Origin of the sequence: Rhizobium acaciae (assembly GCF_025941625.1) — a bacterium.
Lineage (GTDB): Bacteria > Pseudomonadota > Alphaproteobacteria > Rhizobiales > Rhizobiaceae > Rhizobium > Rhizobium acaciae.
The window spans coordinates 1-55489 of record NZ_JAPCZO010000023.1 but is presented as its reverse complement, the minus strand read 5'-3'; the positions used below and the strand labels follow the sequence as shown (position 1 = coordinate 55489).

Sequence of the window (55489 nt, the reverse complement as noted above, 5' to 3'; positions counted from 1 at the left end):
GGCGCCGTCGGAGACCTTGTAATATTGGAGTTTCTCGGTGACATGCTCGCCATCGTCGAGGCCCGCCTTGACGGCCGGGTCGAGATTGTAGGTGAAGCTGCCATCGCCTGCGAAATGGAAGGTGCCGAACTCACCCGCCACGGCGGTCGTCTGCCCTTGCCCCTGACCGGCAGGAATGCTGGCGCCCTCGACCGAGCGCAGGAAGAGCGTGCCAGCCTCTCCCGGGTGATCATTGGCAAGCACGTTTTGGGCCATCTCGCTTCCTTCGCGGAAGGAGAAGGCGTCGTCGACCGCGACCGGCGGGCTCGTGACCCCGTGAATGTCGAGCTTGAAGTGGCCGACATCGGTATTGCCGGAGCCGTCGGAGATCTTGTAGCCGATCGTCTCCGTCAGCGTCATCCCGTCAACGAAGCCCGCCTTGGCGGCCTGGTTCAGCGTATAGGTATAGGAGCCGTCGGCCTTGACGTGGAACGTGCCGTATTCGCCCTCGATATCGGTGACCTGCCCGGCCGTCTTGGCAAGCGCCCGCTCGCCGTCGAAGAAGTTGAGAAACATATTGCCGGAGCCCCCGGCCAGATCATTATCCAGCAGATTGCCTGAGATCACGTCATTCTCGGAAGCGCTGCTGACATCATCGACCGCCACAGGTTTTGCAAGCTCTGTCATGGATATCTCCTTCAAGATCCATTCGCCTTGGTCTATCGGGAGGAAAGCAGCTGAGACCGGGACGGTCAACAAATTTTCTAGCAGGAGTAGTATTTTAGTTTTTCACAGCTTTGTCATGTTTGGAGGCTTCGCCCCAGGCGGATGCCTCCGACGCAGACAGCACCATCAAGACCGACGCGGCGACCAAGACCGCGGCACGATATGAATTCATTGAAATCCCCCATCCGCGCAGCATCAATCTTGCGCGAGTCGATGCACAGCACGACGGCAGATTTGTCCGGATTGAGGCGATGACGAGCGCTATATCATCGATCGACCAACCGCCCTTGCCTCAGCCCACCAACCCCTTGATCTTCGCCGCATCCTCCGCCGTCGCCGGGTTGTAGACCACCATGCTGAGATCCGGCCGCCCATCCACCTGGAAGGCGGAATATTCGAAAGCGAGTGGGCCGAGGATGGGGTGTTTGATGTGCTTGGCGCCCTCGCCATGGGTGCGCACGTCGTTGTCGCGCCACATCGCCAGGAATTCGGGGCTCTTGCGGCAGAGTTCGTCGACAAGGGGCTCGACCTCGGCCGCAGCACCCGCGCGGGCCGCATCCACGCGGAAGGCGGCGACGACGAAGCGGGCGACACTTTCCCAGTCGTATTGGGCGGCGCGTACGCGCGGATCGAGGAAGATGAAGCGCAGCACGTTGCGCTCTTCCGGCGGCAGCGCGCCGTAATCGGTTAGAAGCACAGTCGCCGCCCTGTTCCAGGCAATCACGTCCCAGATGGCGTTGCGGATCAGCGCCGGGCTCGGGTCGAGCGCATCGAGCACGCCCTGCAACCTCGGCGTCACACCCTCTTGCCTGTGGTAGCGCACCTCGGGCGGCCGGCCGAGACCAATGAGGAAGAGATGTTCGCGCTCGACATCAGTCAGCATCAGCGCGCGAGAGATCCGGTCGAGCACGTCGGCAGACGGCGCCCCGCCGCGCCCCTGCTCCAGCCAGGTGTACCAGGTCGGGCTGATGTTGGCGCGGCCCGCCACCTCCTCGCGCCGCAGACCAGGCGTTCGCCGCCGCTCCCCCGCAAAGCCGAGGGCGGCGGGATCGAGCCTCACGCGGCGGTCCTTCAGATAGGTGCCGAGCCGATTGTCCGAGGTGACGAATTCACCCATCCTGTTAGCCTTTATACCATGATAATGTCACTACTTTACCATGATATAGGCGAGGCAGATATGTGTCTCCAGCAAAACTGGAGATATCACATGCGCGTATTCGTCACTGGAGCCACCGGTTGGGTCGGCTCGGCCGTCGTCGATGAACTGATCGCTGCCGGGCACAAGGTGTTGGGCCTCACCCGCTCTGACAAAGGAGCGGATCAACTGGCGGCTGCTGGTGCCGCAGTCCATCACGGCACGCTCGATGATCTCGAAAGCCTGAAGAGCGGTGCGGCTGATGCAGACGCCGTGATCCATACGGCCTTCAACCACGATTTCTCGAAATTCGCCGAGAACTGCGCCGGCGACCGACGCGCCATCGAGGCGCTCGGCGAGGCCCTCCAAGGTTCCGATCGTCCGCTGCTGGTCACGGCCGGCCTCGGCTTTGCCCCCGGCCGCGTCGGCACTGAGAAGGATCCGCCCATGCCGACGTCGGAGACTTACCCTCGCGCCTCCGAAATCACCGCGGTATCGCTTGTCGCGCGTGGCGTGCGCGCCTCCACCGTCCGGCTCCCACCCTCGGTGCATGGCCATGGCGATCACGGCTTCGTGCCGATCCTGATCGATTTGGCCAGACGCAAAGGCGTCTCGGCCTATATCGGCGAAGGGCAGAACCGCTGGCCGGCTGTGCACCGGCTCGATGCCGCCCGGGTTTATCGCCTGGCGATCGAGCGTGGCGCCGTCGGCGGCCCGTTCCTGGCGGTGGCGGAAGAAGGTGTGGCATTCCGGGAGATCGCCGAGCTCATCGCCCGACGGCTCAACGTGCCGGCCGTCTCGCTGTCGCGGGAAGAGGCGGCAGAGCATTTCGGCTGGTTCGGAATGTTTGCCGGCTTCGACATCCCGACCTCGAGCGAGCATACCCGCGCGCTTCTTGGTTGGCAGCCGCAGGAACCCGGCCTGCTCGCCGATATCGACCACCCGGCCTATTTCGGTGGGTAGCGGAACCGTGCCGCTATATAAAAATGGAGCATTTCCGTGACTGGAGAAACCGGAAATGCCTCCCGGCTTGGCTCGTGAGGAGAAGCAGCGACAGCCCGAGCTAGTGCGACCGGCTCTCGTTCCTGTCGGCGGGATCGTAATTGATGTCCCAATCCTTCTCGGGCTTTTTCTTGCCGGGCGGGTTCTTGTTCACCGTGGCATCTTCCGAGCCGGTGATGACAGTCGGCTTGGCGCTGGCAACGCCACTGCTTTTTCGGTCCGCCCGCGACTTGGCGAACTGGCCAGCCGCGTCTTTCTCGGGAGTGGCCATATCAATCGCCCTTCTGCTTCAGCGCGTCACTGATATTCTTCGTCTCGGGGTCGCGATTGTTTTCGCCATGTGCGTCGCGGTCGCGATCCGGATCATCCTTGGCCTTCATGTAGCCGCGAGGTTTATTTCCCTTCGGCCCTTCCCAGTGGGGAGACTGGTCGGTGGTGCCGGGGGCGCCGTCTTTCGGTGTCGTCATGCCCATTGTGGTTCCTCCTTGGTTGGAACAGGGAAAACCGAAAAGATCAGCAACTGTTCCCGCGGCAACACTTTCGCATAAAGCGGCTTACCGTATCGAGGCGAGCGTGGCGCAGCAGAAGGCAAGCAAGGTGACCGCGGCGTTGATCGCGTGGGAATATTCCCATTGAGCGCGAAGGCTTTCCCAATTCTCCGGCTGCACGGTCCAGTTCTCCGTCGCCGCGTTCGCCGGCTGGGTAAAGACCATGAAGATGACGAGGTTGAGCGCGGCTGCCGCGACCGACAGCAACATGGCGGTTCCATCGCCCCTGAGGGCGATGGCATTGCCGATATTCGCCAGCAGGGCGAGCGGCAGCAGCAGACCGACGACCCACCATCCGGCATAGGCCTGTTGCGCAACGAAATAGTCCGACTTCGCCATCCCGATCTTGTTTAGGAGCGCGAAGGCGTGCGCCGCAGGTGCTGCGAGCGCCAGGCCCGTTATTATGACGGCGAGGAATCTCATGGCGGATAAACCGGCCGTGAGACGAAGGGTTCCTGCAGAAAATATGGAACAGTGTCGTCCGCCATCGGTTCACCATTAGTCCACCTCGAAAAGGAGCCGGAAATGAGCAAGACCAACGTCCGTGAACTTCAGAAACGCGCCGAACGGCAGGTCAAGAACACTAGCGCCGGCGGACATCTCGGCGGCACATATTTCGGGCAGCAACCGGACGGAAAAACCGCCTCGTCGACCAACAACGACAGCGCCAAGGCGCGGCCGAATGACGGAAGTAAATAGGTGCCGCGGGCGCGCTTCACCCCACTCCACCTAAGCACTCCGCGCCCGGGAACCTGGGCGCGCGCCTCTTCGCGGGCGATCCACCTCGCTATTGATTGGCGACGCCTGCGCGCTAGCTTCTGCTCGCGGCCGATCGGCCGCTGGGGATACGATTTTTGGATGAGGGCGGAGGGGCGAATTGGCATCCTATTCGATTGACGATGCGATCCGGGAACTTGCCCCGGCTCTCGGCAAGGCGCCGACGGGCGCGGTCAGCGGCGAATGGACAGCCACCACCATGCAGGCGGGGCATTCCTCCCGGACGGGCGGCTACCTCGATGCCGAGGGAAAGCATGTCCCGGAGGATTCCAGGCATCCGCTCGACATCATCGCGGATGTCGTCGAAAAGCTCGAAGCCTCCGAGGCGCCGCGTTTCAACAAGGTGGTGATCCGCTGGAAGAAGCCGAAATTTCCGTTCATGCCGGCGAAGATCACACTCGAAACCAGTTATGACCAGACGATCGTGCCGCGCGGCCCCGACGACCCGATCTACGAGACCGCTGCCGCTGCGCGGCGCGTCTTCTGGCAGAGCCGCGGCACGCTGCAGGAGAACTTCGCCGTCGAGCGCGGAACGGCCAACATTCACGCACAGACGAAATGGTTCGGCCCGCATCGCCGCATCCTCATCATCCATGCGCCGGGAAGGCTGTCACTTGCTACCGACGGGCTGTCGACCCCCTGGGCCGGCATATCCGAGCCGGAGAACGGCGTCGAATGCGAGCTTTTCATGGAATTCGACGCCGCGACACTGGATGCGGCCGGGATCGAAAACTGGGCGAACCTGTTGATCAACATCGGAGACCTCGTGGCAGACGGTTATCGTGTCGCCCGCGATGTCGAGAAGCACGGCGCCATCCTGTTCTGCCGGCTGACCGAGGATTACCACCCGATGACCCGCATCATGCTGAGCCGCGACCCCGGGCGCATCGACCGCCTGCCTTTCGGCTCCGTGCCGCTGATCCGGGCAACCCCGATCGCCGAAACCGAAGTCGAAGGCCAGGACCTTTCCGACGACTGGGGCGCTGCGGCCGCCCGCAACGCCCTGGCCAAACGCGGCATGGGGATTGATTGATGTCGCCGATGCCGGGCGATTATCGTCCGTCCTGCGCTATTCCTGGATGTCGGGTTCGACGACCTTGGCGAGGTTTCGCAGCGACTCCTGCCAGCCGAGATAGCAAGCCTCGGGCGGAATGACGTCAGGCACGCCTGCCTGCACGATATCCACCTCGGTGCCGACCGAAACCTTTTTCAGCGTCACGGTGACTTCCATTTCGCCGGGCAGGTTGGGGTCCTCGAACTTGTCGGTGTAGCGCAGACGTTCGCCCGGGACGAGCTCGAGATATTCGCCGCCGAAGGCGTGGCTATTGCCCGTCGTGAAATTGCGGAAGGACATTCTGAACGTGCCGCCGACAACCGGCTCCGAATGATGCACGGTGCAGAGGAAACCGTTCGGCGGAAGCCACTTGGCAAGCGCGTCCGCCTCCAGGAATGCGCGATAGACTTTCTCCGGGCTGGTCGCCAGAACGCGGTGCAGGCGTATGGTACTCGGCATGGTCGTGATCCTTTTTGGATTTACGGGATGGACGCACCTAGGACGGGCGTGGCTTGACCGATCCGACACCGGATCGAATTTTTCTTCAAGAAAAATTGCCTGGCGTAGTTCAACCGGGCATACCGTCGAACTGCGGAAGATCGAGCGGCCTTGCCCAGGCTAGCCGCCGCCTGGTGAACATTTCGACCCCCGGCTTGATCAGTTCGGGCCGGTCCAGGCTGCCGAGCGTTACGAAGACGAGGCCCGGGAAGCTCTCCAGGTTGCTGCTGAACAATCTTGCGCCGCAATCGGAGCAAAAGTTGCGGTCGAGCCCCTTGCCTGAATCGGCGATGTAATGAAACGCCTTCGGGCTGCCGCTGATCACCGTGAAATCTTCCTGCGGCACGGCGAAGAACGTGGCGGCCTCGCCGCCCGTCGCCCTCTTGCAGTCCAGGCAATGGCAGTTGGCGACAAAGTTCGGGTCGATGTCGAAGGCAAATCTCACTGCGCCGCAGGCGCATTGTCCCGTATATTTCCTGGTCATGTCACGTGCCTCCCATCCCGTGTTCGATTGGCTCTGCCTCGCCGTCGCGCGCAGACGTCGTCGAGACGCGCCTGCGGCCGGGTTGGCACAAGCCGAATGAGGAAATCTCGACCTCTCCGGGCAGCAATCGTTCCCAAGGGCTGAAGCGCTTACGCCGCGGCCTGCTTTCTCAAGGCATCAAGCAGCGTCCGGGCGCCCTGTTTTGACGAGGCCGGGTTTTGGCCGGTAATCAGCAGGCCATCCTGGACGACATGCACGCCCCAATCCGCCGTCTTCGAAAACTTTGCGCCCTGCTCTTTCAGCACGTCCTCGAGCAGGTAGGGAACGACTTCGACCAGGTGCATGGCCTCTTCTTCGGAATCGGTGAACCCCGTGACTGCCCGGCCCTTGGCGATAGGCTTGCCATCCGGCGCCTTCACATTCGTCAGGATTCCCGGTGCGTGGCAAACGAGCGCCACAGGTTTTCCCGCCGAAAGCATATCCTCGATGAGCGACAGCGCATTGCGGTCGTTCGTCAGGTCCCAAAGTGGGCCGTGCCCACCGGGGAAGAACACGCTGTCATAGTCCGCCTGCTTGATGTCGGACAGCCTCAGGGTGTTGGCGAGCGCAGCCGTTGCCGCCTGGTCCCGCTCGAACCGTCGCGTGTCTTCCGTCTGGAATACCGGCTCGTTGCTCTTCGGATCGAGCGGAGGCTGGCCGCCCTTCGGCGAAGCGAGCGTGATCTCGACCCCGGCGCCACGAAAAACAAAGTAAGGGGCGGCGAGCTCCTCGAGCCAGAAGCCCGTCTTCCTGCCGGTGTTTCCCAGTTGATCATGCGATGTGAGAACCATGAGAATTTTCATTGCTCAGTTCCTTCAAGCCGGCCGGCGGACAACGCCGTCGGCACCCGGATTTACGGTGAAATACTGCCTGCAGATCTCATGCTGAAACGGGAGAGGAGATAGAGCGGCTGCGCTGCGAAACAAGCTCTCCCCGCGCGGTGTTTGCTAAATTGCTTTAGCCGAAGCCTACCAGACAAACGGAGGTCGCCCGCGACATCCGTTCGCTGGGCTGAGCTGGCAGATGTCTCAGGGGCATTTGAAAAGCCTGACCGGCTTTCCCGGTCCGCGCCGGATGATGCCCTTGGCTTCCAGATCCAGTTGAACGGCCTTCAACCACCATCCGGCCTTGGCGGCGCCCGGGAATTCGATCTCGGAGAGATGCGGCAGGATGGCGATGTTTGCCTCTGCCACGGTCAGTCCGGGTGCCTGCGCGGGGAGTACGGCCAGCAGAGCGTGGCGCATTGCCATGTATTTGGCCTTGTTGACCCGCTCCGTATGGTGCGGCGAGGTTATGCTTACAATGAGGATTTTTTCGTCATCAGGCATCGATAGCTCCTTTGACAGTGATGTCGGGTACTTTGAAGCCCATCGCAATCCACGCGGTGAGAAGTTTGCCATAGAAGCCAGCCGTCGCCAGTGCGCCGGAAGGCACGTCATCGGGCACACTCGCGCGATCGGGCGCATTCTGGGTCATCGTGCGCAATTGGAGGGGTGGAAGCTCGTCCTGCTTCCAGAGATTGCCGTAGAGGCTAAGCCAGTGACCACCCTTGAACTCCAGAAAAATGGGCGTGTTGCAGCAGGACGCCAGGACACGTCGCGTTGACGCGTTGGGTCCGAGGCGGAATTCCTGCAGGTTTTCGGTTCCGGCCAAAAGGCTGATCCGATCCTTGCGATAAAGCACGTAGCGCGTACCGCCATGGATCGTCCGGATCGCCTCCGGCAAGGGAAGCGACTCCAGCCTTCCGGCCGCGTCACTGCAGCTCTTGCAGTGACATTCCGCGCTGATGATCGGGGCGCCTTGCACCTCAAGGTGAAAGGTTCCGCAGGCACACGTCAGATGGGATGTCTTGTCGTTCATGACATCGCTCGCTGTTGAGGGATCGCTGGATAGTCGCCAAATCAAACTAGACCGTTTAGTTCCGCTATAAGAACTAGACGGTTCAGTTTGATCGTGTCAAGTAGGGTTGAAGCGGAGATCGAGAATGTTGATACCGGGTATGGAAGCGGACCTGGCCCAGGGGCGGGCCGGCACTCGTTCGGAGCGCAAACAGGCGGCGATCGTCGGTGCCGCGGCCGAAGTCTTTCTGAGCACCGGTTATGCCGGAGCCAGCATGGACGAGATCGCCAGCCGGTCCGGCGTGTCCAAGCAGACGGTCTACAAGCACTTCTCCAGCAAGGAGGCGCTGTTCGTCGCGGTGCTCACCCAGATGATGGGAGAGGCAGATACCGCCGTTCACACCGGCCTCCCCCAGGTGGAGAACCGCGCTCAGCTGGAAGCCTATCTCCTTGACTACGCCGTCCGCCAGCTCACCATCGTCCTGACGCCCGGGCTGATGCAATTGCGCCGGCTCGTGATTGCGGAGGCGCAACGCTTCCCGGAACTCGCCAAGCTGCTTTACGCGCGCGGCCCTACACGGGCGCTCGAGGTCATGGGCAGCGCTTTCGAACAATTGGCCGGCAAGAAGCTGCTGCAGTTCTCCGATGCAACGGTAGCCGCATCACAGTTCAACTGGCTGGTGATGGCCGACCCCATCAACCGGGTCATGATGCTGGGCGATGCGGCCATTCCGACGAAGCAGCAGATTCACCGCCACGCTGAGGCGGCCGTCACCACGTTCCTGGCGGCATTTCTGCATCCGGATAAGCGATGAACCCCACCGAAAGTCCGGGTATCACAGCGGCAATGACTTGAATTTTCCGCACGTGCCAACGGGCCGGTGGTCACAAAGCCGCCGCTCAATCGTCAGCAAATCGCCCCGTTACCGCCGCACCGTGCCCTCTTAAAGGTTCCATCGTCGCGACCTCGCCCGGCCTTTGAGGGCTGAGCGATTGACCGAGGCGGTCTTGCTGCCAATCAAATCATGCACTTGAAGAGGAATGAATATGATCACTCGTTACACATCTGTCGCAGCATTGAGCGCGACAGTCTTCAGTCTGCTTGCTTTCAGCCCGGCATCCGCTGTCGACATGGCCCAGGCGCAACAGCAGCCGGCACAAGCGCAGCCGCCGGCACAGGCGCAGCCGCCGATGCAGGGACAGCCCGGCGGCAACGGTGCGACGGCAGCCGTCAGCGATCAGAAAATCGAAGCCTTCGCCGTTGCCTATCTGCAGGTCGACAAGGTGAGACAGGAATATTCGGCCAAGATCGGCGCGACGAAGGACGAGACTGCCAAGCAACAACTGCAGGAGGAGGCCAAGAAGCAGATGGTCGACACCGTCCAAGCTTCTCCCGACATCTCCGTCGAGGAATATTCGTCGATCCTGACGGCCGCGCAGAGCGACCCGGCTCTGGCCAAGAAGGTACTGGAAAAGATCGGCACGCCGCCGCCGGGCCAGCAGCAGCCACAGCAGGGCCAGCAGCAGCCGCAGCAATAGGCTGCGCGCGCGTAGTAAGTCGCTACGAATAGGCAGCGGATGTCTTGTCGTTCGCGCCGGCAGCAGTGCCCGCCATTTGCCGGGCTCTGCTTTCCATCTCGGCAGTCGACGACGGGATCGGCTAGAACAGGATGACGAAAACCGCTCACACTTTTGGGCATCATGCTCTGGTTCAGTACTGCGACCCGCTCTTATTGTTCAGGTCGTGCCGTTCGGTGCCAGTCAGCGGCGGGTTGAAGATGCTGACGAGGACGAGATCCTGATCCTTGCCGCCGCGCAGATAATGCCGGTCGTGCTTGTCGAGCACGTAGATGTCGCCGGCGCGGATCGGAAAGACGTTGCCGTCCATGTCCTCCACTTCGCCCTCGCCCTTGATACAATAGCAGGCCTCCAGGTGATTGCGGTACTGAAGCAGGGCCTCGCTATTGGCGCGAACGACAGTATGGCACACCGTAAAGCCCATGCCGTCGTCTTTGGTCAGCAGCCGGTGGCTCGTGCCGTTGCCCCAGTCGACGAAACGCTCGGTGAGCTCCACCTCTTTCAGATTTCTGACGAACATCGCCAATTCCCTTGATAAATTATTGAAGGTGCAGTGATGATTCCTTTTCATCGCCCGCAACAATTAGCTATTGAAATCACTGGCATTTTCAAATGATGATTTCTGCGCCATCTGTGAGGAAATTTTACAAATGCAATTGCCGCCGCTAAACGCTTTGCGCGCTTTCGAAGCCACGGCTCGCCTGATGAGCCTTTCGAAAGCGGGCGACGAGCTGCACGTCACTCATGCGGCGGTCAGCCATCAGATCAAGCATCTGGAAACCTGGCTCGGCCGCAAGCTGCTGCAGAAATCGGGCCGTGGCATTACGCTGACCGCCGCTGGCGGCGAATATTACCGGGCAGTCTCCGGATCGCTGGCGGCGATCGCGCATGCGACCGGCAATATGCGGCGCGATCACGACATGCGCGCCATCACCGTCGGCTGCATTCCCTCAATCGCATCGCGCTGGCTCGTTCCGGCCCTGCCCTCCTTCCAGGACAGCGCCCCCGATCTCGACGTCAGGATCGTCTATGCCCGCGCCGAAGAACGCTTCGACGACGAGAGCCTCGACGTGCTGATCACCATGGGCGAGGATCTGAGCGGCGGCAGGGAAAGCCGCCTGCTCTTCTCCCGCCGCAACCAGCCTGTCGCCAGCCGCCATTACCTTGCCAGACGCAACTGGACGATCGACGACGTCTCACTCGCCGGCGCCGATCTGTTGCACGACGAATCCGTCGATGGCTGGAAGGAATGGTTCCGCAAGGCCGGCGAGAAAGCGCCGGAGCCGCTTCGAGGCCCGATATTCCAGGATTTCAACATGCTGGCGACGGCGGTAATTGCCGGCCACGGCGTGGCGCTCTGCCCCGTGGAGGTGTTCCGCCGCGAGATCGAACGCGGCGATCTGCTGGTGCTTTCCGGCATCGCGACGGCAGAAAACCAGGGCTATTACGTCATATCGAACAGCTGGGCGAAAAAGCCGGTGCGCCGCTTTATCGACTGGTTCATGACTGAGTGCGGATCGGGCGCGTGAGATCTCGTGCCCGCAGCCCATCGAAGGGTCGCCGCCGAGATGATGGATGCAGACAGGTCGCAATGATAAAGACGTGTCATGAGCCCATTGCACCGCCAGCCTGCTTTTTCAGGACGGAAGCTTCTCCACAGAGATCGACGGGCGTGTCGCGGGCGTGCGATCAACCGTAAAGCATGAGCCTAGTCGAAGGGTTTAAAGAGTGAGCAAGCCGAATTATCGGGACATCGCCCGCCAAGCCGGAGTGGGAACTGCAACGGTCGAGCGGGTGCTGAACGGACGTGGGGGTGTTCGCCCCGAACTGGTCGAGAAGGTCATTTCCGCCGCACGCCGCCTGAATTATCCGCGCAAGCTTCCCGAGACCCATCGCGGTCTCCTCAGGATCGAGGCGCTGATGGTTCGTCCTGATACGACCTTCTACCGTCGCCTTTCGCATGCCTTCGAAAGGATCGCTGCGACACTCGACCCTTTGGTCGTCGTCCATCGCAGCTTCGCCGAAGAGTTGAATCCGGAAGGGATTGCCCGACGCATCCTGTCCGCCGGCCTTTCACGTGCTGGACTGATCCTTGCCGTGCCGAGCCATCCGGTCATCGCCGCCGCGGTGGAAAAGGTAAATGCGCAGGGTTTGCCTGTTGTGCACGTCGTGACCCGCGCTTCCGAGCGCGTCGGAGAATTCATCGGTATCGACAATCATGCCGCCGGCCGGACGGCCGCGCTCTACATCAGCCGAATGGCCCTTCGGACCGGGCCTGTCGCTGCAATCTGCCATCCCATCTATCAGGTGCATCGCGATCGGATCCGCGGCTTCTCGGATTATTTTCGTGAACATCCTGCCGGTTCCAGCTTCGAATGGCTGGGATTCGGCGGCGATGAGGAGCACTTCAGCGCCGATCGGTTGTGGTCGGCACTGGAGATGTATCCCGGCCTTGCCGGTCTCTACAATGCCGGAGGCGCCAATTCCGCTTTGATAGAGGTGCTTCGCCGACACCCGCGGGGCCGCGACGTGTTCTTCGTCGGGCACGAATTGACCGAATACACGCGTGCGGCCCTGCGCGACGGTATCATGGACATCGTGCTGGATCAGGCGCCGGAGGCGCAGGCGCGGCGTGCGCTCGACGTCATCCTACGCCGCATCGGCTTGACCGAAATCGAGCCGGACCGGGCTCCGATCCACTTCATCACCATCACCAAAGAGGGGCTTTGATCTAATCAGATCAAAGAAGCCTTCGGCGTTCGGAAAGCCCCCTGCTACTTTCGCGTCAGGAGAAGATCCGGCGCGGGAAGAACCACACCGGACCAAGGCGCACAGGCGCTCTCCTCGCCAGAGATATGTGTGCGGGCACGGGGACCTCCGGCGCCCGGAGGAGATGCCATGGATGATCTGAAATTCGGCAAGCGCAACAAGCGCGGCGACTGGGCGCCGAACCAGCCAATCGAGACCGCACCGGTTTTCGTCTTCCCTCCGCGGCTGACGGCGATCCTGAAATGGTTGCCGCACTACTTCCTGCCCTGGAACCTGATCTTCGCGGTGTCCGCGCTCGCCTATTGGGCCTGGGTCATTCCCTCGACCGACACGATGAAGACGCTGAGCCTTGGTTGGATCGCATGGCTCTATGCCGTCAACGCCATCTCGGTCTTCCTGTTCTACGGCGCCTTCGAATTGCAGCTCTACGTTTTGAAGCGGCAAGAAAACCGCTTCAAATACAACGGAAAGTTCCCGGCCGAAAATAAGAGCAACGCCTTCTGGTTCGAAAGCCAGAACCTCGACAACATCCTGCGCACTTTCCTTTCAGGCGTCGTGATCTGGACCGCCATCGAGGTCGGGATGCTCTGGGCCTATGCCAACGGCTATGCGCCGTGGCTCAGCTTCGCGGAAAATCCGTGGACGCTCGCCTGTGTCGCGCTCGTGGTGCCGATCATCCACGAGTTCCATTTCTTCTGCATACACCGGCTCATCCACACACCCTTGCTCTACAAATGGGTGCACTCGGTCCACCATAATTCGGTGAATCCTTCGCCCTGGTCCTCGCTGTCGATGCATCCGATCGAGCATCTGCTCTATTTCGGAACGGCGTTCTACCATCTGCTGCTGCCCTCCAACCCGATCATCATGCTCTACCAGCTTCACTATGCGGGTTTTGGGGCAATTCCAGGCCATGTCGGCTTCGACAAGGTCGAGATCGGCGAAGACAAATTGGTCGATAGCCACGCCTACGCTCACTACCTGCACCACAAATACTTCGAGGTGAACTACGGCGACACCCTGATCCCGCTCGATAAGTGGTTCGGCACATGGCACGACGGCTCTCCCGAAGGCGAAGCACAGATGCAGGAACGCTACCGCAGGCGGAAGGAAAAACTCGCGGCCCACAAGGCTCGCCTGGAAGTCGGAGGAGCCGCCGAATGACCTGGGTTTCCGCTGGCAAACTTGACGATATCGAACCGGAAGGGGCCATCCGCTTCGACCACGGCGGGCGCACCTATGCGGTCTACCGTGGGCCGGACGACAGCGTCTACTGCACGGCTGGGCTCTGCACACACGAGGCGATCCATCTCGCGGACGGATTGGTCATGGATTTCGAGGTGGAATGTCCAAAACATTCCGGCGCCTTCGACTACCGCACCGGCGAAGCCCTGAGGCTTCCGGCCTGCGAAAACCTGAAAACCTATCCGGCAGAGGTGATCGACGGAGAGGTGCGCGTGGCCCTCGGCTAGATCCGGATGATTTGGGCCGGATCGGCCTAAAATCTGAATCCGCATTTAAATCAAAGAGGTAGAGCATGATGTTATCCGAAAACCCCTCACACTTTTCGGCATCCTGCTCTAGCGCCACGCATATCGGACAGGCCCGATGGGCCTCCGGATGCAACCGGGTGGCCCGGCGCCCCAAGGGAGGATGATATGAAATCAATCTGTATGGCGGCCGTTCTGGCTGCATTGATGGCCGGCACTGCGGCGGCCGAGACGATCGGCGTTTCGATGCAGAGTTTCGACAACAACTTCCAGACGCTGCTGCGCGAGGGGCTCCAGGCAAGAGCATCCAAGCTGAACGGCGTCAGTCTTCAGATCGAGGATGCGCAGACCGACGTTTCCAAACAGCGCAGTCAGGTGGACAACTTCATCGCTTCGGGGGTGGATGCCATCATCATGACGCTGGCGGATACGTCTGCCGCCACCGGCATCAGCGAGGCGGCCCGAAAGGCGGGAATTCCGCTCGTCTACCTCAATCTCGAGCCGGAAAATATCGATCGGCTGCCAGAAAAGCAGGCCTATGTCGGCTCGAAGGAAACCGACTCCGGAAGGCTCGGCGCCGCGGCCGCCTGCGAGCTGTTGAAGAAAGAAGGCAAGGCGAACGATGCACAGGCCTACATATTGATGGGCGACTTGGCCCATCAGGCGTCGCGCGACCGCACCTCGTCGGTCAAGGAAACGCTGGCGGCCGGCGATTGCAAGGGCGTGACGATAGCCGACGAGCAGTCCGCCGCCTGGACGCGCACCAACGCAATGGATCTGACCACGAACTGGATCACGGCAGGTCGCCCGATCGACGTCGTCTTCGCCAACAATGACGAAATGGCGATCGGCGCGATCCAGGCGCTCAAGGCATCCGGCGTGTCGATGGACCATGTGATCGTCGTCGGCATCGACGCGACACAGGATGCCCTGGCCGCGATGGCGGCCGGTGATCTTGATGTAACGGTATTCCAGAACGCCAAACAACAGGCGGCGAGCGCCGTGGATGCAGCCTTCGCGCTGGCACACGGCAACACCGTCGACAAGGAGGTCTGGGTGCCTTTCGAACTGGTGACGCCCAAGAACATGAAGGAATACGCCAAGAAGAACTGACCTTCCCCGGCCGGCGCATCGATCATGTGCGCCGGCCCCCATTTTCACACGGAGCAAACATGGACGGTATCGTCATCATCGGTGCGGGCGAATCCGGCACCCGGGCGGCTTTTGCGCTGCGCGAAGCGGGCTATTCCGGATCCGTCACGCTGGTCGGAGCCGAGCCTCATCTGCCCTATGAACGGCCTCCTCTGTCGAAGACCGTGAACGGTGCGGTGCAGATGAAGCTGATCTGCGGGGCAGCGGCGCTGGAGGCGACCGGTATCGCCTATATCGAGGGGGTGTCGGCATCGAGGCTGGATACCGACGCCGGAACGGTGACCTTGAGCGACGGGCGACAGTTGCGCTACGAAAAGCTGCTACTGGCGACCGGCGCACGGCCGAGACGGCTGACATGCCCCGGTGCAGAGCATGCGCTCGACTTCCGCACGCATGCCGACGCCGAAGCAATTTCTTTGATGTTGCGCCGGGCCGGAGCGTCGCAATCGTCGGCGCGGGTTTGATCGGGATGGAACTTGCATCCGTGCTTCGCGGAAAGGACGTTGCGGTCAGCGTGATCGAAGCCGCGCCGAAACCTTTAGGCCGCGCCGTCCCTGGCCGCTTTGCCGAAAAGCTGCATGCCAGACATGTTGCCGAAGGTGTGCGCTTTCATCTCAAACTCGGCGTTGCGGCAGTCGGCAACGATCGTATCACCCTGACCGATGGCAGCGTGATACACGCCGATCTTGTTGTCAGCGCCATTGGAGTTTTGCCCGATATCGCTTTGGCGGAAGCGTCAGGACTGGCGATAGGCAACGGAATTCTGACCGACACCCGTCTTCGCACCAGTGCACCGAACGTGTTCGCGGCAGGCGATTGCGCGGCAGTGGCCCAACCCGGCGGAGGACACATCCGCTATGAAAGCTGGCGGAACGCCAGGACGCAGGCCGAGACCGCAGCGCGGAACATGGCCGGTGCCGCTGAAGCTTTTATCGCCCTCCCCTGGTTCTGGTCCGATCAGTACGATCTGGGCCTCCAGGTGGCGGGACTGCCGCAGCCGTCACAACAGAGCGTCCTGCGGTCGGTAGCGGAGGGCGAGCTTGAATTCTATCTGGACAACGGGCGCCTCGTGGCCGCGGCGGGCCTCGGCATCGGCAATGGCCTGGCCAGGCACATCAAACTAGCCGAGATGCTGATTGCCGCAGGTATCAGCCCCGATCCCGCGGAATTGGCCGACCCCGGGATTAACCTGAAAACGCTTCTGAAGAGCGCGAGGGCGGCCTGATGCAGAGGCTGCTGATCTTCCAGTCGCTCTGGGCCATGGAGCGCCGGCACACGGATCGGTTCGAGCGCGGTCTCGACGAGAACATCGCGATGATCTCCGAAGCGGGGTTCGATGGCATCAGTGCACACTATACGAACCGCCGGGATGTCTTTCGCTTGAACGACGCCATCCGGGGCACCGGCTTGAAGATCGAGGCAACCTGCTTCCCCCGCTGCGTCGAGGATTTACGCCTGCCGCTGGAACTTGCCGCCGAGTATCCGGTCAGCCACATCAACCTGCAACCCGATATCCGCCCGCGCCGTATCGAGGCCTGCCTGCCGCTTCTCGATGGCTGGATGCGGCTTGCCGAAGATGCAGGCACTCGCGTATTCATCGAAACGCATCGCGACAGGATGACCTCGGACCTTCTCTTCACATTGGATCTGCTGGATCAGCGTCCCGAACTACCGCTGCTGGCCGACCTGTCGCATTTCCTGGTCGGCCGCGAATTCGCATTTCCGATCGATGAGGAGAACCACACGCTCATCCGGCGCATTCTGCAGAATGCCCATGCATTCCATGGCCGGGTCGCCTCGTGCGAGCAGGTGCAGATCGAGATCTGCTTCCCGCACCACCGGCCCTGGGTCGATCTCTTCCTCCAGTGGTGGGAATACGGTTTTCGCAATTGGCGATCACGCGCTGCCGATGACGCCGCGCTGGTCTTTACCTGCGAGCTAGGCCCCAAACCCTACGCAATCACCGGCAGAGACGGCAACGATTCGACGGACCGGTGGGCGGAGGCCCTGACGCTTCGGCAGATGGTGCGCGAGCTGTGGGCCGCCACGGCCTGAGCAATCTAGGACCGATCCGTTCCTCTCGTCTGAATCCCCCTGGCTGCCGTTTCCGAGGGGTGACAATTACGACGGTTTGCCACGCAAATAGGCTTTGGATCTTCCGGTAATAAAGCCGGATGTAACGGATAGGCCAGTGCTGCCCGCCCACACCCCGTCAGCGAGTTTGGCAGAGGTTTGGGGTTGTTAATCAGAAATGCCTAATGTAAATCTCAGCGTGCACAAGTTGTGTGGGAGTCGAACTGCTACGATATGTGGTTAGGACATTTGGCTAGGGAGAGCCTCGGACATGCGGAAAATTCGTGCGGCCCCCTCGGCCCTCGGACAAAAGGAGGCAAAAGCTTCGAGCTCGATCGATCGGCTTTTGTTCTTTGACCGCGACTTCAATCCCGTCGAGAATTTATTGGGCAATGAGCTGCCTCCCTCTGTCAAACCAGCAGCGTCGTTTTGGGAGCATTTTCCAGAATTGGACAAATCGGCGATTACGCTCGCCCTCCGTTCATTGGGCGACAGTGCCCAGCCTCTGCGAATATCGGGGGATCTTGGCGCGCCAGGGTCGCACGGACTGACGATCTATCGGATCGGAGATCTGTTTGCCGTGGTTCGGTCCGAGGAATCTGTCGACGATGAGCGCGCAACCCTTTTGCATCTGGCCACCCACGATCCGCTCACTGGACTGCCGAACCGACGCCAGTTCAGCGAGGACCTCGCTGTGTTGTTGCGGGAGACCGCGGGCTCGAACGAGGCTCTGTCCCTGATGCAACTCGATCTTGACGATTTCAAACCCGTGAACGACACGCTTGGGCATCCGGCCGGCGATAAGCTTCTTCAGCTCGCTGCAAGCCGCATTCAAGGGTGCCTTACCAGGGACGACAGAGCCTATCGACTGGCGGGTGACGAATTCACCGTCATATCACGGGGCCCGGGACATCCCGCCAAAGGACACCAGTTAGCAGAAGCTTTGGTTGATGCATTCAAAAAGCCCTTCACGATAGATGGCATCGCGCTATTTGTCGGTGCCAGTATCGGCATATCTGCTGCTCCACCGGACGGTACAAGTCCGGAGCAGCTGATGAAAGCGTCCGACGTCGCACTCTACGCCGCGAAGAAGGACGGGCGCGGTCGTGCAAGACCGTTTGATCCCTCAATGCTTGAGTTACTGGAACAACGCGAACTGCTGCGTCGCAGCCTTCGCATGGCCTTGGTCCAGCAACAATTCTCTATTGAGTACCAACCCATCGCCGAGGGCGGCAGCATTGTCGGCTTCGAAGCATTGCTCAGATGGCACCACCCTCTACTTGGAAAAATCCCACCAACGGCATTTATTCCGATGGCCGAGGCCGATGGAATAATGCCGGAAATAGGGGCATGGGTTTTGGAGCAGGCATGTCGCGAGGCAATGAAGTGGCCGCAGAACTACATCGTAGCGGTCAATTTGTCCGCGGCTGAATTCTTGACAAGCGGCCTCACTGATCGCGTATCCCAAACGCTGGACTTGATCGGGTTGCCGCCAGACCGTCTGGAGCTTGAGATAACCGAAAGCGTGCTGCTTGAGCGGACCGTCAATAATATCGACACCCTGAATACGCTCAACGTGCTAGGGATACGAATCTCGCTTGATGATTTCGGGACCGAATATTCTTCGCTCAGCTATCTGAAGACATTCCCGTTCGACACGATCAAAATCGACAAATACTTTATCACCGACCTCGAAAGCGATCTGAAAAGCCAGGCAATCGTCCGCTGTATCGTTAACCTCGCACATGACCTCGACATGCAGGTGACAGCCGAAGGGGTAGAGACGCCAGGTCAGGCGGAATGGTTGCGCAGTGTGGGCTGCGACAGACTTCAAGGCTATTTGATCAGCAGGCCGCTTCCGGTCCAGGCGATTGGCGAGTTCATCACCCGGGCGGACACATCCGTAAGCCCAGCGCTACCACAGTGAACAACCGATTTTCGCCGTGCCTTTAGCTATCGCATGCATCAACCTGACGCCCCAGGCAAAAGAAGGGAGGGTTTATTGGAACAGGAAGCAGCTAGCTTCGATGACCATGCATTTTCGCCGATGGTATCGCTGGAACTGAACGTTGCGATGTTCAAATCCCGATGGCAGTTTTGCGACAAGATTACGGAATATCTCTCAGACATTCTCGGCCAAGGTCACAGCGATCCCGCTCGATATTCCAATTTTCTTTCCGTCGCGACGAACGAGCTCATCGAACTTGCCTTCCGTTCGACGAGCGAGCTGGGAAGGATCAGTTTCAGTCTCTACCGGAACGCGACATTCAATCGGCTGAGAATTACGTTTCCGTGCGAGGAAGCATCTAGCCGAGAGCACACGAGTGCAAGAGCAAGCGAACACCAGCCTGTCCCCGGCGCCGGCTCTGGATACGTGGTGATGAAGTCCGACGGGACGGTTTTGCTTAGTGATTTGGCAGCAATATTCCGCGCCACGATCCGAATTGAGAAAGACGGCAGACAAGGGATTCAAATCATTGCGGATTTCCCCTCGGTCGAGGACTTCCAATGAGCCTGCTTCCCCAACCCTTCACTGTTCATTTTGATCCGACAAATCAGGAGCTGTTGCTGTCTGGCAAGATGCGCCCCGAAAGCGCCGCTGAAATCACCGACGCCCTCAAGCTGGTGCAGCAAAGTTTGGAAAAATACAGCGGGGTCGTTTACGTCAATGTCAAACGTCTGACCCACATCAATATGACTGCCTTCGCGGCCCTGGCCGATATACTCACGGCAAGTTGCCGGATCAGACCGGAACGGAAGATCGTCATCATTACGTCGAGCGTGGTGGCATGGTCGACCTCGCTATTCCAAACGCTGTCGGCATCACAACCAAGCCTGTCGGTCGAAGTCTACGATTCGGCGTTTTATCCGGGCCAGAGCTTTGTCGAGGATGAGACTTTCATTCCCATTCTGCGCACCCAGACGAAAATGACATGGAGGCACGAACGCGAACTGTTGCCTCGCCACGGCCTGCGCAGCGGTCTTGTCATCGCGGACATCTGTTGCGGAATTGGTGATTTCGCCGCCCTGGTTCAACGGGAATTTAAACCGGCACGCCTTGTCGCGCTGGATCATTCCGTGCGCAGCCTCGAATATGCCCGCAGGGTCGCGGCCGACTTCGATCTGCAGGGAATCGAGTACACCTATGGTGACGCTTCCCAAATGCTGCTGCGAGACAATCAATTTGACTTTGTGACCTGCCGACATTCGCTGCAGATTTTCGACCGGCCCGAGATGCTGCTCAGGGAGCTTTACCGCATCTGCAAGCCTGGCGGCCGTGTCTACATCACCAACGAAAAAAACTCGCATTGTCTGGGCGAACCACATGCTGAATCCATAAAATGGACTTACGAAGAAGTCGCCAAACTGTTCAGGCACTTCGACATGGATGTCGAGATGGGGCCGAAAAGCCGCCACCTCCTCGCCGACGCGGGCTTCGATAGTATCAAGGTCGATTCCTTCATGGTCACCAATCTTGACGGGGATCCCCAGGACTTCGCAGACGTCATCGAAGCTTGGGAAAATGTCTACGCGGGTGAGATGGCCGTTCGACGGGGCGACTCATCAGATTTCATTCGTAGGTTCCGGCAAGGATTCAAAGATCATGTCTTTGCTGCTCTTCATCCCAAGGGTTATGCAGGCTGGCCGATCTGGGCAGCTTCCGGCCGAAAGCCACTGTGATGGACAGAAGCTCATCGAAAAGACCGGCAAGACTAGGTTCGTTTCGGGCAAAGTTCATCTTGGTTGTCGGTGGAGCTGTCCTCTTTGATCTGCTGGTCAGCGGCGGACTGGCACTTTGGAATGTTCAGAGGCTGTCGCGCGACGCCACCCTCGAAGTCGGGCAGGGTCTGGAAGCGGCAAGCCAGGAATACATCCGCACATATGCCGATTCCACCGCAGCACAGGTGAGTTTGCTTCTGCGGCAGGTTCATAGCGACGTCGGCACCCTGGCAGGTGTGCTCCAGGCGCAAATCGACGATCCCGAGCGTAATTCCGATGTCGGTGCGGCGATCGCGCGCACATCGCCTGGTAGCGTCAGCCTTGTTTACGACGAGAAGGGAAAATGGTCTCAGAACCTGCCCGGCTCCGCTTCGGTTGTGAGCGTCTGGGGTTACTTGCTCGGACCTGACCATCGGCCGAAACCCGACATCCAGCGCGATCTAGAGACGAGCGCGGTTCTCGACATCGTTGCGCCGAGCCTGCTGCAGCACGGCGCTTCCAAGCTGCAGATGTACTACATCGGACCGAAAGAACGGCCAATCTTCAGGACGGCGCCTTACACCGACCAGGCTCAGACCTTCGATCGCCTTTATTCGGGGCACAACGAAGCCGATTTCTGGGACTTCTTTTTCCCCGGGCTTTACGAGTCCTGGCAGAGCTGGGCCAAGGACGCGAAAACGCGGCCGGTCGCCGACGATATCACGCAGACCGCTCCATATACCGATGCCATTACCGGAAAGCTGATCGTCAGTTTCTTTCATCCATTGTGGACAGCCGACCGGCAGGATGTCGCCGGGACGGCTGGCGCGGACATCACACTCGACCAGCTCGCGCAGATTGTTGAGAATGTGAAAGTGGCCCAGTCCGGCTTTGGATTTCTCGCAATGTCCGACGGAAACGTTGTGGCGATCAACAGCACGGGAGAAAAAACCCTCGGTCTGCGTTCTGCGAGCGATGCGAGCGGAGCCAGCGCCTTGACCGGCCTGGAGCGCTCCCTGAAGGGAAGCTCCCAGCCTGCGATAGCAAAACTGGCCCTTGATCGTGAACTGGGCATCCAACATTTGTTGTTGCAGCAGGAGGGAAACGAGGTCCCCTATATCGTTATCGTCAAGAAACTCCCCGCGACCAATCTCTGGTCCAGCGGCCCGGTTCGGCAAGAGGCGATGTCTCTTGGAGTGGTTGTGCCTGAACGAGAAATCCAGGCCTCCCTCTATGCGGCCCAGGCCAAAATTTCGGAAGCTACCAACCGGATCGTGATCTACCAAATCCTGGCGATCCTAATGTCACTGCTTGTTGTGGCTATAGCAGTAATTGCGGCTTCGAAACGAATAACGAGCGGAATCAGTGCACTTGCAGATGCCGCCAAACGGATTCAGGCGAAGGATTATTCGGTCAGGGTGGCCATAACAACCAAAGATGAGGTCGGCGAGGCTGGTGAAGCATTCAACCGGATGGCCGAACAGATCAGCTATCATACGGAAAATCTCGAGCAGCTTGTCGAAGAGCGAACAGCTCAAATCGAAGATGCAAAGGAAGAGATTTCGACGCTGAACGCACAGCTCCAGCGAGAAAATCGACGTCTCGGAACGGAACTCGCCGTCGCCGAGAGAATCCAGCTCATGGTTCTTCCGCTGCACCAGGAGCTTGAGGAGTTTCAGGCCCTTGAGATCGCAGCCTATATGAGACCTGCAGAAGAAGTCGGCGGCGATTATTACGACGTATTGAAGAGCGGAAATCGGTTGAAGATTGGCATCGGCGACGTCACCGGACACGGGCTCGAAAGCGGCGTGCTGATGTTGATGGTTCAATCCGTCGCCCGCGCCCTGCAGGAAGCAGGAAACACCGATGCCGTCAAATTTCTCACAGACCTGAACAGCGCCCTATTTAAAAACATAGTGAGAACCAAAATCGATAAGCACCTCACTCTGGCGTTTCTTGACTACGACGGCAAAGAGATGATCCTGTCGGGACAACACGAGGAAGTTGTCGTCGTGCGGGCGAACGGCGAGGTCGAGCGCATAGACACCATGGATCTGGGTATACCGATCGGGCTGGAAGCCGATATTTCTGCCTTCATTAAAACCCGTGAAATAAGCTTCGAGACGGGCGACCTCATACTCCTGCATACGGACGGCGTAACAGAAGCCGAAAACGACGCTGGAGAACTCTTTGGCATCGAACGTCTATCCCGCGAAGCACTGCGCTTGAAGGACCAGAGCGCTGAGAAAGTCGTTGCCGGAATTATAGCGACATTAATGCTCTTCATCGGATCGCAGAAGATTTACGACGACATCACGCTTCTCGCAGTGCGACATAGGTGAGACATGACGCCAACGGTATATGGTATCGAATCTCTGACGGGCATAAGCCTGGATTCAAGCACTCGCCTCACGTTAAGCGACGGACCGCTTCAGCTTGGATGGAAGCACTCAGGAATGACGTCCGACTTTATAGCGGAAGTCATGGCTCTGCGGTATTCACGTTCAAGGAAGGATTATGTGCAGGCGCATCATGACATCGGATATCTCAGCAATGAGTTGATCGAAAATGCCGTCAAGTTTCGACAGCCTGGGGAGATCCTCATTGAAGCTGGAATATTCGACGGTACTTTTTTAATAAGGGTGAAAAACACGATCGATGGCGTAACATCTTCTCGCTTTCAGCAACTGCTGCATCGCCTTCAATCGAGGGACCCCGGGGAACTTCTTCTTGAGCAAATCGAAACCAATGCCATATCGGCAGAAGGCGGTTCGGGCTTGGGGTTGCTGACCCTTCTGAGCGATTACGATGCAAAAATGGCATGGGCATTCGAAGGGAACGATAACCAGCGTATCATACTGACGACGACTGCAGCCGTGGCGATGCCGCCCTCCTCCAATCTGTGAGCGAAGAATGGAAATCAGCGACGAAAACTTCCGCGTATGGGCTGAGAAAAACGAGGTCTATTTCGATGGCGTATTCCGGCTGGCGGGACCGGACGCCTATGCGCCCATTTACTCCTTGATATCAGGCCTTCTCCATGAGGGGCACAAACAGGTGACGTTCAACCTGACGGGTCTCGAGTTCCTCAATTCCTCTGGCATAAATCTCCTGGCCAAGCTGACGATTGAAGCCAGAAAGATGGACGACCTCCTGCTGGTCGTCAAAGGCACCAGCCAATATCCCTGGCAAGCGAAATCCCTGCCGAATCTCAAGAAGTTACACCCGCTTGTCGATTTGCGCTTGGCGTGATTCTCTATTGAATGCTGTTTGACGCTCTCGCAAAAACCAGCGAGGCGTCCTCTAAACATCTGAAATATCGAAGTTGCGCCTCGGCTCCTCGGTCTCCCGCCTTCCCGTCTCGTCGACCGTTCCGACCAGGAATCGTTAAGTATACGAAGCCGTGTAGGACTATAGACGGGATCGGCATCGGACCTCGGTCCGATGTGCAAGGGGCGATCAACGTCTAACCTCCTCTACCTGCTCAAGCCGTGCATCTGCCCGGCGATTGATGATCTGGTTCGGAGGAAAACCATGCGCACGGCAACCTTAGCGTCCTTGGCCTTGCTCTCGCTGGCTCTTGCAGCAAGCCCGGTAGCGATTGCCGGGATCGACATGGCCGCACTGGCAAAGAGCGGTGGAAACGGCGGAGGTAACAGTGGGGGCAATGGCGGCGGCGGTGGTCATGGCGGCGGTGGTGGAAACAGCGGCAACCATGGCAGCAGCAGCCAAGGTAGCGGTTCAACCCATGGCAGCTCCAAATCGCAAGGCGTGAAAGGCAAATCCACCGAGGCGGCAAGCAAGTCTAAGTCCGTCAAGGCAGACGAGACCAAAGTCAGCACCAAACAAAAGAACCTGTCGGCGCAACTTGCGGGCCTGAACTCCTTGAAGCGAAACTACAAGGCGTTGATGCATACGTCGGACCCACGCATGACGGCCATCGCGGCCTATGCCATGGCTTATGCCCAGTATGAACTCGACAATGGAATCGAGCCCGCGGCCGATGACCCTCTGTTGGGGGACGAGGCGCTGGAGGACGCATTGGCTGCCGCAACGAGAACCGGTGAAGTCAGTCCGGCGGTTCTGAACCAGGCCAAAACCATCCTCGGGGTTGGCGACGCAAACGGGAAGATCGATCAAATCCGCACCTCTCTGGAGAACGCTGCGCCGGCGACATCAGACGAATAGCCGATAAATCAGTTGCGAGCGGTGTGGAGCTGACAAGTATGGCTCCGCACTAAACTACGAAGAGCATCACCGTTTTGTTTGAGTACGGAGATGCTCTTTTTTTGCGTGTTTTCGAACGCAAACCTCTAAACAGTGAGCAGGCCCCGATTAGGGCGCCCCGGCCAAGTCGCTGTTCTTTGGAACCATCGGCACGCTTGTCGACTGGACGCGGTCCTGGTTGAACTTGTAGGCGGTGTGCCACTTGCACCTGGACAAAGAATCCTAAATTCGGTGTGGAGGACCAGCGGTCCTGCCAAGCATGGCAACTAGGCGCCAATCGCGGACATACATAGGCTCTACGGGCGAAATCCATGTCCGAAGGCCAGAATGGACCGGAGCGAATCCGGAACCGCTAAGCCAGCAGCAACTGGTATCGCTCCCACGCCATCCGGGTTACGATGCGTAGCTGAGAACGGGCGCGGGCGCCTCGTCGGACCACCTACGTCAGGAGGGCAGCGTGAAATCGCCAACAGTGAGAGTTATGGCCGCGGCCGAGGAAGATCTGGCGATCGAAACGGTCATGCTGGCGTTTGCAGCGGATCCTATGGCGCGATGGACCTGGCCGCATGCACACCAGTACCTTGCGGCCATGCCGCGAATGATTCGGGCGTTTGGGAGCGGCGCATTCTCTAACGGAAGCGCCTTTTGCACCGACGGCTACGCCGGGACGGCGCTGTGGCTATCGCCCGGAGTGCATTCCGACGAGGAAGGGCTTGGTGCGGTGCTCGAGAGCACGGTTGCTCGCTCTCTTGCCTCCGAAACCACAGCCATATTCGAGCAGATGGCCGCGTACCACCCGACCGAACCACATTGGTACCTGCCCCTGATCGGCGTCGATCCGGCGCATCAAGGAAAAGGTCACGGCGACGCCTTGATGGCGTACGCACTCGCACGGTGCGATCGCGATCACGCGCCAGCCTATTTGGAATCCTCGAATCCGCGCAACATTCCGTTCTACCGACGCTACGGCTTCGAACCGCTCGGCGCGATCCAGGTCGGTTCGTCGCCGACGCTCGTCCCGATGCTGCGGCGGCCGCGTTGAGCTTCAGTTCGATCAGATAGCTTGTGGCATACGGGCGCCGAGCGCGCGGCACAGCCGCGAAACGAAGATGGAACTGACCGGCGAGAACGTCTGCCGGCAGGCGCCTAGTCGGGTTATAGGCGATACCCGCCTTTAGAAGTCGGACGATGTAGCTTAGACGGCCGGAATGAGGGCGCAAAGCAGCCCTATCGAACGGACCTCTCGACGGGACCCGGACATCATTCTCCAAGCCGGTTCCTGGCTTTCGCCTGCGCGTCTCGGATCAGGCCCGAGTACAGTCGCTCCTTGCCGGGATACCATGGCATCGTGCTTATGGAGGAGAAGCCAGGGATAGCTTCCATGTGGCTAAACATACGTCGGCGCATCGCTTCGTCGGGAAGTGGGCCGCGCATCGCCTGAAGATTGTCACTCATGTGGTCCGGGTTGGAAGTACCACACAGGACACAGGTTACGGCGGGATGGGCCATGACCCACTTCAGAAAGAACTGCGCCCAGGTTTTCGCGCCGAACTCGCTTGCGAACTCCGGTAACGGCTGAGCTTCGACGACTTTGAGCAATCTGGCCTTTTCAAGCGGCAGATTGATCAGGATGGCGACACCGTTGTCTGCGGCCGATGGCAGGAGACGCCTTTCGGCATTCCTGTCGAAGATGGAATAGTTGGTCTGCACGAAGTCGACCTCACCGCTTTCGATGAATTTCGTGAGAGCCTCCTGGGCCGAAGCCTCGTGATGCGTGATACCGACGTGCCGAATTTTCCCTTCCTTTTTCCATGAACGAAGGAGCGGAACGACGACCTGCGCATTTGTGATACTGTGACATTGCATCAGGTTGATCGTGTCACGCCACGTCCGCAGCCTCGACTGCCGAAAGCTTTCCTCCGCATGGCTCTCGTCGCCCAGATATTCTCCCGTCGCCCAGATTTTGTTTGTCAGGAAGATTTCGGACGCCTCGGGCATCTCCGCCATGAACTGGCCAACGCTGACCTCGGCCGATCCATACAAGGGCGAGGTATCAACGACACGCCCGCCACCGGCGACATAGCGCCTGAACACCTCCCGCAGGTCGTCCCGCGCTTCACCAGGTCGTCGGTCGAATGTCAGGAAAGTGCCAAGTCCGAGGGCTGTGAGCCGCTCTCCCGTTTTCGGCACCGTGCGCGTCAGGACGGGCTCCGTTGCCGGCGTCGATGGGAGCGGCGCATCGCCTGTCGCGTCTTGTGCCTTTGTTTCTGCTGCGATCGCGGCGCTCGCGGCAGCCAGACCCATCGCCCCCAGAAAGCGCCGCCGGCCGATTGTCGTTCGGGTCATGAGAAAACCTCCAGTTGGATTTCTGGTCAAAACTGCCAGCCCGCCGGGACCCAGGCGTAACCCATGTCGGTCTTGAGCATTCGTCCGAGGCCCGGGAACGGGTAGTGAAACCCGAGAACGAGGAGCCTATCGGTCGCGGCCATATCGAATATGCGGCGGCGCGACGCGAGCGCGGTATCCTTGTCTCTATCAGGTCCGGGTCGCCACGGATGGTCGATGTTGACGACCGGGTGATAGGCAAGGTCCGCAGTGAGGAGCAGCTGGTCGTTTCCTGAGTGGACCAGGAATGTTGCCATGCCAGGCGTATGTCCGGGCGCAGCTATCGTCGTGAGGCCCGGCACGATTTCCGCACCTGCCTCGTAGAGCTCGATGTCCTTTGCGATCGGCTCGACACTCCGTTTGATCGCCGCTGCAAACCGGTCACGAAAGTCCCTTGGTACCGGCATGTAGGAGAGATCGGGATCGTTGCGCACAAAAAAATCCCAGTCTGCCCGGGGTGCGTAGACGGTGGCATTGGGAAACGCTTTTTTGCCTTCGGAAGTGCTCAGATTGCCGACGTGGTCAGGATGCGTGTGGGACACCACGATCGTGTCGATATCGCCTGCATCGAGACCGATGGCGGCGAGATTGTCGAACACATGCCCCGCATTCGGTCCCATCGTGGCCCCGGCTCCCGCCTCAAGCAATATCCGCCTGTCGCCGACCTCGAGCAGCAGCGTGTTGAGTTGAAGGGTCATGTGATCGGTAGGAAGGAAAGCGCGGCCAAGAACCTCCTGCAGCTCGGCCTCCGGAGCATCGTTGGCATAGACCGTCGGTGGGCCGCCGATCACGCCATCGCTCAAAACTGTCGCTTTGATCTGCCCGACCCGAAATCGATAATACCCAACATTCCTGGCGTCCGGGCTCTGCATCTGTGCATTGCCTGATCCGGCTGAACCTCCGAGCAGCAGAGCGGCCGTTCCAGCAACCGCTGAAACCATGACCGTTCGCCGGTTCAATGTGAGTCGATCCATTGCTTTTCCTTTCAGTCGACAATCCGCATGTGCGGTTGAGGTATTTAGATGACCTCAAATCACTGCGCTGATAAGACGAGCAAATCTAAGCAGCTTGATAAGGTAGGCTTCGCAATGGATCAGTTTCGCTTGGATAGCCTGGATGTTTTTGCCGCGATCGTCAGGTGCGGCGGATTCAGGGCCGCCGCCCTGGAGCGAGGCGTTTCATCATCAGCACTCAGCCAGACAATCAACGCTTTGGAAGAGGCGCTCGGCATCCGCCTGCTCAACAGGACAACAAGAAGCGTTTCGCCGACGGAGGCGGGACAGCGTCTCCTGCAGCGCCTCGGTCCAGCTTTGACGGACATCCGTCTCGCAGTCGATGACCTTAATCAGTTAAAGGAAAACCCGTCCGGCACCCTTCGCATCAATGCGCCAGGTCCCGCAATCGATCACCTGCTCTGTCCGGCAATGTTCACCTTTATGGACACATACCCGGACATCAAGGTCGAGCTCATCAGCGATGCAGCGGTCATCGACATCGTCGAGCAAGGCTTTGACGCGGGCGTTCGGTTCGGAAAGCAACTGGCACAAGATATGATCGCAGTACCGCTGGGGCCATCGCTTCGATACGCGATCGTGGCGTCGCCGGACTATATTGCAAAGCATGGCCTGCCTCTGACCCCCAATGATCTCGCCGGCCACAATTGCATTCGACGACGATTTCCCGGCGGCACGCTGGTATCCTGGAAATTTGAAAATGGCGGAGACGCCCTCGAGGTCTTGCCGGAGGGACGATTGACGGTGAGTTCGGCACACAACGAACTGCAGGCCGCTGTCGCCGGATGCGGATTGGCCCATATCTTCGAGGACTACGCCACACCCTACCTGACAAACGGCCGGTTGACGGAGGTTCTGAAGGATTGGAGTCCCCTTTTGCCAAGCTGGTATCTTTATTACCCGAGCAAAAGACACTCCAGCGCCGCCATGCGAGCATTGGTGAGCTTCTTGCGCTCCTACGATTGGAAGCTGTCCCGGATGCCTGCTTAATTGAACGGTCATGACCTACGCCTGACTCGCTTCTCGACCTGAAGGGACGACGCCGACGTTGACAGGTCGTGATCGGCGCGTCTGCGCCATGAACGCGGCCTTCCGCTGGCAGTCCTCTCCTTTATGCTCGGGATCGAGCCTGAGCATCTACAATGGCACCCCGTCAGAGCCCGTGATATGGATCCTCGGCTCAAGGCCGAGGACGACTGAGAATGCAGCAGCAGCCCTCGCCACGCTTTCGCCTGGCGAGCGCAACTCACCCCGCGAGCTCGATGATCGCGCAGCCGTAGCCTTCGAGATCGAGCCTACCTGCAACGGGCTTTTCGTCATCGAGGAGATCACGGCCAGCGGGAACGCCGCCGATGGCGGCCGGCTGGTCGGTGTAGTTCTGGATGAACAGCAGCCGGCGGTCGTCATTCATCCGCATGGTCACCTCGACGCCCTCTGGAAGGTCGCCGATCAGCGGCTCGATGCCGACCGGTGCAAACAGCCGCTCGGCAAGCGCTGCCGTCAGATCCGGGGTGAGATAGGTGCCGACATAGACCACCTGCCCCTTGCCGAGCTTGCGCGACGTCGCCATCGGCTGGCCCTCGGCATAGCGGTTGGACCAGGCCGCAACCACCTCGACATCGCTTCCGATTGCCAGGTTTTCATAAAAATAGCCGGCAGCCAGTTCGCGGTTGCCGATCTTGAAGCGGCGTTCGCGCCGATGTGATTCCGCCGGCTTGTTCGGCGGAATGACAAGCCCGCCCGAACGCTCCATCACATCGAAAAGCCCGTTGGCGCCGGGGGCGGCGAGACGGCCGAAATCCTCGACACGTACGCCTGTGAGCTGCGACAGCGAGGTGCCGGGCGCGGTCTCGCGGATAACGTGATTGTCTTCGTTGCGCGTGCCGGTGCGCGCGCCGATGACGACAGTGCCGCCCTGCTCGGCGAAGGATTTCAGCCTCTCGGTCCATTCGTCCTTCCACATCACCCAATGCGGCACATAAAGCAGCTTCAGCTTGGAAAGGTCGTCCTCGGGATGAATGAAGCCGCAGGCAATGCCGCGGTCGTAGCAATATTGGTGCAGCAGGATCGCATCGTCCTGTGGGCTCGGCAGGCCGATCGGATAGGTCTTGTGGGCCTCCTGATTGTCGAAGTCGGATCCGGCGATGCCGACATCCATGCGCACATAGGTGCCGAGGATCTTGTCCTTCAGTGCCGTCATTTCGGTCGCGAAGCGCTTGGCCTCCTCATAGCGGTGCCGGCCGATATCGTCATGATCGATGATACCCATCCAGTAGATCTCGGCGCCGAAATGGGCGGGCCGCCAGCGAAAGAACATCAGACCATCGGCGCCATGGGCGACAGAGGAAAGCGCCATGCGGCGCAGTTCGCCCGGCTCCGGCGTCAGCGTGCAGAAACCCGGCTGGCTGCCGAAGCCCGATTGCTGCTCGGGAACGATGTAGTTGCCGGAAAAACCACGGCAGATATCGAGGTGCAGCGCCTGGACCTTGGCGTGGTTTCCGAGCCGCTGGAACTCGTCATAGAGCATCGGATAGATGTCGTAGCCGACGAAATCGAGATCGGTGGTGAACTGGCCGCGAAAATCGATATCCCTAAGGCCCCCGAGATTGTGGAAGACGAACCAGGAGGGTTTCACGGCGCGCAGGATCTCCACCTGGTCGTGCTGGAAGCGCGCCGTCGAAAAGGCGAGGAAACGGTGATAATCCTGCTGATGGCCGGGGCTAGGGAAGGTTGGGCCGAACTCGATCGGCAACACCACCTGGTCGAAGCTGTCATAGGCCGTCGCCCAGAAATCGCCGCCCCACGCCGTGTTGAGCTTGCCGATCTCGCCATATCTGTCGGCAAGGAAGGCCTGGAATTCGGTGAGCGTTGCCTTCGAAAAGCTCTCCGGCATGCTGGTGTTCAACTCGTTGTCGGTCTGCCAGCCGACGACAAAAGGATTGTCACGATAATGCTCGGCCATTGCTTTGGTGATGCGCCGGCTGTGTTCGCGAAAGACCGGACTTGCCGTGTCGCAATGCTGGCGCGAGCCATGGCTCATCGGCCGGCCCTTGCCGTCGACCCTTAAGATCTCCGGATGCGCCACGGTCAGCCAGCGCGGCGGCGTTGCCGTCGGCGTGCACATGATCGTGTCGATGCCATAGCGCCCGAGCATGGCGATGGCACGGTCGAACAGGTCGAAATCGAAGGTGCCGAGCTTCGGCTCGAGAATATGCCAGGCGAATTCGGCCATTCTGACCACGTTGAAGCCGGCCTTCGCCATGCGCTCGGCGTCGCGCTCCCAGTAGCTTTCATCGACGTGCTCGGGATAGTGCGGGGCGCCGACGAGGAAGCGGTCGGTGTTGACGGGGTTCCATACGGAGAGGGTCTTGTCGGACACGGTGATGTTTCCTGTGATTATCGGTCGAGGGTCGTCTTGCGGGCGCTGATCGTGCGTCCGCCATCGGGTGAGAAGAGATAGAGTTCGTTGGCGTCGAGCTTCAGCGCCACGTTCTGGTCGGCGGCAAAAGGCGCGACGTAGCTCAGCTGCACCGTGATGTTGCCGGTGCCGCTTTCCGAGGCGATGGTCCTCAGATTGCCGGCGTCGACATAGAGAATGGTTTCGCGCCCGAGATGCTCGACCAGCCGGACCTGACCGTTGATCGCTCCGCCCTGCGCCCCGTCGGCGACCATCGATATGTTTTCCGGCCTTACACCCAGCGTCAGGCTGGCGCCCTTCGCCAGCACCGTCGCCTCCGCCAGTTCCACCGTCACCGGCACGAGGCCAGGTGCGGAGACCGTGACATTGCGGCCGGACACTTCGTCGACGGTAACGCCCAGGAAATTCATCCGCGGGGCGCCGAGAAAGCCTGCGACGAAGAGATTGTCCGGGTTGCGGTAGAGTTCGAGCGGCGAGCCGACCTGCTCGATTGTCCCCTGGTTCAAGACGACGATCCGGCTTGCCATGGTCATGGCCTCCACCTGGTCGTGGGTGACATAGACCATGGTGGCGCCGAGCTCGGCATGAAGGCTGCTGAGCTCGACACGCATCTGGGTTCTGAGTGCCGCATCGAGGTTCGACAGCGGCTCGTCGAACAGGAAGACATCGGGCGAACGGGTGATTGCCCGGCCGATCGCCACGCGTTGCCGCTGACCGCCGGAAAGCTGCTTCGGCCGCTTTTCCAGCTGGTCGGTGATCCTCAGAATCTTGGCTGCGCGCGCCACCGCCGCCTCGATCTCGGTCTTCGGGCGCTTGGCCATGCGCAAACCGAAGCCCATATTCTCCGCCACCGTCATATGCGGATAGAGCGCGTAGGACTGGAAGACCATGGCGATGCCGCGATCGCCTGGCTCCTGTTTGCTGACGTCGCGGCCGTTGATCAGGATCTGGCCGGAGGAGATCTCCTCCAGGCCGGCGATCGTTTTCAAAAGTGTGGACTTGCCGCAGCCGGAGGGGCCAACCATGACGATGAACTCGCCTTGTGCTACGGAAAGATCGATGCCGCGCAGCGCGTGATAGGCGCCGTAATTCTTGTTGATCTGTCGGAGTTCGAGACTGGTCATGCGTCCTGGCTCTCTGCTGTTGAAACTTGGAACTTTAGGAGATCGCTCATCCCTTCACCGCGCCCATGGTCAGGCCTGCGATGAAGTGCCGCTGCATCAGGAAGAACATGACGACGGGCGGCACGGCGACGACGATGGTGCCGGCGGAAATCAGGTTCCAGGCCGAGACCCACTCGCCGCGAAGATTGGCAAGGCCGGCAGTCACAGGTTTGACGGAGTCGCTGACGGTCAGCACCACGGCCCAGAAATAATCGTTCCAGATGAAGGTGAAGATCAGTATGGCGAGTGCGGCAAGTGCCGGCCGCACCAGCGGGATCGCAACATGCCATAGGGTCTGGAAGGGAGAGGCGCCCTCCGCCCGGGCCGCCTGGAACAGTTCATCGGGCAATGCCGCGATGAAATTGCGCATGAACAGCGTCGCAAAGCCCGTCTGGAAGGCGACGTGGAAGATGATCAGCGCTGCTGTGGTATCGATCAGGTCGAGCCGGACCATCAGGTCGCGCACCGGGATCATCATGATCTGGTGCGGCAGAAAATTGCCGCCGACGAACAGCGCGAAGATCAGCATGTTGCCGGGAAAGCGGTAGCGCGACAGCACATAGCCGGCGAGCGTGGAGAGCACCAGCACGCCGATCACCGAGGGAATGGTGATCGTCAGGCTGTTGAGGAAGTAGCGAGCCATCGGCGTCTGCGTGAAGACATCAGTATAATTGTCGATGACGCCGATGCCGGTCGGCCATCCCCACAGATTGCCGCCCATCACATCCTCGGTCGAGCGGAACGAGGTGAGGATGATCGCAAACAGCGGGCAGAGCCAGAGCAGCAGGACGATGACGACGGCGAGCACATGGAGGCGGCGCTGCCAGACGGCGGCATCGGGAATGGGACGAGGATACATCAGCCTCCCCTTTCTTCGGTATGGATGATGCGGCTGAGGTACCAGACGATGAAGGCGGCCATGATCACGAACAGCACCGAGGCGATCGCCGCGCCGTAACCGAAGCGGTAGGAGAAGATCGACTGTTCGAACATCTGGTAAGCGAGAACCGAGGACGAACCGAACGGGCCGCCGTTCGTCATCACCGAGACCATGTCGAAGGATCTGAGCGCCCCGACGACGGTGACGGCAATGGCGATGAAGGTGACCTGGGTTAGCTGCGGCAGCACGATGTGCCACAACATGTTCCAGCCCCTCGCCCCATCGACGCGCCCTGCCCCGATCAGCTCTTCGCTCAAATTGTTGAGGCCGGCGAGATAAAGCACCATGCAGAAGGTGATCTGCGGCCAGAGCGCTGCAATCACGATGGCGAAAGTGACGAAATGCTCGTCGGAGAGAACCGCTGGCGCCGTCGCCCCGAACGCCCGGAAGATCAGCGCGAGCAACCCGAACTCCGGCGTATAGACCCAGGTGAAGACGACGCCGACCGTCACCGAAGCAAGCACCAGCGGAATGAAGAACAGCGACTTCAGGAAGCGCATGCCGCGGATTTTCTGGTTGACCAGCAGCGCGATGGCGAGCCCGAGAGGGGGTGCCGCCATGAACATCACCAGCCAGATCAGGTTGTTCTTCAGCGACACGTAGAATTGCGGATCGTTATAAAGCTCGACGTAATTGCCGAAGCCGATCCAGACCATCGGGCCAAAGCCATCCCAGTCGTGCAGGCTGATCCAGAGGCTCCTGATGGCCGACAGCAGGATGACCGTGAAGAACAACCCGATCGCGGGCGCGATGAGCAAAGTCGGGGTGAGCCACCAACGCTGGCGGCGCCATAACATCAACATATCAGGAGCCTCATTTACGACAAAAGCAAGCGGCGACCCGCCCCTCATCCGGCTGCCGCCACCTTCTCCCCGTAAACGGGGCGAAGGGGATATGCGGCAACCTCTCGGTTCCCCACCAGCCTCTCGTATGGCACGTCCCCTCGCCCCGTTTACGGGTTAGGGTGAGGGGCAGCCTCAGGCGAAGAACCAGGCGTGGGCCGGCACCCGCCCCTTAAATCTTGTAGATGCGCTTGCGCGTGCCCTCGAGGCGCGTCAGGATGGCCTTGCGCCGGTCGGGTTTGGCCATGAATTCCTGGAAGCCGACGAGGCCGGCCTGCGCCATGTCGGGGTCGCTGTCGCGGTCGTAATATTGCGACGTGCCCTGCACCGTCTTCATCGTCTCGACGGCGATATTGACGAGCGGATCCTTGCTCGGCGGCAGATCGCTGCGCGGCGGCACGTTGCCGGCCGGCTCCAGATAGGCCGCCAGGTTCTCGGGCTTGTAGAAGTAGGCGAGGAATTCGCGCGCGCCCTGTTTGTTCTTGGCCTTGGCGGGAATGTGGATCGAGTTGACCGAGAACTCCTCGTAGTGGCCGACCTTGGCGTCGAGCACCGGGAAGGTCGCATAGGAGAGCTGCGGCAGATCTTCGGCGGTGAAAGCCGAGCGCAGGAAAGCGCCGAGGTTCATCATGCCGGCCTTCTTCTGCGCCAGGAGCGCCGCGGCCTCCTGCCAGCCGAAAGAGGTGTGGTTTTCCGTGAAGAACCCCTTCGAAATCATCGCCTCCCACTGGTCGAAAACCGCCGTCAGCGCGGGATCGAGATAGCTCATCTCGCCGTTCATCAGCGCCATATGCTTGTCGAGGCCGTTGATGCGCAGGTTCATCTGGTCGAACCAGCCGGCCGCCGGCCACAATTCCTTGGTGCCGATCGCGACAGGCGTAATGCTCGCGGCCTTGCACTTGTCGCCGTAGGCCATGAACTCTTCGGCCGTCTTCGGCACGGTCAGGCCATGCTGCTCGAACACATCCTTGCGATAGAACATGCCCCAGAGCGTGCCGCCGGTGGGAAGGCCATATTGCTTGCCCCCGTCGGTGACGGCGCCGGCCGTGGCACCCAGCACGTCCTTGTACTTCTCCTTCTCGAAAAGGTCGGAGATGTCGTCAAACAGGCCGCGCTTGACGAAGGCGCGCATGCGGTTGCCCGAAAACCAGGAGCAAATGTCAGGCGCGCCGGCGACGAGATAGTTGCGAATGGCCGTCTTGTGGGCCTCGTGGTCCATATTGTTGATGACGACGTTGACGCCGGCTTCCTTGCTGAAGCTCGCGGCGATCGCCTTCAGCGCGTCGAGCGCAGCGCCATTGTTTTCGGCAGAGATCATCGTGACCTCTTGGGCCTGCGCGATCGCAGGGATCGGGAAGCTGCCGGTGACCGCTGCGGCGGAGACCATGCCCGCACCCTTCAGGAAGCTTCTGCGGGTCGTCGACGGAAATTGCTTCGAAAATGTCATTGAATTCCTCCCAGTTGATCGATCAACATCACCGTCTCGGCGCCTCCTCCACGAAGCGCTCAATCAGGCATTCAACGCGCCGATCCATCCGTCGTCCAAGGCGTATAATCCGCTTGGCTGAGTTGATCGGCGGCCAAACTTATGCATAGATCGCACCAGCCCGCAATAATTAATTTACAAAATTAAGGAATGCATCGTGAAGTTAAAAGGCGACCAGACCACGGCGAGAGCCATGAACCGACGCCTCATCCTCAACCTCCTCCGTCGCGAGGGGCCGAGGAGCCGTGCCGATATCGCCACCGTCATCGGCTTGAGCCCGGCCGCCGTCACCTTCGTCGTCACCGACCTTCTGGAGGAAGGTATCGTCATCGAAGGGAAAACCGTGCCTGGCCTCACCGGCCGCCGCCCGATCCCGGTGGATATCAACTACGAGCACGCGCTCGCCGTCGGCTTCAAACTGATGGTCGATTCGGTGGAGTGCGTGGCAACCGACCTTGCCACCAACCCCGTCGCCGCCATGCGGGTAAGCCTCGACGGCCACGACCCGGATAAGGTCGCCGACCTGCTGGCGGGCACCGTGCCCGAACTGGTGAAACTCGCCGGCCGGCCGAACGCGAAGCTTGCCGGCATCGGCATCTCCATGCCCGGCGTCATCAACCACGAACAGACGGCCTGCGTGCGCAGTTACCGATTCAAGTGGGACAATGTCCCCCTCGCCTCGCTGGTCGCCAGCCGCGTGCATGTGCCGGTCTGGCTGGAAGACGACACCAATGCCTATGCCATCGCCCAGCAGCTCTTCGGGCTCGGCCGCCAGCATCGCAACATGGCCGTTCTCGCTGTCGGCGTCGGCATCGGCTGCGCGCTTGTCATCGACGGCAAGCTCTATCGCGGCGCCAATGGTGCTGCCGGCAAATTCGGCCACACGCTCTATGAGGAGAACGGCCGGCTCTGCGAATGCGGCAAGCGCGGCTGTCTGATGGCCTATCACTCCCAAATCTCGATGCTCCAGCGCTGGCGGGAAGCGACCGGCCGCGAGGAACTCGATCTGCCGGAACTGTCGGGGGCGCTCGCATCGGGCGATGCCACCGCCCTCGCCCTCGTTGCCGATTCCGGCCGCGGCATCGGCACCGCCCTTGCCAATCTCGTCAACATTACCGATCCCGAAGTCATCGTCGCCGGCGGCGAAGCCGTCTCCCTCGGCGACCCTTTCCTGACGCCGTTGCGCGAAGCGCTTTCCGCCCGGACCTTCCGAACCGCCCCGCCCCTCTTGCCCGACTGGGAGGACAATTCCTGGGCCCGGGGTGCCGCCGCGCTGGTCACCCAAAAAATATTCGACTTCGAATCCTCCGGCGGCATCACGGACATTGCCAATCTTGCCAGCGTCAGACCCGTGGACTCATCGTCGGCGGCGTAGTGATACACTGGCTTACAAAAATGCGGGTTTGCCGACACATCCCTGGTTCAATCATCGACTTAAATCCCGATACGGCCAGCCGGTCGGACGTGGTCAATTCAGGAAGGATGACAAGATGAAAATGATCCAGGCTATCGCGCTCGCCCTTGTTCTCGGCGGCGCAGCCGCAGCACACGCAGAACAGCCGCTGCAGCGGACCGATCTCATCAAGAACGATATCGACGTGCCCGGCCACGAGGCCGTCCAGGTGCGCGTCGATTTCGCGCCGGGCGTTCTCGCCCCTAGTCACACGCATCCCGGCGAGGAGATCGCCTTCGTCATCGAAGGAACGCTGGAATACCAGCTCGAGGGCAGGCAGCCGGTTACCCTCAAAGCCGGCCAATCCTTGTTCATTCCATCAGGCGTCGCTCACTCCGCGAAGAATGTCGGCAGCGGCAAAGCGTCGGAATTGGCAACCTACATCGTCCGCAAAGGGGAGCCGCTGGTCGTGCCCGCCAAGTGAGCCGTTCGTATAACCGGTGATCAGGCCGGCACCACTTTTCTTGCCATTCCTGTGCTCTCGCAGGAATGGAGGAAACGTGGGTTTGGCTGCCCATTGATGAGAATTCGCTTTGCCCCGCCGCCCTTCGGAACCCGTTTGCAGGGAGAGGGTTACGGTGAAAGGCGTCTGAGCCAACGACGACCAACCACACCACTTGCATGCGGGCCACCGTTTCGCCCTTGCGGTCGCCTTCCATTCACGGCAGCATGTCCGTGTCCTCAATCATCTGAACCTCTCACATCAGGAGGATTACCATGGCAACGTCGGAGCGCCCCTCCTTTGTCGTCCACTGGAGCGAGATCGAACGGCCTGACGACTCGCATTATGACGAGGACGACGAGTTGATGAGCATCGGCGCGCCTTTCGGACGCTATTTCGGCCTGGCGAAATTGGGCATTCATCACGAGCGCTTGCCGCCTGGCCGGCGTACATCCTTTCCGCATGCCGAGAGCGCCGAGGAAGAATTCGTCTACGTTCTCGAAGGCGCACCCGACGTCTGGCTCGATGGCCATCTCTATCGGCTGAAGCCCGGCGACGCCGTCGGATTTCCTGCCGGCACCGGGATCGCCCATAGTTTCCTCAACAACACGCAGGCCGAAGTGCATCTCCTCGTCGTCGGAGAGCGCCACAAGACCGAAAACCGCATTTTCTACCCGCTCCATCCTCACCGCCGACCGCTGCATAATGATTGGTGGGATGACCATCCCACCCATGCCCTCGGTCCGCATGACGGGATGCCGGACCTGGTGCGGGAAGCAAAGGGCCGAGGAAACAGCGAATAGATCAGCCAGGCCGATAGCCTCGCCGCAATGGCGGCTTCGCGTAAAGCCAAGACCAACGCTTGCTTGGAACTCCGACAGTTATGGGCGCGCGCCAGCCAACCGCAACAGTTCGTCAATTTCGTTTGCAACGCCTTCCGTCAGCCGGGCGGCGGCAATCGGGGGAAGCCAGGCCAGAATGCTGCCCCGGGTTAAGGCGCATCGTGGTGTGCCGATCGCGCAGGCTGACACGATCATCCCCGTCAAGCCAAAACAAAACCCGTCAGCTGGACGCGTCATTCCTTGTCGCACATCGGCCCCCCGCATATCTTCTGGGCAGCGGCCGCGCACTGATATCAGGGCAGCCATGGGCGGAACCGCATCGAGCCAACATAGCGGATTGCCTCACGATGAAAGGCAGTCCGCCGCATCTAAGATTACTCGCTTTCGCAGTATGCCGAGAGCATTGCGATCGCGGCGCTGAGCCGCGCATGATGACGTTTATAGCAACGGATCGGAGCCCAAATGTCCATCGCCGCTTTGCCTGAACCACCATACTACATGGTCAGTTTTTCCTCTCAACGAACAAAGGTCGACAACGGCTATGGCGAGATGGGTTATGCGATGACGGAACTCGCAAAACAGCAGCCGGGTTATCTAGGCTTCGAAAGCGCACGCGGGGCCGACGGTTTCGGCATACTCATCTCGTATTGGAAGGATGAGGATAGCATTCGAGCCTGGAAATCCGTCGTCGATCACGTTGAGGCGCAAAATCGCGGTCGGTCAGATTGGTATACTCGCTATGAAATCCGTATTGCGCTCGTCGAGCGAGCCTATGGATTCAATATTGAAGAGACATGAGTTGGCTTGTTGAAGGGAGTTCTGCGACAGCCCAAGAGCAGATTCGATCTCCTCATGCTCAGAGGCTCAATGACTTCACGGCCGAATTGGCGAAGCGCCTTATTCGCCTGACGGCACCTCCCCGCTTACGAGGAGGACGCGGTAGCGGTCTCGCCCTCCTAAACTTATCCTCTGTAAAGCGACTGACAGGCCTACCGCGCAAACCTGCGGGCGCCGGCCACACACAGGATGACGGCAACGGTCACGGCGAGCATGGCTGAGGTCACGGGCTCGTGCAGCAGGGTTGCGGCGAGCGCCAGGCCGAAGAATGGCTGGAGCAGCTGCAGTTGCCCGACGGCGGCGATGCCGCCCTGCGACAGGCCGCGATACCAGAAGATGAAGCCGATCAGCATGGAAAACAGCGAGACATAGGCAAGGCCGAGCAGCGCCGGCGTTTCGATGTCGGAGAAGGTTGCCGGCCGACGGAAAAGCGCCACCGCGACCGTCACCGGCAGCGACAGCACGAGCGCCCAGGAAATCACCTGCCACCCGCCGAGCGTACGTGAAAGCCTGCCGCCTTCGGCATAACCGAGGCCGCAGACGATGACCGCCGCCAGCATCAGCAGATCGCCGACCGGCGAGGCCGTCAGGCCCTGCGTCAATGCGAATCCCGCCACCAGCGCGCTGCCGAGAACGGAAAACAGCCAGAAGGCCGGCTTCGGCCGTTCTCCGCCACGGATCACGCCGAAGATCGCCGTTGCGAGCGGCAGCAAGCCGATGAAGACGATCGAATGGGCTGAGGTGACATGCTGCAGCGCCAGCGCCGTCAGCAGGGGAAAGCCGACCACGACGCCGAGCGCCACGACCGCCAGGGAGAGGATATCGCCTCGGCTCGGCCGCTTCTCTCTGAATGCAATCAGCAGGCCAAGCGCGAGAAAGCCGGCGATCGCCGCGCGCGCCACGGTGAGAAAAACCGGATCGAACTGCATCACCGCCACGCGTGTCGCCGGCAGCGATCCGCTGAAGATCACCACCCCGATAAAACCATTGATCCATCCCGATGCCATGCGGTCCATGATGCGCTGCACTCCTTCATTCTCTCACTCTTATCGGCCAACGCGGATGGTCATAACAGTGACAATCTGATACGATTTTGCCATACTGTAATGGTCCAGAAAGCAATACGCATGAACGAAGGACGCACACGCGTGGAGATGGTCGTGGCAACAATCAGGCAGCGCATCGCCGGGCGCAGCCTGACACCGGGCGCAAGGCTACCATCGGTGCGGGGGCTGGCTGCGACGTTGAAGCTGTCGACTTCGACCGTCGTCGATGCCTATGAGCGGTTGGTCGCCGAAGGCGCGATCCTGGCAAGGCCAGGCTCGGGATTCTACGTCGCCAACCAGGCAGCGCCCTTTGCGCTTGCCGAGACCGGGCCGAAGCTCGACCGCGCCGTCGATCCGTTCTGGATATCGCGGCAATCGCTGGAGGCCGGCGAAACCGACCTGAAGCCCGGCTGCGGCTGGCTGCCGCCCTCTTGGCTGCCGGGGGACGGCATGCGCCGCGGGCTCAGGACGCTTGCCCGCGCTGACGGGCCGGCGCTTGCCGACTACGGCTCGCCGCTCGGCTTGCCGCAACTGCGCCAGCTGATTTCGCGGCGCATGGGTGAACGGGGGATCGAAGCCTCCCCGGATCAAATCATGCTGGCCGATTCCGGCACGCAGGCCATCGATCTGCTCTGCCGCTTCCTGCTGGAACCCGGCGACACGGTGCTGGTCGACGATCCTTGCTATTTCAATTTCCATGCGCTGCTGCGCGCCCATCGGGCAAAGATAATCAGTGTGCCCTACACCGCGTCCGGTCCCGATATCGAGCTGTTTGCGCAAGTCGTCGCCGATATGCGTCCACGGCTCTACATCACCAACTCCGCCATCCACAATCCAACCGGCGCAACCCTGTCTCCCGTTACGGCGCACAGGGTTCTAAAACTCGCCGACCAGTTCGACCTGACCATCATCGAAGACGACATCTTTGCCGATTTCGAGCACACGCCAGCACCCCGCCTTGCCGCCTTCGACGGGCTCGAGCGGGTCATCCACATCGGCAGTTTCTCGAAGACCCTGTCGGCCTCGGCCCGCTGCGGCTTCGTCGTGGCGAAACCGGAATGGATCGACGGACTGACAGATCTCAAGATCGCCACCTCCTTCGGCGGCGGCCGGCTGACGGCGGAACTGGTGCTGAACGTCTTGAGCGACGGCAGCTATCGCAAACACATCGAGACGCTCAGACACCGGCTCTCCCGAGCGATGAGCGAGGTCTCGGCCAAGCTGAAAGGCTTAGGGATAACGCCCTGGCTGGAGCCCCAGGCCGGAATGTTCCTCTGGTGCTTGCTGCCCGACGGCATCGATGCGGCTGATGTGGCGCGAGCCGCACTGGAAAAGAGGATCGTTTTGGCTCCCGGAAACGCATTCAGCCTGTCGCAATCGGCAACGAATTTCATGCGCTTCAACGTATCTCAGACGCTCGATCCGCGGGTGTTCGAGGTGCTGGGCGATATCCTGGCAGGAAGAGGATGATGGAAGCGGGCGGAGCGGATCGAGCGCGCTCTTCTCGCTGCGTCCAACCCCTCTTTTGAGGGCGTCATCCGCCGACGATGATTGGTGATGGGCGGCATTCACCAACGACCCTCATCCTGAGGCGCGTAGCCCACGGGGCGAAGCCTCGAAGGACACGCCGCAGCGCTGCCCCTTGCATCCATCTGACGTTTGCGCACCCGCCTCGCCCTTCAAGGCCTCTGCGTGGCGCCTCAGGGTGAGGCTCTCTTAATCCCGCCGACAACCATCAAAACGACCGGTGAACCGCCTTGTCGTTGGCAAGACGCGTCACGCAGCCTTCGAGCTTGGCGAGCAGCAGATCGAAGTCGAGCGGCTTCGTCAGATAGTCCGCCGCTCCGCCGCGCAGGCCGGCCAGCGTATTTTCCCGGTCGGTCAACGCCGTCCGCAGGATGAAGGGAATATTGGAGAGCTCCGGGTGATTGATCTGAATTTCGGCCAGAAGCTGGTGCCCGTCCATGACAGGCATCGAAATATCGCTGATGACGATATCGGGCCATTTCGACAGGATCATTTCCAGTCCCTCGGCGCCGTTCGAGGCCTCGAGCGTCTTGTAGCCGGCTTCGTTCAGTTCTTCGACGAGGAGGTTCCGGATCTCGACTTCGTCTTCTACGCACAGGACTGTAACCATGAGCTCTTCCTTAGGCTGCGACTTGTTGATCCGACAATAGAAATTCTATTGGCAGAAGAAGGGTGAATGTTGTGCCTTTGCCGAGCTCGCTCGTCACTTCGACGGTGCCGCCATGCAATTCGACGACCTGCTTGACGACGTTGAGGCCGATGCCGGTTCCGGCGATGCCTGTGGCGCTGCGCGCGCGGTAATAGGGCTGGAACAGCTTCGGCAGATCCTCCGCATCCATGCCGATGCCACTGTCGGAGATGGCGACCTCCACCGTCTTCTCGTCGGCCCGGGCGCGAACATGAATGTCGGGCGCATTGGGCGAATATTTGACGGCGTTCGAAATCAGATTGGTGAAGACCTGTTCCATCGCGCTGCGGTCGAACGTCAATATGTCAGGTATGGGCTCAAGATCGAGATGGAATATATGCGTGCGGCTGAGATGGCGCTGTCTGTCGCAGCAGGTGACGAGCAGGGCCTTCAGATCGCCTTGGCTGCGTTTCAGTGTGATCTGTCCGGTTTCGAGCCGGCCGCTGGCGAGGATGCTCTCCATCAGATCGACCATGCGCACCACAGCGCTGCGGATCACGCCGGCTTTTTCGTGAACGTAATCGCCGCTGACGTTGGTCGTCGAGCGGCAGAGCCGCTGGGCAGCGGCATCGATGATGGCGAGCGGCGTGCGAAACTCGTGCGAAGCCATGGCGACGAACTGGCGCTGGAGCGCATTCACCTGGCGTTCGTGCACCAGCATGCGGTCCAGTTCCTCTCTCTGCCTTTCGATCTCGGCCGTTCGATCGGCCACCATCTCTTCCAGATGGTTGCGGTGGTGGGTGAGCTGCGCCTGGCTGTCCAGCAGGGTCAGCGAGGTCCGATGCAGGCCTCGTCCGAGCCAGAACACAACGGCGATCAGCAGCGCCAGGCAGCCGAGCCCCGCCGGCGCGATCTGTTTAAGCAGCATGAATCCGGGCAGGATAGGCGGCCACACGAAGTAGCCGATCGTTCCGCGGTCACGGGACGACACAGGCACCTGCGCCCGCTCGTCCTCACTTTTCGAAAGCGCGAAATGCAAGCCTTCGAGCCGCGCATAATGGGCGATGCTTTCGGTAGCCTTTCCATCGAGAAACTTGACCGAGATGGCGATGAACTCCCGACCCGCCTCGATCTGCATCCGGGCCGAACTCGGCAGAATGGGACGCGCGCTGGCTATCGCCGGTCTGTTGCCGATCATGATCGTCCGAACCGCGGCCAGTTGACCGAGCGCTTCGGCGCCGGGCTTTGCAGCCCGCTCGACGAGAACGGCGCGCATCTCACCGGCGAGAACGGTCATTTCTCGGCCGTCGTCGTCAGCAAGCCGCGGCGGCATGGCATCCGCGCCGTCGCGGAACGCAAACATCAGGCGATTGGTATCGTCGAAGATATAGGTCCTGTCGTGCCCGAAATACCGGCTCGTCCACTGGCCGACATTCTCGAGCAGCCATTCATGGTTCCGCTGCTTGGCGTAAAGGAAGGCATCGTCCCATTTGGTGACGCTTTCCTGCTCCCGGGGAAGTGCCGCGATCTGCTCTTCCAGTCCTTGGCGGACGAAGTCAGCCTGCCGGCGCAGGGAGAGATCATCGACCTTCACCGCCGCGATCCACGCAAATCCGCACAGCAATGCAGCCGCCGCGCAGGTGAGCGTCACCAAGACGAATGTAATGTGGGATGTGAGCCCGACCTTCAATACCTGCAACCTTTTGATGGCGCCCGCTGCCGAGAAATTGACACGCAAAGGTTGACGGACCGTGAATTATGCGCTCCCGTGCGGGTCCGCGGCAGGTCTCCGATAGGCATTCCGCAATCGTTGAGGGAGAAGCACATGGATGCAGCAGCATTCTCGGATACGCCAGGCATCAGGATCGAGCCGATCGCTGCCGCCCATATCGACAGCTTTCATCATGCGCTCGACGCGGTCGCGCGGGAGAAAAAATACCTGTCCATGCTGGAAGCAACTCCACTGCCGCAGACCCGTGAGTTCGTGATGGGCATGATTGCAAAAGGCAATCCGCAATTCGTTGCCACCGCTGGACACGAGGTCGTCGGTTGGTGCGACATCAGTCGGCATTTTTTCCCGTCGCACGCCCATCGCGGTAAACTCGGAATGGGAATCCTTCCCGCCTATCGGGGCAAGGGTCTCGGACGAAGGCTCATCGAGACGACATTGAGAGCCGCGCAGAAAAGCGGTTTCGCCAGGGTTGAACTCGATGTTTACGAAGACAACGCCCGTGCTATCGCTCTCTACGAAAAGATGGGATTTGCACGCGAAGGCATCGTCCGGTGTGCGGCACGCATCGACGGTCGGTTCATCGATGCGATCAGCATGGCGCTTTTGTTCGATGAGCGCTCCTTCTCATAGATCCTGGTATCGCCGTCGATTTCTGAAAAAGCTCCCGCAAGCCCGACTGATCATCATTTTGGCCTGCCTGATGCCCAGTGCGCCTGCGCGCAATTAAACTGATAGTCAGCGACTGGAATTCTCTGCCCCAGACATGCATTTCAAACCGGTCCTACTCAATATGCCCGATGCGGCACCCCCCACCTTAGCCACAGTATGCGGACATGAAGAGAACCTCTATGCGTGGGCGATCGGGTAACCGCCCGACCCTGCCCACCTCTTCTCGGACAATGGACATATGAAACGAAGGAAGGATCAGTTGGATGAAACTCTACTCTGCGCCCGGGTTCACCAGCTTGGCGGACCACATCGCGATGCTGGAGGCTGGAATTCAATTCGACCTGGTCAAGGTCGACCTGGAGACGAAGCAGATTGAAGGGGGCGGCCGATACATGGACATCAATCCGACGGGCTATGTGCCCGCCCTTATGTTCGACGATGGTGAGGTGCTAACCGAAAATGTTGCCATCCTGGCTTGGATCGCCGACCAAGCACCGGAGCTTGCACCGCAGGGTCATCTGGGCCGCGTCCGCCTGCTCGAGATGCTGAGCTTTATCGCGACCGAGATTCACAAGCGCTTTCCCACTTACCTATCGCTTCCGGAGGAAGTCAGGGAGCCGACGCGCCAGCAAATAGTGCACTGGTTCGGCTTCGTCGCCGGCCGACTTGAGCGGGGCTATCTGTTCGGGGAGATCTTTACGGTCGCTGATGCCTATCTTTTCCAACTCGCGTGGGGCGCAGCTCAACTCGGATTCGCTCTGCCCGAGCCGTTCGGCGAATATATCGCACGGATCGAACAACGGCCTGCGGTGCAAGCCGCGCTGCACCGCGAGGGCCTCGCATGAGTGGGCTGATGATCCGCACTGACGGGGTCGAGCTCGCGACGCAGAGCTTCGGCGATCCGAACCAGCCGCCGTTACTTCTGATCATGGGCGGAATGGCGTCGATGCTGTGGTGGCCCGAGGAATTCTGCGGTCGGCTCGCCGAACGGGGTCGCTTCGTGATCCGCTACGACCAGCGCGATTCCGGCCTTTCGACCAAATATCCGCCCGGCCGGCCCGGCTACACCTTCGAGGACGCCGTCGATGACGTGTTCCGTGTGCTCGACGGCTACGGAATCCCGAACGCTCATGTCGTCGGCTTTTCCCTCGGCGGCATGGTCGGGCAGGTGGCCGCACTGAAGAGCCCGGAACGCGTGCTTTCCCTAACGGCGATCAGCACCTCGCCGGTCGGTGTGGATACATCCCATTTCCCTCCGAGCGGCGAAGCCTGGCTGGAACATATGGCCGTGGAGGCGGACTGGTCGGACCGGGCGGACGCGGTCGCGTACCTGATCGACGATGCGCGCCTGACCGCCGGAATGACACATCCATTCGACGAAGCCGGAACTCGTGCCTTCCTCGAACGGGACTTCGACCGCTCCGGAGGCTATCTGAGCGCCACCAACCACAGCGTCCTCTTTGAGATCGGCGAGACATGGCGGGGCCGGCTCGACGAGATGAACGTACCGCTTCTCGTCCTTCACGGCACCGCCGATCCGGTCTTTCCGCCGACGCACGGAGAGACACTCGCGCGGAGTGTGACAGATGCGAAGTTCGTGAAGATCGAAGGTGGCGGCCACGAACTTCATCCCGGAGATTGGGAAGAGATCATTTCCGCCATCGACGAACATGTCGCAAGATCGATCTGCGTCTAGAGCAATTCCAGGAAAAGTGCGAAGCGGTTTTCCGTCCGGAATTGCATAAAAACAAAAGGATAGAGCGGTTCTGCGCTTCCGTTAAAACTGAACCGCTCTAGTAACAGAGACAAGCCAATTGGGAGGTATTGGGTCGTGCCCGGCCACTCCCCCTATCGGGCGAAAGCCTCGAACGGATTGTCATGGGTCAGGTGCATCAGGGTGCCGTCATCTATGCCCCGCCGTTTCAGCTCGGGCAACAAGACGGTGGAAAGATGCGTATACGGTTTGGGTATCCCGCCCATCGGCTGCGCCGGATCGAACCAGCCGCGGTCATGGCTCAGCAATAAGCGATCGCCGCAGCCCGCCTCCAGCGCCTTGATCACCAGCTCCGCCACCTCGTTGTCCCCGGCCCGGCCGACATGGTCATACTCGATCCAGGCGCCGCGCTCGGCGACGGCGACATTAAGGGCGAAGTCCTTTTCTTCCTGCGTATGGATCGAGATGAACCTGTCGGCCCGGTAGCCCTCCGCCTCGATGACATCGAGCTGATCCATGACGACCCGTCCCCTGATCGTATGACTGCCGATGACGGCGTCCGTCTGCACCGCCGCGCGCGCGGCTGCCCGCAGGATTTTCGTCTCGAGCGCCGTCATGCCGTCATCGCCGGCGCTGAGCTTGATCCAGCCTGCCTGGAACCCGGTCTCGTCGATCTGCTCCGTCAGCTCGCGGAGCATCCATGCCTCCAGCTCCTTCTCGGAAGCATGGCGAACCCATTCGGGAATCCAGGGCTCACGGTAATTGCCGGTGGGCACGACGATCGGAAAATCCGTCGCAAGTGACACGGCAAGATCGATATCCGCACGGCGTCCGACGCCGCCCGTCGAGCATTCGACCAGTGCCGTCACGCCGAGCTTCTTGATCCGCTCGATTTCGGGCGCCATCAGCCGAACGACGTCTTCGGTGTTTGCTTCGGCATAACCGGGCTGGTCCGGCGTCCTGAGGTCGACGAAGACGTGCTCGTGCGGGAGGATCATCCCCAGTTCGGATTTGCTCTTGGGCCCGAGCGTCGTGCGCAGCTGTTTCAAAGTCTCTCCCCCACGGTCACACCGGCTTTGGGTGCAGCAATTCACAGTGCCACAGCGCCGAAGCCTCGACACTGCCGCGAAAGTAGATCGTCACGGGACGAAATCAATCGCTCACTCGATCGAAATTCTTGCAGCTTGATCCTTGATGTAGACTTCCGACCTGGCGCCAGGATTGCTGGCGAGCTGACTGTTGCCGGGAGATGTGCCGCATCAGCCTCTTCGGCGTCGCATCGGCTACTTCCCTTTCCCCTCCTTGCCCTGCACCGGCCGGCTGATCGCGCGGACCTTGCCGCTGGCGCCGCCACCGCAGAAGAAGCGGTCGGCGCCGTTGGATTCGAGGCCGGAGACGCCGGTGCCCTCGGGCAGCTCCAGCCGCTCCAGCACCTCGCCGGTTTCGGGATCGATGCGCCTGACATCGCTGTCATCGCCCTCCCAGGTGCCGTGCCAGAGCTGGCCGTCGACCCAGGTGACACCTGTCACGACGCGGTTGGATTCGATCGTGCGGAGGATCTTGCCCGTCTCCGGGTCGATCTGATGGATCCTGCGGCCGCGGTGCTGGCCGACCCAGAGCGAGCCTTCGGCCCAGGCAAGGCCGGAATCGCCGCCATTGCCGGGCGCCGGGATGGTGGAAAGGATACGTCCGGTCTTCGGATCGATCTTGTGAATGACATCCTCGGCGATCTGATAGAGGAACTCGCCGTCGAAAGCCGTTCCGGCATGGGACGCAACCTCGATCGAGCGCACCACCTCGCCGCTTGCGGGATCGAGCGCGTTCAGCCTGTCGCCCGAGGCAAACCAGACGTGCTCACCATCGAAGGTGACGCCGTTGACGCGCTCGGCGCCGGGAAAGGGTCCATATTCACGGATGATAGTCGCAGCCGATTTTTTCATCTCTTCCGTCCTGTTTGCCCCGTTTGACCAGGGCCATCTTCATCAGTCAGACCATACTAGTCGCTTGGCAAAGGCCCCGGGAGTAACAAGATCGTCGGGAAACCGGGCAGCGGCGGGCTCATCCAACGCCGCGCCCGCCCGCGCCCGAAGGATTGCACCTTGCTCTCCCCGGCAAGCGAATCCAGCGCTCGCTGCACGGTGCGCGGGCTGGCGCCGAGCGCGATCGCCAGCGCCGAGCTCGACCAAGCCTCGCCATCGGCGAGAAAGGCGAGCACCGCCCCATGCTGGCCTTCGACCAGTGGCGCCAGCACGGCGGTTTCGCCGGCGCGCCGCGGCGAAAGCGCAAAGCCGCGTTTCGTCGCCGAAACCTCGGCGAGCACCCGCAGTTCGGCGCGCAACCGGCCGATCTCGACGCGCAGCCGGGCACGATGCGATTCATCGGCATGTTTACCGCGGAAGGCACGCGCGACAAGCGTGCCCCTGGCCATATCCCCCGGCCAGGCTTCGGCGAGCGCGCGGGCGAGCGCGAAGAGCACCGGCCGCGTTGCCAGCGACACGGAAAGCTGATCGTCGCGCACGACATGGCGGCAGGCATCGACGACGAGCGCGCCCGAACCTAGCAGCTCTTCCACCTCTTCGAGCAGCAGCGGGCTTGCCCGCCAGCGCGAGATCAGCCGTGCCACCGGCGCGCTGAGCACGGCTGCGGCATTTTCCACCTCCGCGGTCAATACGGGCATACCGGCCTCGCGCGCCGCCTGCCTCGCCCGGTCAAGCGCCGCACGCGCCGCTTTCGTCCGCAGGCGCCGGATCGCGATGCCCGCAACCACCAGCTCATGGGCAGCCCTTGCCGCCGGCGGCAGTGGCGTTGGGTCGAGTGTTTCGAGCGCCCGCTCGGCCTCGTCGAGCCGGCCGATCAGCACCAGCCGGCGAAGCTCGACATTCCTGGCATGGGCGGCATTGACCCTGTCGCCATGCGCTTCGAGCACCTTGCGCGCCGCCTCCAGCGCTTTTGGCGGCCAGGTGAGATCGCGCGAGACCAGCGCGATCTCGGCCTCGGCGACCACGCAGCGGGCGCGCGCCACCGCCTCCCGCGGGCCGAAGGCACGCGCCGCGCTCTTCAACAGCGCCTTGGCACGGACGAGATCGCCGAGCTGCGCCATCGCAATGCCGCGCAGCGCCAGCGCCGGCGCATCGTCGCGCAGCGCCACACGCTTCAGCGCGCCAAGCGCATCTCCCACTGCCAGCGCCCGCGCCGCTGCCGTGATCAGCGAGTCCATTCAAATCCCGTCACACTTGTCACTCCCACCATTTCCCCACCCGGCCTTAGATTTACCGTCGACCGGCAAGCAAGCCTGCGCCGGATGCTACGACGAGAGACAGGCAAAGGAGAAGACCCATGACGACAGAGCTGAACGCAACACGGCAGCAGTGGCTGGCAGCAAGGCTCGATCTGCTCGAGGAGGAGAAGGAACTGACCCGGCAGAGCGACACGCTGGCGATCAAGCGCCAGCAATTGCCGCGTGTGAGGATCGACAAGCAATATCGCTTCGACACTGACGACGGCAACGTCTCGCTGAAGGATCTCTTCGGCGGCCGCTCGCAGCTTCTCGTCTATCACTTCATGTTCGGACCGGATTATACCGCGGGATGCCCGTCCTGCTCGTCGATCGCCGATGGCTTCAACGGCGTCTTCGTTCACCTGGAGAACCACGATGTCGCCTTTTGGACGGTCTCGCGCGCGCCGCTCGCAAAGCTCGAAGCGTTCAAGCGGCGGATGGACTGGAGTTTTCCTTGGGCCTCCTCCTTCGGCAGCGACTTCAACGGCGATTTCAGCGTCTGGTTCTCAGCCGAGCAGCAGCACCAGGGCGACGTAGACTATAATTACCGCCGGGAGCCGCCCGCCCCCGAACCGCCCGCCTTAGAACCACTTGCCGCCAAGACTGTCCCGGAATGGCAGCCGCGCGACAGCGAGGCCCCGATCACCCAGATCGCCGCCATGACCGGCACCGATGTCCCCACCTATACCCGCGACCGGCCGGGTGTCAGCGCCTTCGAGCTTATCGACGGCGCCGTCTACCATAGCTATTCCAGCTATGCGCGCGGGCTGGACGGGCTCTGGGGCATGTACCAATGGCTCGACCGCGCACCGAAGGGCCGCAACGAAACCGGCATCTGGTGGCGCCACCACGACCGGTACGGCAAGGAGTGACGCCGATGCTGCTCTCCGCCCACACTCCAAAGGGAGCCGACGGAAGCGCCGCTCTCAACGCCGCCGAATGGCTCTCGCTGGCTGCCGCCGCAGACGGATCAGTTGGTAAACCGAGCGCTGGCATGGCGAGCCCAGGCGGCCGGATCGCCGGTCGCGTCGCCGATTGGCTGTCGCTCGCCGCCGCTCCGACGTTCGCGATCATGGCGCTGCTGACAGCCACGACCGGCAGCGCCGACATGATCTGCATGACGACGCCGGAGACCTTTCCGATCGGCGGAATGGTGCCCATGTACCTGCTGATGAGCGGCTTCCACCTGGCGCCCTGGCTGCGGCTCGCCGCCGGCTGGCGGGGCCTGAGTGGGCGGTGATGGCACCAAGCGCCGCCACATCTCTCCTCCGTCATTCCTGTGCTCGTCACAGGAATGACGGAGATTAGGATGGCATTCTCGCTAAACTTTCTGCTGACGAGTCATGGCGGGGCGATAGCTTCCCCGCCAAGCAAGACTGCCGCTCAGCCGTCTCCGGCATTATCTCCCTGCCGACACGCCAAGTTCACGCCCTCACGTCGATAAAGTCGATCGGCCCGCCGGCAATCTCGTGATCGAACACCGCACAGGAAAGCTTGCCGCCGAAGACGCAGCCGCTGTCGATGTTGGTGCGGTTTCCTGTCGTCATGGGATTGGACATCGATGGGGTATGGCCGTGGACGAGGTGCTTGCCCCAATATTCGCCTGGCTCACCGGCCACGAACCGCATCCATAGAAGATCGTCCTGGCTCTGACGGTCCAACGGAAATGCCGGATCGACGCCGGCATGGACGAAGATGCGATGCCGATCGACATGAATGAGCGGACGATCGGCCGCCCATTGCAGATGCTGCGGCAAAACCCCGCCGCCATAGGATATTTCGGTCTCCAGCCCGCCGTTGCCGAGCCATACGGCTCTGCTCTGACCGTCGGCATAGGCAGCAACCATCATGTCCTCATGATTGCCTTTCAGGCAGATCCATCTCCACGGCTCCGATGGACCCGCAATGATCCGGTCGAGGACACTTTTGCTGTCAGGCCCGCGATCGATATAATCGCCAAGGAAGACGACCGTGCCTTCAGACGCATAGGCCTCGATCCGATCGATCATTCTGTTCAGCGGATCGATACAGCCGTGGATATCACCTATGGCGAATGTGTAGCGCATGTTTCAAGCTTCTTGGTTGCAATGCGACGGCCCCCGGCCAAGGTTGAGACGGTGCGCCAGGACTTGTGCGGAGGCTCACGCCGCTCGCCGTCCGCCTCATCATAGCAAACGAAAGCCCGCCGCCATTGCGAAAACCGACTCGTTCTCCAGCATTTATGGTCATTGGCTCTCTTTCGCTTGAATTCGGATATGATCATCGCACCAACCATTGAAGATGCCGATCTGCGGACGGGTGCGACCTTGCATTGTGCAATCGCCAACGGCTATGCCTTCATCACCATGAAGAAATACGGACGAACCTATCACCTGCCGATTTCGCCCGGAGCGACAAGCGACGACAAGGTCATGACGAAGCTTGACGGGCTGATGATCGCCGATCTTGTCATCACAGAGAAAATGGATGGTGAGAACACGACCATTCATCTGGGCGGGTCTCATGCCCGTAGTCCCGATAGCCGTTACCATTCATCGCGCGATTGGCTTAAGGCTTTTGCTGCCGGCATCAGTCCGCAACTGGCAGATGGCGAACGCATCGTGGGTGAGAACCTCTATGCCCGGCACTCGATCGGCTATGATGATCTTCCGTCATACTTCCTCGGCTTTGCTTGGATTATCGACGGCGAAGTTCAATCCTGGGATCTCACTCTGGCTCGATTCGAAGAACTAAGCATCGTTCCGGTGTCGACTCTGTATCGGGGGCCATACAAAACCGGCCTGTTCGAGGATACTGCGGCCTCGCTGGATAGAACCAAGCAGGAGGGATTTGTCGTTCGGATCGCTGATGCGTTCCTGGAAGCCGAAATGCCAGTTCGCATGGGCAAGTATGTGCGGGACAACCACATTCAGAGTGAAACGCATTGGATGCAGTCGGAACTCATCCCCAATCGCTTGGCAATTTCCTAACGGCCGCTCGCCTCTGCTCCGTCATGCCTGTCACAGGAATGACGGAGGGTGGGGTGGCGCTTCTGCCAAACTTCACGCCGGCGCGATGCCGAACCACAACCGCTATCTCCCCTCGACAAAACCCCGCCGGATTGCCTCCCAGCTTTCCGCATCCGGCGACAGCAGCAGCCGGCCCTTGGTCATCGCAGGACGATAGGCTTCGCCGCTGAGCAATGCCCCGTAGCCGCCGGCTTCGTGATGGATCAGCATGCCGGCGGCGTGGTCCCAGAGTTTCAGCTCGGCGTTCAGGTAAAAGCTCATCGCTCCCGTCGCCATCATGCGATATTCGTAGGCCGAGCAGCGTCATGTGGTGGTGCGGGCAAAGCGCAACAGGCGCTGGGCATAGGCCGGCCGGTCCTCGGCGGGGAATATGTGCAGCGGCACGAAGCCGTGCATGTCCCCGATCGGAGTCGGCGGCGCGACGTTGAGCCGAGCCTGCACGCCTTCGTCGATTTTCTGAGACGCGGCTCAGGAGCGACGCAGACCATCAGGAGAAACCGGAAAGGATCGTAAGATGACGACGGAACAAGGCGTCCTTCGCATATCGATCGTCGTGACCATCATGCTCGCCGGATTCGGAATCCTCTTCGGCCTGCTGTCGGGCTCTTTCGCCATCGTGTTCGACGGCATCTATGCGGTGACGGATGCCAGCATGACCGTCGTCGCGCTGCTGGTCGCAAAGCTGATCGCGGCCTCTGCCCCCGGCGGCCAGCAAAAGACCAGCCTGGCCGAGCGTTTCACCATGGGCTTCTGGCACCTGGAGCCGATGGTGCTCGGATTGAACGGCACCTTGCTGATCGCTGCGGCGATCTACGCGCTGATCAATGCGGTGGGCAGCCTGATGACCGGCGGCCGCGATCTCGCCTTCGATCAGGCGATAATCTACGCCGTCGTGACGGTTGTTGCCGCCATCGCCATGACCCTGTTCGTCGGCCGGGCGAACCGAAGGATCGGCTCCGATTTCCTGGCGCTCGACGCCAGGGCCTGGCTGATGTCGGCAATGCTGACCGTAGCCCTCCTCGTTGCCTTCGTCTTCGGGTTCCTGATCCAGGGCACCAGCCTCGAATGGATCTCGCCCTATATCGACCCTGCCGTGCTGGCGCTCGTCAGCCTGGCGGTGATCCCGATCCCGGTCGCCACGGTGCGCCAGGCATTGGCCGACATCCTGCTGGTCACGCCCGCAGACCTCAAGCAGCATGTCGACAGGGTGGCAGCGGAGATCGTCCAGCGCTACGGCTTTTCCTCCTATCGCGCCTATGTCGCAAGGGTCGGGCGCGGCCGGCAGATCGAGCTCTATTTCATCGTTCCCACAGGCGCGCCGGCGAAAAGGCTGGAAGAATGGGACCAGCTGCGCGACGAGATCGGCGAAGCGATCGGCGACGAAAGCCCCGACCGCTGGCTCACCATCGCCTTCACCACCGATCCGGAATGGGCGGATTGAAGAGGCTTCGGGGATCGGATGCCGCATTCGCGGCATGCACAATACAAAAGAAATAGGCCCGGAGCAGCCGCCGCAGGTCGGGATCAAGAGCGCGAGCATTTACTATCATTTCGCCACCAAGGCTGAACTCGGAGCAGCTATAGTTGCCTGCTACGAAACAAGGGTACTCGCCGCGATCGGCAGCTCCGAGGACGAGCGGGAATTGACAGTCAAGCTCGATGGCATCCGGTCAGCTTTCCGCGCGGGGTTGGCCCGCGGCGACGGCATGTGCCTTTGCGGTGTTTTGGCGACCGAAATACACAGTCTGCCGCCGCTCGTCGTCGCTGCGACACGCCATTACTTTGCGGCTTGCAACGAGTGGCTATGCCAAGCTCTCGTCCATGCCGGCGTTGGCGAACCTTCTCGCAAGGCCTTTCGTCTTACCGCACTCCTGCAAGGAGCGATGATGCAGGCGATTGCCCTCGATGATCTCGCGATCTACGACGCCGCTTTAGAGGGGTTTTTCAGGAGGCGGCATGATACGAATTGCCTACCTTGGGCGCGGCATTCTCCAACATC

General features: G+C 60.7%; 57 protein-coding genes and 3 pseudogenes (1 of these 60 cut by a window edge). 34 read left to right on the top strand and 26 right to left on the bottom strand.

Annotation, left to right across the window (positions count from 1 at the left end):
• A protein-coding gene (locus tag OLZ32_RS29955; protein WP_264399426.1) for an Ig-like domain-containing protein crosses the window boundary here: on the bottom strand, window positions 1-666 show its 5' end (the start). Its footprint begins 876 nt before the window's first position; the window shows 666 of its 1542 coding nt (coding positions 1-666); its start codon is at window positions 664-666; its stop codon lies beyond the left edge, outside the window.
• A gap of 331 nt (window positions 667-997) precedes the next feature.
• Window positions 998-1822, bottom strand: coding sequence for a helix-turn-helix transcriptional regulator (locus tag OLZ32_RS29950; protein ID WP_164050772.1), 825 nt, complete (start codon window positions 1820-1822; stop codon window positions 998-1000).
• A gap of 90 nt (window positions 1823-1912) precedes the next feature.
• Between OLZ32_RS29950 and OLZ32_RS29945 the strand changes: the two genes are divergently transcribed.
• Window positions 1913-2803 (top strand): SDR family oxidoreductase, encoded by an 891-nt coding sequence (locus OLZ32_RS29945; protein WP_003540983.1) that lies wholly within the window; start codon window positions 1913-1915, stop codon window positions 2801-2803.
• 100 nt (window positions 2804-2903) lie between these two features.
• Here the strand turns inward: OLZ32_RS29945 and OLZ32_RS29940 are convergent, their stop codons facing one another.
• The 3 genes from OLZ32_RS29940 to OLZ32_RS29930 form a co-directional block, all read right to left on the bottom strand.
• The gene (locus OLZ32_RS29940; protein WP_264399427.1) at window positions 2904-3113 is read right to left on the bottom strand and encodes a hypothetical protein; all 210 of its coding nucleotides are present in this window, start codon (window positions 3111-3113) and stop codon (window positions 2904-2906) included.
• 1 nt (window position 3114) lies between these two features.
• Window positions 3115-3315, bottom strand: a complete 201-nt coding sequence (locus tag OLZ32_RS29935) for a hypothetical protein (protein WP_003540989.1) — start codon at window positions 3313-3315, stop codon at window positions 3115-3117.
• An 81-nt stretch (window positions 3316-3396) separates the two neighbouring features.
• Window positions 3397-3813, bottom strand: a complete 417-nt coding sequence (locus OLZ32_RS29930; protein ID WP_264399428.1) for a hypothetical protein — start codon at window positions 3811-3813, stop codon at window positions 3397-3399.
• A 102-nt stretch (window positions 3814-3915) separates the two neighbouring features.
• Between OLZ32_RS29930 and OLZ32_RS29925 the strand changes: the two genes are divergently transcribed.
• Window positions 3916-4089 carry a hypothetical protein gene (locus tag OLZ32_RS29925; RefSeq protein ID WP_003540992.1) on the top strand — a complete coding sequence of 58 codons (174 nt, stop codon included), beginning with the start codon at window positions 3916-3918 and terminating at the stop codon, window positions 4087-4089.
• A gap of 178 nt (window positions 4090-4267) precedes the next feature.
• The gene (locus tag OLZ32_RS29920; RefSeq protein ID WP_264399430.1) at window positions 4268-5200 is read left to right on the top strand and encodes a hypothetical protein; all 933 of its coding nucleotides are present in this window, start codon (window positions 4268-4270) and stop codon (window positions 5198-5200) included.
• Between the two features lie 36 nt (window positions 5201-5236).
• Here the strand turns inward: OLZ32_RS29920 and OLZ32_RS29915 are convergent, their stop codons facing one another.
• The 5 genes from OLZ32_RS29915 to OLZ32_RS29895 all read right to left on the bottom strand — a co-directional run bounded on the left by OLZ32_RS29915 (window position 5237) and on the right by OLZ32_RS29895 (window position 8102).
• Window positions 5237-5680, bottom strand: coding sequence for an SRPBCC family protein (locus tag OLZ32_RS29915; RefSeq protein WP_003540996.1), 444 nt, complete (start codon window positions 5678-5680; stop codon window positions 5237-5239).
• 109 nt (window positions 5681-5789) lie between these two features.
• Window positions 5790-6203 (bottom strand): GFA family protein, encoded by a 414-nt coding sequence (locus tag OLZ32_RS29910; protein WP_003540998.1) that lies wholly within the window; start codon window positions 6201-6203, stop codon window positions 5790-5792.
• A gap of 149 nt (window positions 6204-6352) precedes the next feature.
• Window positions 6353-7045: a type 1 glutamine amidotransferase domain-containing protein gene (locus OLZ32_RS29905; protein WP_003541000.1), complete on the bottom strand. Its 693-nt coding sequence runs from the start codon at window positions 7043-7045 to the stop codon at window positions 6353-6355.
• A 225-nt stretch (window positions 7046-7270) separates the two neighbouring features.
• A complete protein-coding gene (locus tag OLZ32_RS29900) occupies window positions 7271-7570 on the bottom strand; it encodes a DUF6958 family protein (RefSeq protein WP_003541005.1) in 300 nt (99 codons plus the stop codon).
• Window positions 7563-8102: a GFA family protein gene (locus OLZ32_RS29895; RefSeq protein ID WP_264399431.1), complete on the bottom strand. Its 540-nt coding sequence runs from the start codon at window positions 8100-8102 to the stop codon at window positions 7563-7565. Before OLZ32_RS29895 ends, OLZ32_RS29900 begins: the two co-directional genes overlap by 8 nt.
• A 124-nt stretch (window positions 8103-8226) precedes the next feature.
• On the opposite strand from OLZ32_RS29895, the gene OLZ32_RS29890 reads away from it, so the two are divergent.
• On the top strand, window positions 8227-8895 hold the full coding sequence (locus tag OLZ32_RS29890) for a TetR/AcrR family transcriptional regulator (protein WP_264399432.1): 669 nt from the start codon (window positions 8227-8229) through the stop codon (window positions 8893-8895).
• 226 nt (window positions 8896-9121) lie between these two features.
• Window positions 9122-9619, top strand: coding sequence for a DUF4168 domain-containing protein (locus tag OLZ32_RS29885; RefSeq protein ID WP_017988814.1), 498 nt, complete (start codon window positions 9122-9124; stop codon window positions 9617-9619).
• Between the two features lie 172 nt (window positions 9620-9791).
• On the opposite strand, the gene OLZ32_RS29880 is transcribed toward OLZ32_RS29885, so the two are convergent.
• Window positions 9792-10178, bottom strand: a complete 387-nt coding sequence (locus OLZ32_RS29880) for an ectoine synthase (RefSeq protein ID WP_003541014.1) — start codon at window positions 10176-10178, stop codon at window positions 9792-9794.
• A gap of 130 nt (window positions 10179-10308) precedes the next feature.
• On the opposite strand from OLZ32_RS29880, the gene OLZ32_RS29875 reads away from it, so the two are divergent.
• From OLZ32_RS29875 to OLZ32_RS29805, 15 genes and pseudogenes are all read left to right on the top strand, one after another.
• Window positions 10309-11187, top strand: coding sequence for a LysR substrate-binding domain-containing protein (locus tag OLZ32_RS29875; RefSeq protein WP_017988815.1), 879 nt, complete (start codon window positions 10309-10311; stop codon window positions 11185-11187).
• A 199-nt stretch (window positions 11188-11386) separates the two neighbouring features.
• Window positions 11387-12388: a LacI family DNA-binding transcriptional regulator gene (locus OLZ32_RS29870; protein WP_264424217.1), complete on the top strand. Its 1002-nt coding sequence runs from the start codon at window positions 11387-11389 to the stop codon at window positions 12386-12388.
• A 168-nt stretch (window positions 12389-12556) separates the two neighbouring features.
• Window positions 12557-13591, top strand: a complete 1035-nt coding sequence (locus OLZ32_RS29865; RefSeq protein WP_264399433.1) for a sterol desaturase family protein — start codon at window positions 12557-12559, stop codon at window positions 13589-13591.
• The gene (locus OLZ32_RS29860; RefSeq protein ID WP_003541022.1) at window positions 13588-13899 is read left to right on the top strand and encodes a MocE family 2Fe-2S type ferredoxin; all 312 of its coding nucleotides are present in this window, start codon (window positions 13588-13590) and stop codon (window positions 13897-13899) included. Before OLZ32_RS29865 ends, OLZ32_RS29860 begins: the two co-directional genes overlap by 4 nt.
• Window positions 13900-14085: 186 nt before the next feature.
• Window positions 14086-15030, top strand: a complete 945-nt coding sequence (locus tag OLZ32_RS29855; protein WP_017988817.1) for a substrate-binding domain-containing protein — start codon at window positions 14086-14088, stop codon at window positions 15028-15030.
• A 59-nt stretch (window positions 15031-15089) separates the two neighbouring features.
• A pseudogene (locus tag OLZ32_RS29850) lies at window positions 15090-16294 on the top strand (NAD(P)/FAD-dependent oxidoreductase).
• Complete coding sequence (locus tag OLZ32_RS29845; protein WP_264424213.1) at window positions 16294-17124, top strand: sugar phosphate isomerase/epimerase; 831 nt, start codon at window positions 16294-16296, stop codon at window positions 17122-17124. Before OLZ32_RS29850 ends, OLZ32_RS29845 begins: the two are co-directional and overlap by 1 nt.
• A 289-nt stretch (window positions 17125-17413) precedes the next feature.
• Entirely contained in the window at window positions 17414-19069 is a 1656-nt protein-coding gene (locus tag OLZ32_RS29840) for a putative bifunctional diguanylate cyclase/phosphodiesterase (RefSeq protein WP_017988820.1), read from the top strand.
• A 75-nt stretch (window positions 19070-19144) separates the two neighbouring features.
• Complete coding sequence (locus OLZ32_RS29835) at window positions 19145-19654, top strand: hypothetical protein (protein WP_026159939.1); 510 nt, start codon at window positions 19145-19147, stop codon at window positions 19652-19654.
• Window positions 19651-20823, top strand: a complete 1173-nt coding sequence (locus OLZ32_RS29830; protein ID WP_264424211.1) for a class I SAM-dependent methyltransferase — start codon at window positions 19651-19653, stop codon at window positions 20821-20823. Before OLZ32_RS29835 ends, OLZ32_RS29830 begins: the two co-directional genes overlap by 4 nt.
• Window positions 20820-23183 carry a SpoIIE family protein phosphatase gene (locus tag OLZ32_RS29825; RefSeq protein WP_029870461.1) on the top strand — a complete coding sequence of 788 codons (2364 nt, stop codon included), beginning with the start codon at window positions 20820-20822 and terminating at the stop codon, window positions 23181-23183. Before OLZ32_RS29830 ends, OLZ32_RS29825 begins: the two co-directional genes overlap by 4 nt.
• A 3-nt stretch (window positions 23184-23186) precedes the next feature.
• A complete protein-coding gene (locus tag OLZ32_RS29820) occupies window positions 23187-23747 on the top strand; it encodes a slr1658 superfamily regulator (RefSeq protein WP_003541034.1) in 561 nt (186 codons plus the stop codon).
• A 7-nt stretch (window positions 23748-23754) separates the two neighbouring features.
• Entirely contained in the window at window positions 23755-24093 is a 339-nt protein-coding gene (locus tag OLZ32_RS29815; protein WP_003541035.1) for a slr1659 superfamily regulator, read from the top strand.
• A 282-nt stretch (window positions 24094-24375) separates the two neighbouring features.
• Window positions 24376-25029: a hypothetical protein gene (locus tag OLZ32_RS29810; protein WP_003541036.1), complete on the top strand. Its 654-nt coding sequence runs from the start codon at window positions 24376-24378 to the stop codon at window positions 25027-25029.
• Between the two features lie 496 nt (window positions 25030-25525).
• Complete coding sequence (locus OLZ32_RS29805; protein ID WP_264399439.1) at window positions 25526-26110, top strand: GNAT family N-acetyltransferase; 585 nt, start codon at window positions 25526-25528, stop codon at window positions 26108-26110.
• A gap of 218 nt (window positions 26111-26328) precedes the next feature.
• Here the strand turns inward: OLZ32_RS29805 and OLZ32_RS29800 are convergent, their stop codons facing one another.
• Both OLZ32_RS29800 and OLZ32_RS29795 read right to left on the bottom strand, forming a co-directional pair.
• Complete coding sequence (locus tag OLZ32_RS29800) at window positions 26329-27414, bottom strand: aldo/keto reductase (RefSeq protein WP_264399440.1); 1086 nt, start codon at window positions 27412-27414, stop codon at window positions 26329-26331.
• 26 nt (window positions 27415-27440) lie between these two features.
• Window positions 27441-28427 carry an MBL fold metallo-hydrolase gene (locus OLZ32_RS29795; protein WP_264399441.1) on the bottom strand — a complete coding sequence of 329 codons (987 nt, stop codon included), beginning with the start codon at window positions 28425-28427 and terminating at the stop codon, window positions 27441-27443.
• A 48-nt stretch (window positions 28428-28475) separates the two neighbouring features.
• Here OLZ32_RS29795 and OLZ32_RS29790 point away from each other — a divergent pair, with 48 nt between their 5' ends.
• Window positions 28476-29456, top strand: coding sequence for a LysR family transcriptional regulator (locus OLZ32_RS29790; RefSeq protein ID WP_264399442.1), 981 nt, complete (start codon window positions 28476-28478; stop codon window positions 29454-29456).
• Window positions 29457-29712: 256 nt separating this feature from the next.
• Here the strand turns inward: OLZ32_RS29790 and OLZ32_RS29785 are convergent, their stop codons facing one another.
• The 5 genes from OLZ32_RS29785 to OLZ32_RS29765 form a co-directional block, all read right to left on the bottom strand.
• Window positions 29713-31845 (bottom strand): beta-galactosidase, encoded by a 2133-nt coding sequence (locus OLZ32_RS29785; RefSeq protein WP_264399443.1) that lies wholly within the window; start codon window positions 31843-31845, stop codon window positions 29713-29715.
• A 17-nt stretch (window positions 31846-31862) separates the two neighbouring features.
• A complete protein-coding gene (locus tag OLZ32_RS29780) occupies window positions 31863-33008 on the bottom strand; it encodes an ABC transporter ATP-binding protein (RefSeq protein ID WP_264399444.1) in 1146 nt (381 codons plus the stop codon).
• A 46-nt stretch (window positions 33009-33054) separates the two neighbouring features.
• The gene (locus tag OLZ32_RS29775) at window positions 33055-33906 is read right to left on the bottom strand and encodes a carbohydrate ABC transporter permease (RefSeq protein WP_264399445.1); all 852 of its coding nucleotides are present in this window, start codon (window positions 33904-33906) and stop codon (window positions 33055-33057) included.
• The gene (locus OLZ32_RS29770) at window positions 33906-34790 is read right to left on the bottom strand and encodes a carbohydrate ABC transporter permease (protein ID WP_017988828.1); all 885 of its coding nucleotides are present in this window, start codon (window positions 34788-34790) and stop codon (window positions 33906-33908) included. The genes OLZ32_RS29775 and OLZ32_RS29770 overlap by 1 nt, the downstream gene beginning before the upstream one ends.
• Before the next feature lie 211 nt (window positions 34791-35001).
• Entirely contained in the window at window positions 35002-36276 is a 1275-nt protein-coding gene (locus OLZ32_RS29765; RefSeq protein WP_264399446.1) for an ABC transporter substrate-binding protein, read from the bottom strand.
• A 196-nt stretch (window positions 36277-36472) separates the two neighbouring features.
• Here OLZ32_RS29765 and OLZ32_RS29760 point away from each other — a divergent pair, with 196 nt between their 5' ends.
• From OLZ32_RS29760 to OLZ32_RS29745, 4 genes are all read left to right on the top strand, one after another.
• The gene (locus OLZ32_RS29760) at window positions 36473-37690 is read left to right on the top strand and encodes an ROK family protein (RefSeq protein WP_264399447.1); all 1218 of its coding nucleotides are present in this window, start codon (window positions 36473-36475) and stop codon (window positions 37688-37690) included.
• A gap of 115 nt (window positions 37691-37805) precedes the next feature.
• The gene (locus OLZ32_RS29755) at window positions 37806-38192 is read left to right on the top strand and encodes a cupin domain-containing protein (protein WP_264399448.1); all 387 of its coding nucleotides are present in this window, start codon (window positions 37806-37808) and stop codon (window positions 38190-38192) included.
• Between the two features lie 293 nt (window positions 38193-38485).
• Window positions 38486-39013: a cupin domain-containing protein gene (locus OLZ32_RS29750; protein ID WP_264399449.1), complete on the top strand. Its 528-nt coding sequence runs from the start codon at window positions 38486-38488 to the stop codon at window positions 39011-39013.
• Window positions 39014-39514: 501 nt separating this feature from the next.
• Entirely contained in the window at window positions 39515-39850 is a 336-nt protein-coding gene (locus OLZ32_RS29745) for an antibiotic biosynthesis monooxygenase family protein (protein WP_062943321.1), read from the top strand.
• A 191-nt stretch (window positions 39851-40041) separates the two neighbouring features.
• On the opposite strand, the gene OLZ32_RS29740 is transcribed toward OLZ32_RS29745, so the two are convergent.
• The gene (locus OLZ32_RS29740) at window positions 40042-40905 is read right to left on the bottom strand and encodes a DMT family transporter (protein WP_264399450.1); all 864 of its coding nucleotides are present in this window, start codon (window positions 40903-40905) and stop codon (window positions 40042-40044) included.
• Between the two features lie 90 nt (window positions 40906-40995).
• Here OLZ32_RS29740 and OLZ32_RS29735 point away from each other — a divergent pair, with 90 nt between their 5' ends.
• Window positions 40996-42405: an aminotransferase-like domain-containing protein gene (locus OLZ32_RS29735; RefSeq protein ID WP_264399451.1), complete on the top strand. Its 1410-nt coding sequence runs from the start codon at window positions 40996-40998 to the stop codon at window positions 42403-42405.
• Between the two features lie 265 nt (window positions 42406-42670).
• Here the strand turns inward: OLZ32_RS29735 and OLZ32_RS29730 are convergent, their stop codons facing one another.
• Complete coding sequence (locus OLZ32_RS29730) at window positions 42671-43072, bottom strand: response regulator (protein WP_264424208.1); 402 nt, start codon at window positions 43070-43072, stop codon at window positions 42671-42673.
• Window positions 43073-43082: 10 nt separating this feature from the next.
• On the bottom strand, window positions 43083-44828 hold the full coding sequence (locus tag OLZ32_RS29725; protein WP_264399452.1) for a sensor histidine kinase: 1746 nt from the start codon (window positions 44826-44828) through the stop codon (window positions 43083-43085).
• A gap of 87 nt (window positions 44829-44915) precedes the next feature.
• On the opposite strand from OLZ32_RS29725, the gene OLZ32_RS29720 reads away from it, so the two are divergent.
• The 3 genes from OLZ32_RS29720 (at window position 44916) to OLZ32_RS29710 (ending at window position 47187) form a co-directional block, all read left to right on the top strand.
• On the top strand, window positions 44916-45452 hold the full coding sequence (locus tag OLZ32_RS29720; RefSeq protein WP_017988846.1) for a GNAT family N-acetyltransferase: 537 nt from the start codon (window positions 44916-44918) through the stop codon (window positions 45450-45452).
• Window positions 45453-45754: 302 nt separating this feature from the next.
• Entirely contained in the window at window positions 45755-46336 is a 582-nt protein-coding gene (locus tag OLZ32_RS29715; protein WP_003541073.1) for a glutathione S-transferase N-terminal domain-containing protein, read from the top strand.
• A complete protein-coding gene (locus OLZ32_RS29710; protein WP_017988847.1) occupies window positions 46333-47187 on the top strand; it encodes an alpha/beta fold hydrolase in 855 nt (284 codons plus the stop codon). Before OLZ32_RS29715 ends, OLZ32_RS29710 begins: the two co-directional genes overlap by 4 nt.
• A gap of 152 nt (window positions 47188-47339) precedes the next feature.
• On the opposite strand, the gene OLZ32_RS29705 is transcribed toward OLZ32_RS29710, so the two are convergent.
• From OLZ32_RS29705 to OLZ32_RS29695, 3 genes are all read right to left on the bottom strand, one after another.
• Window positions 47340-48254 (bottom strand): phosphotriesterase family protein, encoded by a 915-nt coding sequence (locus OLZ32_RS29705; RefSeq protein ID WP_017988848.1) that lies wholly within the window; start codon window positions 48252-48254, stop codon window positions 47340-47342.
• A 234-nt stretch (window positions 48255-48488) separates the two neighbouring features.
• On the bottom strand, window positions 48489-49145 hold the full coding sequence (locus tag OLZ32_RS29700) for a Vgb family protein (RefSeq protein ID WP_264399453.1): 657 nt from the start codon (window positions 49143-49145) through the stop codon (window positions 48489-48491).
• 56 nt (window positions 49146-49201) lie between these two features.
• Window positions 49202-50422, bottom strand: coding sequence for a helix-turn-helix domain-containing protein (locus OLZ32_RS29695; protein WP_264399454.1), 1221 nt, complete (start codon window positions 50420-50422; stop codon window positions 49202-49204).
• A gap of 119 nt (window positions 50423-50541) precedes the next feature.
• Between OLZ32_RS29695 and OLZ32_RS29690 the strand changes: the two genes are divergently transcribed.
• Window positions 50542-51354, top strand: coding sequence for a DUF899 domain-containing protein (locus tag OLZ32_RS29690; RefSeq protein WP_264399455.1), 813 nt, complete (start codon window positions 50542-50544; stop codon window positions 51352-51354).
• 5 nt (window positions 51355-51359) lie between these two features.
• Window positions 51360-51722, top strand: a complete 363-nt coding sequence (locus OLZ32_RS29685) for a hypothetical protein (protein ID WP_264399461.1) — start codon at window positions 51360-51362, stop codon at window positions 51720-51722.
• A gap of 184 nt (window positions 51723-51906) precedes the next feature.
• On the opposite strand, the gene OLZ32_RS29680 is transcribed toward OLZ32_RS29685, so the two are convergent.
• On the bottom strand, window positions 51907-52548 hold the full coding sequence (locus OLZ32_RS29680; RefSeq protein ID WP_264399456.1) for a metallophosphoesterase family protein: 642 nt from the start codon (window positions 52546-52548) through the stop codon (window positions 51907-51909).
• Between the two features lie 279 nt (window positions 52549-52827).
• Between OLZ32_RS29680 and OLZ32_RS29675 the strand changes: the two genes are divergently transcribed.
• Window positions 52828-53451: an RNA ligase family protein gene (locus OLZ32_RS29675; RefSeq protein WP_319641143.1), complete on the top strand. Its 624-nt coding sequence runs from the start codon at window positions 52828-52830 to the stop codon at window positions 53449-53451.
• Window positions 53452-53553: 102 nt separating this feature from the next.
• On the opposite strand, the pseudogene OLZ32_RS29670 reads toward OLZ32_RS29675, so the two are convergent.
• Window positions 53554-53937: pseudogene (locus OLZ32_RS29670) on the bottom strand (inositol monophosphatase family protein); the annotation flags it as partial.
• Between the two features lie 67 nt (window positions 53938-54004).
• Here OLZ32_RS29670 and OLZ32_RS29665 point away from each other — a divergent pair.
• Complete coding sequence (locus tag OLZ32_RS29665) at window positions 54005-54931, top strand: cation diffusion facilitator family transporter (RefSeq protein ID WP_264399458.1); 927 nt, start codon at window positions 54005-54007, stop codon at window positions 54929-54931.
• Between the two features lie 202 nt (window positions 54932-55133).
• Window positions 55134-55489, top strand: a pseudogene (locus tag OLZ32_RS29660) (hypothetical protein); the annotation flags it as partial.

Coding starts and splice junctions, on each gene's coding strand:
- OLZ32_RS29950 (WP_164050772.1), bottom strand. CDS start 1,822: ATGGGTGAATTCGTCACCTCGGACAATCGGCTCGGCACCTATCTGAAG.
- OLZ32_RS29945 (WP_003540983.1), top strand. CDS start 1,913: ATGCGCGTATTCGTCACTGGAGCCACCGGTTGGGTCGGCTCGGCCGTC.
- OLZ32_RS29940 (WP_264399427.1), bottom strand. CDS start 3,113: ATGGCCACTCCCGAGAAAGACGCGGCTGGCCAGTTCGCCAAGTCGCGG.
- OLZ32_RS29935 (WP_003540989.1), bottom strand. CDS start 3,315: ATGGGCATGACGACACCGAAAGACGGCGCCCCCGGCACCACCGACCAG.
- OLZ32_RS29930 (WP_264399428.1), bottom strand. CDS start 3,813: ATGAGATTCCTCGCCGTCATAATAACGGGCCTGGCGCTCGCAGCACCT.
- OLZ32_RS29925 (WP_003540992.1), top strand. CDS start 3,916: ATGAGCAAGACCAACGTCCGTGAACTTCAGAAACGCGCCGAACGGCAG.
- OLZ32_RS29915 (WP_003540996.1), bottom strand. CDS start 5,680: ATGCCGAGTACCATACGCCTGCACCGCGTTCTGGCGACCAGCCCGGAG.
- OLZ32_RS29910 (WP_003540998.1), bottom strand. CDS start 6,203: ATGACCAGGAAATATACGGGACAATGCGCCTGCGGCGCAGTGAGATTT.
- OLZ32_RS29905 (WP_003541000.1), bottom strand. CDS start 7,045: ATGAAAATTCTCATGGTTCTCACATCGCATGATCAACTGGGAAACACC.
- OLZ32_RS29900 (WP_003541005.1), bottom strand. CDS start 7,570: ATGCCTGATGACGAAAAAATCCTCATTGTAAGCATAACCTCGCCGCAC.
- OLZ32_RS29895 (WP_264399431.1), bottom strand. CDS start 8,102: ATGAACGACAAGACATCCCATCTGACGTGTGCCTGCGGAACCTTTCAC.
- OLZ32_RS29890 (WP_264399432.1), top strand. CDS start 8,227: ATGTTGATACCGGGTATGGAAGCGGACCTGGCCCAGGGGCGGGCCGGC.
- OLZ32_RS29885 (WP_017988814.1), top strand. CDS start 9,122: ATGAATATGATCACTCGTTACACATCTGTCGCAGCATTGAGCGCGACA.
- OLZ32_RS29880 (WP_003541014.1), bottom strand. CDS start 10,178: ATGTTCGTCAGAAATCTGAAAGAGGTGGAGCTCACCGAGCGTTTCGTC.
- OLZ32_RS29875 (WP_017988815.1), top strand. CDS start 10,309: ATGCAATTGCCGCCGCTAAACGCTTTGCGCGCTTTCGAAGCCACGGCT.
- OLZ32_RS29865 (WP_264399433.1), top strand. CDS start 12,557: ATGGATGATCTGAAATTCGGCAAGCGCAACAAGCGCGGCGACTGGGCG.
- OLZ32_RS29860 (WP_003541022.1), top strand. CDS start 13,588: ATGACCTGGGTTTCCGCTGGCAAACTTGACGATATCGAACCGGAAGGG.
- OLZ32_RS29855 (WP_017988817.1), top strand. CDS start 14,086: ATGAAATCAATCTGTATGGCGGCCGTTCTGGCTGCATTGATGGCCGGC.
- OLZ32_RS29845 (WP_264424213.1), top strand. CDS start 16,294: ATGCAGAGGCTGCTGATCTTCCAGTCGCTCTGGGCCATGGAGCGCCGG.
- OLZ32_RS29840 (WP_017988820.1), top strand. CDS start 17,414: ATGCGGAAAATTCGTGCGGCCCCCTCGGCCCTCGGACAAAAGGAGGCA.
- OLZ32_RS29830 (WP_264424211.1), top strand. CDS start 19,651: ATGAGCCTGCTTCCCCAACCCTTCACTGTTCATTTTGATCCGACAAAT.
- OLZ32_RS29820 (WP_003541034.1), top strand. CDS start 23,187: ATGACGCCAACGGTATATGGTATCGAATCTCTGACGGGCATAAGCCTG.
- OLZ32_RS29815 (WP_003541035.1), top strand. CDS start 23,755: ATGGAAATCAGCGACGAAAACTTCCGCGTATGGGCTGAGAAAAACGAG.
- OLZ32_RS29810 (WP_003541036.1), top strand. CDS start 24,376: ATGCGCACGGCAACCTTAGCGTCCTTGGCCTTGCTCTCGCTGGCTCTT.
- OLZ32_RS29800 (WP_264399440.1), bottom strand. CDS start 27,414: ATGACCCGAACGACAATCGGCCGGCGGCGCTTTCTGGGGGCGATGGGT.
- OLZ32_RS29795 (WP_264399441.1), bottom strand. CDS start 28,427: ATGGATCGACTCACATTGAACCGGCGAACGGTCATGGTTTCAGCGGTT.
- OLZ32_RS29790 (WP_264399442.1), top strand. CDS start 28,476: ATGACCTCAAATCACTGCGCTGATAAGACGAGCAAATCTAAGCAGCTT.
- OLZ32_RS29780 (WP_264399444.1), bottom strand. CDS start 33,008: ATGACCAGTCTCGAACTCCGACAGATCAACAAGAATTACGGCGCCTAT.
- OLZ32_RS29775 (WP_264399445.1), bottom strand. CDS start 33,906: ATGTATCCTCGTCCCATTCCCGATGCCGCCGTCTGGCAGCGCCGCCTC.
- OLZ32_RS29770 (WP_017988828.1), bottom strand. CDS start 34,790: ATGTTGATGTTATGGCGCCGCCAGCGTTGGTGGCTCACCCCGACTTTG.
- OLZ32_RS29765 (WP_264399446.1), bottom strand. CDS start 36,276: ATGACATTTTCGAAGCAATTTCCGTCGACGACCCGCAGAAGCTTCCTG.
- OLZ32_RS29755 (WP_264399448.1), top strand. CDS start 37,806: ATGAAAATGATCCAGGCTATCGCGCTCGCCCTTGTTCTCGGCGGCGCA.
- OLZ32_RS29750 (WP_264399449.1), top strand. CDS start 38,486: ATGGCAACGTCGGAGCGCCCCTCCTTTGTCGTCCACTGGAGCGAGATC.
- OLZ32_RS29745 (WP_062943321.1), top strand. CDS start 39,515: ATGTCCATCGCCGCTTTGCCTGAACCACCATACTACATGGTCAGTTTT.
- OLZ32_RS29740 (WP_264399450.1), bottom strand. CDS start 40,905: ATGGACCGCATGGCATCGGGATGGATCAATGGTTTTATCGGGGTGGTG.
- OLZ32_RS29735 (WP_264399451.1), top strand. CDS start 40,996: ATGGTCCAGAAAGCAATACGCATGAACGAAGGACGCACACGCGTGGAG.
- OLZ32_RS29730 (WP_264424208.1), bottom strand. CDS start 43,072: ATGGTTACAGTCCTGTGCGTAGAAGACGAAGTCGAGATCCGGAACCTC.
- OLZ32_RS29720 (WP_017988846.1), top strand. CDS start 44,916: ATGGATGCAGCAGCATTCTCGGATACGCCAGGCATCAGGATCGAGCCG.
- OLZ32_RS29715 (WP_003541073.1), top strand. CDS start 45,755: ATGAAACTCTACTCTGCGCCCGGGTTCACCAGCTTGGCGGACCACATC.
- OLZ32_RS29710 (WP_017988847.1), top strand. CDS start 46,333: ATGAGTGGGCTGATGATCCGCACTGACGGGGTCGAGCTCGCGACGCAG.
- OLZ32_RS29700 (WP_264399453.1), bottom strand. CDS start 49,145: ATGAAAAAATCGGCTGCGACTATCATCCGTGAATATGGACCCTTTCCC.
- OLZ32_RS29695 (WP_264399454.1), bottom strand. CDS start 50,422: ATGGACTCGCTGATCACGGCAGCGGCGCGGGCGCTGGCAGTGGGAGAT.
- OLZ32_RS29690 (WP_264399455.1), top strand. CDS start 50,542: ATGACGACAGAGCTGAACGCAACACGGCAGCAGTGGCTGGCAGCAAGG.
- OLZ32_RS29685 (WP_264399461.1), top strand. CDS start 51,360: ATGCTGCTCTCCGCCCACACTCCAAAGGGAGCCGACGGAAGCGCCGCT.
- OLZ32_RS29680 (WP_264399456.1), bottom strand. CDS start 52,548: ATGCGCTACACATTCGCCATAGGTGATATCCACGGCTGTATCGATCCG.
- OLZ32_RS29675 (WP_319641143.1), top strand. CDS start 52,828: ATGAAGAAATACGGACGAACCTATCACCTGCCGATTTCGCCCGGAGCG.
- OLZ32_RS29665 (WP_264399458.1), top strand. CDS start 54,005: ATGACGACGGAACAAGGCGTCCTTCGCATATCGATCGTCGTGACCATC.